Origin of the sequence: Streptomyces sp. NPDC001339 (assembly GCF_042895955.1) — a bacterium.
Lineage (GTDB): Bacteria > Actinomycetota > Actinomycetes > Streptomycetales > Streptomycetaceae > Streptomyces.
Genome location: NZ_JBIAWT010000001.1, coordinates 404972 through 462642 on the forward strand (window position 1 = coordinate 404972; position 57671 = coordinate 462642).

A 57671-nucleotide genomic window follows, 5' to 3' on the forward strand; every position below is an offset into this window, starting at 1 on the left:
CAGACGGCGCGTGGCGGCACCGGGAAGACGCTTCCCCTCCGCGGCCCCAGCAGGGCAGCCGCCTCCGTGTCCGCGCGCCGCCACCCGGTCTCGAGGAGCCCCAGCGGCATGTCCACGGCCACGACGGCGACGCCGTCCGCCGCGGCTTCGGCCAGGAGGGAGCACAGGGCGGTGGCGACCCGTGCCTGTGCGAAGCGGCCGTCACGGAGCGCGACCGCCAGCCACCCGGCCGGGCACGCGTCGATGCCGAGGACGGTCGCCACGTCAGCCGGCGTCCTCGGGCGGGGCCGTTGGGGGATAGCCGTACTCGCCGTGGAGGCGGACGAAGTGGGCGAGGGCGATGGTCCGGCGGCGCACGAGTCCCTGAGGCGTCCCCTCGTACAGCTCGACGCGTTCCTGGCCGCCCGGGCCGATCGGCTGCACCAGGCGGCCGCCCGACCGCAGCTGTGCGGCCAGCGGTGGTGGCACCTCCGGGAAGGCGGCGGAGACCACGATCGCGTCGAACGGAGCCCGGTCCGCCACGCCCAGGGTGCCGTCGGCGACGACGATCTCGGCGTTCCCGATGCCCTGGCCGGCGAGGTTGGCCCGGGCCTGCTCGGCCAGGTCCGCCCACCGCTCGACGCCGACGACGTACGCCGCGAGGCGGGCCAGCAGCGCGGTCTGGAAGCCGTGACCGCTGCCGATCTCCAGCACGCGCTCGTTCCCGGTGAGGCCCAGCGCGGCGATCATCCTCGCCACGAGGGAGGGCTGTGTCGTCACCTGGCCGTGACCGATCGGAAGCGGAACGTCCGCGTACACCGACGCGTGAGGAGAGGCCGGGACGAAGGCCGCGCGCGGGGTTGTGCGGAGGGCGCGCAGCAGGCGCTCGTCCGTCACACCGCAAGCGCGAGCAGCCTCGACGAGATCCTCGGGGCCCGGATCGCGGCGGGGGTGGAGCATCATGATCGCCTCCTGTCCAGGCTATCGGACGGGCAGACGGAGGTCACGGGCCCGCCGATTGCTGTCACGGGCCCATGCGACCGCGACAGGAGACCCCATGCATGGCCAGGACGGGTCGTGTCGTGTCGTGTCGTGTCACCGGGCGCGAGCTCAGTCAACGGCGCCAGCTCTCCCTCCCCCTCCCCGGACGCCCGAACCGCCGTCCATATTGTTCCGGGGGCGGCGGCCGCAACTCGCTTGAGATGCCCAGCAGTTCATGGACGCGCAGTGCTGCTTCGGCTGCTTCGGCCATCGTGGCCATCGCTGCACGGCCGCCCCCCACTGACAACGCCCTTTCGGGTCCTGTCAATTACTGGGTGATGATGGCGTGCGCCGAGGCGCCCCCTCGGGCCCTGGCGGGGGGCGGCAAGGGCGTGCGGGCGCCGGAGGGGAGTTCACCACGACCGTGTCAGTCTCCGCAGGCCACCTCGGCAGCCCACCTCGACAGCCCACCTCAGCCGCCCCCGTGCGGCGATCCGGATCAGTCGTTCAGGTGGACCGGGAGCGATTCGATGCCGTAGACGATGGAGAGTTTGCGGAATTCCAGTTCTTCCGGACGGATCGCCAGGCGCATGTGAGGGAAGCGGCGGACCAGGGCGGGGTAGGCGGCGCGGAGTTCCATGCGGGCGAGTTCGGCGCCTACGCAGCGGTGTATGCCGTAGCCGAAGGCCAAATGGGAGGGGACGTTGCGGGAAGGGTCGAACTGTTCCATGTCCGGGCCCAGTTTGCCGTCCCGGTCCGCACCGCTCAGGGAGCACAGCACCACATCTCCGGTGGCGATCCGGACACCGCCGATCTCCAGATCCTCGCGGGCGAAGCGCGGGAAGGCGACCTGGACGACGGTGAGGTAACGCAGCAGCTCCTCGACATAGCGGTCGATCACGTCATCGTCGTCCTTGATGGCGGCGAAGTGCTCCTGGTCCTGCAGGAGCACCAGGGCGCCCAGCGCGAGCATGCTGGCGGTGGTTTCGAAGCCGCCGGTGAGGACACCGTCCGCCAGGCCGGCCAGTTCCTCGTCGGTGACCGAGTCGCCGTGCTCCTTGACGATCATGCCGAGCAACCCGTCGCCCGGGTTTTCACGCTGCTTCTTGACGACGTCCCGGAAATAGGAGAGGGATTCGGATATGGCACCGAAGGAGGCATTGGCGCCACTGAAGAGGTCGAAACGTGCCGCGCTGAGACGCTCGAAGTCGGCACGGTCCTCGTAAGGAACGCCCAGGAGTTCACAGATGACCAGGGAGGGAATGGGCAGGGCGAAAGAATGGACGATGTCGACCGGATCGCCGTTCTTACCCGCCTCTTCCATGGCGTCAAGACGCTCCTCGATGATCTCGTGGATCCGGGGCGTGAGCCGGCCGAGGCGGCGCATGGTGAATTCGGGGGTCAGCAGTCGGCGGAGCCGGGTGTGCACCGGCGGGTCGGCGAATCCGAGGCCCCCGGGGTTCTGTTCAACACCCGCGCCGGCCTTGCCGACGAGATTGGTGAAGTCCGAGCTGAAGGCTTTGCCCTTGCCGAGCACCGCCTTGGTCTCTTCGTAGCCGGTGACCAGCCAGACATTGGCGGCTATCGGCACGGGGAGCTTACTGATCGGCTCCTTCTCCCGGACGACCGCCAGATCGTCCACCGGGTCGAGCCCCTCGCGCCGCAAGGGCATCAGGACGGACTCGGGCAAGAAAGACATTCGAGACAGGTCGAACCCCTTCCTGCGCGTTCTCGCCAGATACAGCCGGCCGGCCCAGGCGATGATCCGGGAACGGAGAGTCGTCATGACGCTAATACTGCCTTTCGTCGAGGGGGACGGTCACCCGCGCTCGGCGGCCCGAAGGCGACCGGACAGCACGAGTCCCCCACTCGGCGTGCACGGGTGTGACGTACGCCATAGCCCCTCGTCCGCGGTGGTCATGGCACGGGTCCATGCCCCGACCGGTCTCCCGATCGTCCGCGACAGCATGATGAGCTCGGCCTTCTTCTTGTCTGTGATCTGTACTTGATCTGTACTTCGGTCTGTACTTCGGTCGGTTCCTTGGTCTACTACCGGGGCCGCCCGGCCCGCCAGGGCCATCCGGCCCGTTCGGCCCGTTCGACCCGAACGAGTTTACAAAGTGCCATCGGGCAGGTTCACCGAACAACCCGGGATCCCCCTGGGAGAACCCCGAGGCGCCCCCGATGGACCCCGATACGCCCCGAGATGCACTCAACAGTCCCGCCGGACCGGCGATCGGCGCTCACACCCCGCGGCCCCTGGGGCACACACTCGGACCGTGATGCGGCCGTCCGGCTCGGCGCACTCACCCCCGCCATCCTTACGAGCGCATGCGCACCGGCGAACTGACGCCGCCGGATTCCCCATTCGGCGCCCCAGTCCCGCCCCTCACCGATGGTGACGCATTGCGAGCCCTCCGGAGCCTGCTTGGCATGAGGAGAGCATGAGGAGAGGGGGGACTCCCGTAGATTTTCCCCGAGGCGGGCGAGGCCGGCCCCGGACTTCGGATTTTTTGAGTTCCCGCTTCCGGGGAACCTCTCCGGGATTTCGGGGATTTCGGGGATTTCACAGAACTCCGCGGCATTCCGGGGCATTCCGCGGAACACCTTCACCCTTGGAGCCTCTACTCCTTCGCAGGAGGAAGCGCATACCTCCGCAGCGCGTATTTTCGCAGCGCGCCGCCGCGACAGCGGCGGCAGCCGCAACGGCGCTCACGGCGTCATGGCGTCATGGCCGAGTACGAGGGGTGGATCGTCGCCGGATCGGCCCTGGCGGTCCGTACCGGTCCGAGCAAGGCCGGTCCGTACGCCCCGAAGGTCGTATCTGACATCACACCGTATCCGACATAACGGAAATAGCGGCCTTCGCTTGCTACGTTGCCAGGCATGACGGCAACGGCGAGGGCGGCCGCCACGGCGCGCCCGGCGGACACTCCCCCCTCCTTGCCGCCCCGGCCCAAGCGGCGCGGTGTCGAACTCGCCCTCCTGGTAGGCGCTGTGCTGATCAGCGTCTGCGGATATGTCGTCGTGGGCCTGGCCCGGGGGCGTGCCCTCCCGGCCGGTGCGCTCCAGTACGGCGCCGGGCTCGGCGGGCTCGCGCTCCTCGCACACCTCGTCGTACGCCTCCGCGCCCCCTACGCCGATCCGCTGCTGCTGCCCACCGCCGTACTGCTCAACGGGCTCGGTCTGGTGCTGATCTTCCGGCTCGACCTGGAGACGCCGGCCGATCATGCCGCGCCCACCCAGCTGATGTGGTCGACGATCGGCGTCGCGCTCTTCATCGCCGTGGTCCTGCTGCTGCGCGACCACCGGGTGCTGCAGCGGTACGCCTACCGTTGTGCGGCGCTCGCGCTGCTCCTGATGGTGGCGCCGATTCTGTTCCCGGCAGTCAACGGGGCGAAGATCTGGATCCGGTTCGCCGGATTCTCCCTCCAGCCGGGCGAGTTCGCCAAGGTGCTGATCACCGTCTTCTTCGCCGCCTACCTCGCCGCCAACCGGAGCGGGCTGGCGCGCCTGGGGCACCGGGTGGCGGGGCTCCAGCTGCCGGCCGGCCGGGTGCTGGCGCCGGTCGTGGCGATCTGGCTGGTCACTGTGGCCGTCCTGGTCCTCGAACGCGATCTGGGCACCTCGCTGCTGTTCTTCGGGATCTTCGTGGTGCTGCTGTACGTCGCGACCGGCCGGACGGGCTGGATCGCGGTCGGGCTGCTGCTGGCGGGCATCGGCGCGGCGGCGGTCGGCACGCTGGAGCCGCATGTGCACGGCCGGGTCGAGGACTGGCAGCAGCCGTTCGCCGGGATCGAGGCCGGCGAGGGGCCCGGTCAGCTCGCCCAGTCGCTGTTCGCCTTCGCCTCCGGCGGGCTGCTCGGCACCGGCCTCGGACAGGGCCACTCGTACCTGATCGGCTTCGCCATGAAGTCCGACTTCATCCTGGCGACGGTCGGCGAGGAGCTGGGGCTGGCGGGGCTCACCGCGCTGTTCCTGCTGTACGCGCTGCTGGTCGCCCGGGGTTACCGTGCGGCGCTCGGGCTGGCGGACCCGTTCGGCAGCCTGCTGGCGGTCGGCCTCGCGGCGCTCCCCGCGATCCAGGTCTTCGTCATCGCCGGCGGGGTGATGGGGCTGATTCCGCTGACGGGGATGGCGATGCCGTTCCTCGCGCAGGGCGGGTCGTCCGTCGTCACCAACTGGATCATCATCGCGCTGCTGCTGAAGATCAGCGACCGGGCGCGCTGCCCGAACCCGGAGCTGGAAGGGGAAGGGAAACGGGAGCTGGAGCCGGATCCGGAGCCGGCCCGGGATGCGGAGCCGGAGCCGAAGTCGGGGCCACGGCAGGAGCCGGAGCCGAAGTCGGGGCCACAGCCAGAGCCGAAGTCGGGGCCGAAGCCGGAGCTGGATCCGGAGCCGGAGGCCGGCCGTTGATCCGCTGTATCCGGCACACCGCCGCGTTCTCCTTCCTCCTGTTGGTCGCCCTGCTCGTGAACGCGTCCCGGGTGCAGGTCTTCGAAGCGGAGCGGTACGCCGCGAGCCCGGCCAACCGGCGGGCGGAGATCGCGCGTTACGAACGACCCCGCGGCGCCCTGCTCGTCGAGGGCCGGCCGATCACCGGGTCCCGGGACAGCGGCGGACGGCTGCGCTATGAGCGCACGTACACCGACGGGCCGCTGTACGCACCGGTCACCGGCTACTCCTCACAGGTCTACGGGACGTCGCTGCTGGAACGGGCCGAGGACGGTGTGCTCTCCGGCGCCGACGACCGACTGGTGGCCTTCCCCTGGTGGCACCGGCTGACCCGCGCCCACCGGGCCGGCGGCGCCGTCCACACCACCATCAACCCCCGGATGCAGCGCGCCGCGTTCGAGGGCCTGGCCGGGAGGAAGGGCGCGGTGGCCGCGATCGAACCGCGTACCGGGCGCATCCTGGCGCTGGTCAGCACGCCGTCGTACGAGCCCGGAGAGCTGTCCGGCAACGGCCCGGGGGTCACCGAGGCCTGGCGCCGACTGAACGGGGCCGCCGACCGGCCGATGCTCAACCGGGCGCTGCGGCAGACCTATCCGCCCGGCTCCACCTTCAAGGTGGTCACCGCGGCGGCCGCGCTGGAGAGCGGGCTGGTCACCGATATCGACGTCCGTACCGACTCCCCCGATCCGTACACCCTGCCCGGGACCGCCACGCAGCTCGACAACGCGGCGGCGGACTGCGCGGACGCCCCGCTCCGCTACGCCTTCCGCGCCTCGTGCAACACCGTCTTCGCGCAGCTGGGCACCAGGATCGGACTGCGCGGAATGACGGACACCGCCCGCAGGTTCGGCTTCGACGACCGCCGACTGCGCATCCCGTCCGCCGTCGCGCCCAGCACCTTCGACGCCCGGATGGATCCCGCGCAGCTCGCCCTGTCGGCCATCGGGCAGTACGACACCGCCGCCACACCGCTCCAGATGGCGATGGTCTCGGCGGTGGTCGCCAACGGGGGCCAGCTGAGGCCGCCGTACCTGGTCGACAAGGTGACCGATGCCGGGGGTGTGCTGGTCGCGGCCGGACCGCACCCGCCCACCCGTCAGGTGGTCGCTCCAGCCACCGCCGAGCAGCTCCAGGAGCTGATGATCGACGTCGTCGAGCACGGCAGCGGGCGGAACGCGGCCGTCAAGGGCCTGACGGTCGGCGGCAAGACGGGCACCGCCCAGCACGGTGTGGACAACGAGGGCACGCCCTATGCCTGGTTCATCTCCTGGGCGCGGAAGCCGGATACGTACGAGCCGACGGTCGCGGTGGCCGTGGTCGTCGAGGAAGCGGCCGCCGACCGCGCGGACATCAGCGGCGGAGGAAGCGCCGCACCGATCGCCCGCGCGGTGATGTCCGCGGCGACGCCCGAGGACTCCGTGCCCGCAGACTCCGCACCCGAGGAGTCCGTGCCCGCAGACTCCGCACCTGAGGACTCCGCCCCGTAGGCCGCGGCACTGCCGGGCTCCCCCGTACCCGGGAATGCGCTCCCGAACGCGCACGCCACAATGGGCGGGTGACCACCGCCGACGCACCCCCGCCACTGTCGCTGCCCGAAGTCGAGGCACTGGCCCGGCGTGCCCATGCCGGGCAGACCGACAAGGCGGGCCGCCCGTACGCCGAGCACCTGGCCGCGGTGGCGGAGGGGGTGCGCACGCGCGGCGGCAGCGACGAACAGATCGCGGCGGCCTGGCTGCACGACGCGGTGGAGGACGCGGCACTGAGCCGGGAGTGGCTGGCCGGTGCGGCGCTGAGCGAGGCGACGAAGGCGATGATCCTGGCGGTCACCAAGCGGCCGGGCGAGCCGCTGGAGGCGTATACCGCCCGCATCCTGGCCACGCCGGGCGCGCTGCTGATCAAGGAGGCCGACCTGGCGCACAACGCCGACCCGCACCGCCTGTCCGTACTGGACGCCCCGACCCGCGACCGCCTGACGGCCAAGTACGCCCACGTCCGCGCCCTTCTCGGTCTGGCCCCGGAGTAGGCCCCGTCGCCAGACTCCCACCATCAGTCCCCCACCCTCAGCCCCCCGTCAGCCCCCAGCAGTCCCCCGCTGTCAGTCCCCATCAGTCCCCCGCCTCGCCCTCCGCGATGGCGGCCGCGACCTCGGCCGTGCGGGCCGCCTCCTCGGCGGCGAAACGCGTGGCGTCGAGTTCCTCGGCGGCCTCCTCGTCCTGCGCCATCAGCAGGTCGAGGCTGGCATCGCCCAGTTCGAAGACGCCCATGTCGACGTAGGCGCGCTGGAGGCGTTCGCCCCACAGCCCTATGTCCTTCACGCAGGGCACGATCCGGCTGAACAGGAGCTTCCGGAAGAGGTGCAGGAATTCCGAGCGTTCGGTGTATTCGGCGGCTTCCTGGCGCGGGATGCCGAAGTTCTCCAGGACTTCGAGGCCGCGCAGCCGGTCGCGCATCAGGTAGCAGCCCTCGATGACGAATTCCTCGCGTTCGCGCAGTTCGGCGTCGGTGAGCTGCTTGTAGTAGTCCCGCAGCGCCATCCGGCCGAAGGCGACATGGCGCGCCTCGTCCTGCATGACGTACGCCAGGATCTGCCGGGGCAGCGGCTTGGTGGTGGTGTCGCGGATCATGCCGAACGCGGCCAGTGCCAGGCCTTCGATGAGGACCTGCATACCGAGGTAGGGCATGTCCCAGCGGGAGTCCGCGAGCGTGTCGGCGAGCAGCGACCGCAGGTTGTCGTCGATCGGGTAGAGCATCCCGATCTTCTCCTGGAGGAAGCGGCTGTAGATCTCGGCGTGCCGCGCCTCGTCCATGGTCTGGGTGGCGGAGTAGAACTTCGCGTCGAGGTCGGGGGCGGACTCCACGATCCGGGCAGCGCAGACCATGGCGCCCTGTTCGCCGTGCAGGAACTGGCTGAACTGCCAGGCGGTGTAGTGCCGGCGGAGGTCGCCGCGGTCCTTCTCGGTCAGTTTCGGCCAGTACTTGGTGCCATAGAGGGACACAGACTCGTCGGGGGTACCCAGCGGGTCCTGGGGATCCACCTCCAGATCCCAGTCGATCCGCAGGTTGGCGTCCCACTGCTTGTCCTTGCCCTTCTGGTAGAGCGCGAGCAGCCGTTCGCGCCCCTCGTCGTACTCCCAGTTGAAGCGGGCCGCACCGGAGGCGGGCACCTTCCACAGGGAGTCACCTGGGTCCTGGACGTAGCGCTCTCGGGTCGACACAGCGCCTCCTCGGTTCACCAAACGCCTTGCTCTGGGCGGTGGTTGGCAGGCTCACACGCTCCTTACCAGCGGGTCAATAAGTCGTACGCGAGGGATTGACGAGCTTGCTGACAAGCAGTCTCATAAGACCGTACCGCGGGTAGGGCGGCCGTCCGACCCTGATCCGCCGGACCGGCCCCGACCCCCAGCGAGGTACCCACAGCCATGACCAGCGCGCCCACCGCGATGACCGAACCGGACCCCGGCACCCCGCGCGACCCCATCGGCCCGCTCAAGGACCGGGAACAGGTCGCCGAGCGGCTGCTCGACGCGTCCGCCAGGCACTCCTTCGACCCCGACACCGAACTCGACTGGGACGCGCCCCCCGAAGCGGACAAGTGGTTCTGGCCCCCGGAGCTGGTCTCGCTCTACGACACTCCCCTGTGGCGGAAGATGCCGCTGGAACAGCAGCGCGAGCTCGCCCGGCACGAGGCCGCCTCACTCGCCTCCCTGGGCATCTGGTTCGAGATCATCCTGATGCAGCTGCTCGTCCGGCACATCTATGACAAGCCGGTGACCAGCGCGCATGTCCGCTACGCACTCACCGAGATAGCCGATGAGTGCCGGCACTCCAAGATGTTCGCGCGCATGATCCAGTGGGGCGGGTCACCGACGTATCTGGTCTCGCGGCTCCACCACAATCTCGCCCGCGTCCTCAAGACGGTCTCCACCACCCCGGGCTCGTTCGCCTGCACCCTGCTCGGCGAGGAGATCCTGGACTGGATGCAGCGGCTGACCTTCCCGGACGAGCGGGTGCAGCCCCTCGTCCGCGGGGTCACCCGGATCCATGTCGTGGAAGAGGCCCGGCACGTCCGGTACGCCCGCGAGGAACTGCGCCGCCAGATGGTCACCGCACCGCGCTGGGAACGGGAGTTGACCCGGATCAGCTGCGGCGAGGCGGCCCGCGTCTTCTCCCTCGCCTTCATCAATCCGGAGGTGTACCGCAACGTCGGGCTGGACAAGCGGGAGGCGGTCGCCCAGGTGCGGGCCAGCGGCCACCGCCGTGAGGTGATGCAGACCGGTGCCCGGCGGCTGACCGACTTCCTCGACGAGATCGGCGTACTGCGCGGTCCGGGCCGCCGGTTGTGGCGCAGCTCCGGGTTGCTGGCGTAGTGGACCCGGCAGCACACCCCGTCGTCGCTCACCCCGTAGCGCACCTGTGCGAGTCGCCGTCCGGGGCGGTTACCCTGCTGCGCATGAACGGCAGCGGCACCGCCCCAGCAGTACCCCGACCCGCCTACCGCAGGCTGAGCGTCGAGCAGCGCCGCAGCCAGCTGCTCTCCGCCGCGCTCGGACTGTTCGCCCAACGCGCGCCCGAGGACGTCTCGCTGGACGATGTCGCCACCGCCGCCGAGGTGTCCCGGCCGCTCGTCTACCGCTACTTCCCGGGCGGCAAGCAGCAGTTGTACGAGGCGGCGCTGCGCAGCGCCGCCGACATCCTGGAGGGCTGCTTCGCCGAGCCGGAGTCCGGCCCGCTGACCCACCGGCTCTCGCACGCCCTCGACCGCTACCTCGCCTTCGTCGACGAGCACGACGCCGGGTTCAGCGCGCTGCTCCAGGGCGGCAGCGTGGTGGAGACCGCCCGTACGAACGCGATCGTGGACGAGGTACGGCGCGCCGCCGTCGACCAGATCCTGCGGCATCTGGGCGTACCCGAGCCGGGCATCCGGCTGCGGATGACCGTGCGGATGTGGATCAGCGCCGTCGAGGGCGCCTCGCTGATCTGGCTCGACGAGGACAAGCAGCCCGCCCTGAACGAGCTGCGCGACTGGCTGGTCGACCACTTCGTCGCCCTGCTGACCGCGACCGCCGCCCGGGACCCGCAGACCGCCCGGGTGACCCGGGCAGCACTGAAGCTGGAAGCCTCCGACGGACCCCTCGGCGATCTGGCCCGCCGGGTCCTGCCGGTCGTCGGTGACGCCACACACCTCCTGTGACCTGCGCATCCGCCGCCCGCGACCTGCACCCTCACCGCGATACTGAAAGACTGGGGCCGTGCGAAGCGAGAACACCCTCTTCGTCGGCGGCCCCCTGGACGGCCGGGTACTGCCCGTGCTCGTCGGGATGACCGGCCAGCCGCCGAAGACCTACGAGATCCCGGTACCCAACGACGACGGGCGCCCGCCGACGCTCCATGTCTACCGACGGGTCCCGGGGCGGGTGGGGCGGCTGGGGTTGCCGCGGGGGTGGAGGTACGAGTACGACGCCTCCGCTACGCGTTCCGCTGCGCTGGGCTAATCGCTGCGCTTGGCTTGCTTCCCACGTTTTTGTCTGCGGCGCCGTGCTTGTTGCTCGCCGTTGCGCCTGCGGCGGGCGTGGGTTTGTCGGGTGCGGGTCCGCTCCTCCGGACTTCGTCCTGCGGAGCGGCCCCTCCCGGGAGTGGGAGAAAAAACGGTGAGTGGGGGTGTACGCGAGTGGTCCGCTTCCTGTGGACGATCGCTTACGTACACCCCCACCGGTCTTCTTCCACCCACCCACGGGAGGGGGCGCACCGCAGGACGCCAGTCCGGAGGGGCGCACCCGCGACGTACAGCCCCGCGCAGCGGTTACGGCCCGCCGCCAGGCGACACGGCGGGAAAGCCAACAACGTGAGGTCAGCCCACCTCGGCGAGATACGCGCCAGCGTCATCCGCATCGTAGAAGAAGTTCTCGAAGTCGGACGGGTCGTTGAAGCCGTTGGCGACACGGTCGGCGACGGGCTGGAGGCGGCCGGCGGCGCCGATGATGCCGAGGACGTGCTCCGGTGGCGGGGCCAGCATCGCGTTCGTCCACTTGGTGACGTGCCGGGCGGTGTCCCAGTAGCGGTCGAAGGCGGACCGCATCCACTCCTCGTCGAACGGTTCCGCTCCCCGCTCCAGGATGGCGGTGAGGTAGGAAGCGGCGCACTTGGACGCCGAGTTGGAGCCCTGGCCGGTGATCGGGTCGTTGGCGACCACCGCGTCGGCGACGCCGAGCACCGCGCCGCCGGAGGGCAGCCGGCCGACCGGCTCGCGCACGGTCGGGGCGTAGCGGCCGGCCAGGGTGCCGTTGGCGTCGGTCAGTTCGACCTTGGTGGCGCGGGCGTACTCCCAGGGCAGGAAGGTCTCCATCAGTTCCAGCGTGGTGGCCAGATGCTCATTCGGGTCCTTGACCGACTGGAAGACGTCCAGCGGGCCGCCGGGGACGCCCTCCCAGAAGAGGATGTCGGCGCGGCCCGAGGTGGTGAGCGTCGGCATGACGAAGAGCTCGCCGACACCGGGGACGAGGTTGCAGCGCACCGCCTCGACGTCGGGGTGCTCGGGGCGCGGGCCCAGGCCGTGGACGTAGGAGACGGCGAGTGCGCGCTGGGGGGCGTCGTACGGAGAACGGGCGGCGTTCCGGGCGAACAGCGACACCAGCTCGCCCTTGCCGGCCGCGACCAGCGTCAGGTCGTAACGGCCGGCGAAGAAGTCCAGGTCGGAGACGGCCGCACCATGGATGACGAGCCGGCCGCCGCGCTCGGCGAAGGTCTCCATCCAGCCGGCCATCTTCAGCCGCTGGTCGACGGACTGGGCGTAGCCGTCGAGCGTGCCGAGCCAGTCGACGGCACGCTGGGAGCCCTCGGGCGTGGCGTGGCTGCCGGGCGCGGCGACCGAGACGCCCAGGCCCCGGATGCACGGGGCCTGGCTCTCCCAGAAGTTGATCTCCAGGTCGCGCTCGTGCTGGAGGGCGGTGTCGAACATGCACTGCGTCGACATGACCCGGCCGTTGCGGATCTCGTCGGCGGTGCGCTGGGACATGAGGGTGACCTCATAGCCCTGGGACTGGAGCCCCAGGGCCAGTTGGAGACCGGACTGCCCGGCTCCGACGATGAGGATCTTCCGCATGGCGGGACTCCTGTCTGCTGCGGCGGTGTTCGGGGCGACGGAGGGAATACGGGTGGAAGAGGGGCGGAATGCGGGTGGAAGGCGGGTGGAAGACGGGTGGAGGGGCTGAGGCGGGGGAGACGGAGCTACGGAGCCGCCGGGCGCGGGTCGGCGGTCACGGTTGCTCCGGCGTGGTGTCGAGGGCGTGGCCGACCAGGGCGAGCAGCGTCTCGACCACCGTGACCCGCTTGCGCGCGTCCATGATCACTATCGGTACCCCGGGCGGTACGGACAGCGCCTGGCGGACGTCCTCGGCGGCGTACGACGCGGTCCCCTCGAAGTGGTTGACCGCGACGACGTACGGCAGCCCACAGCTCTCGAAGTAGTCCAACGCCGGGAAGCAGTCGTCCAGACGCCGGGTGTCGGCCATCACGATCGCGCCGATCGCGCCCCGCACCAGGTCGTCCCACATGAACCAGAACCGCTGCTGCCCGGGTGTGCCGAACAGGTAGAGCACCAGATCCTGGTCGAGGGTGATCCGGCCGAAGTCCATGGCGACCGTGGTCGTGGTCTTCGCCGGGGTCGCGGTCAGGTCGTCCGTGCCCTCACTGGCCCGGGTCATCACCGCCTCGGTCCGGAGCGGGGTGATCTCCGAGACCGATCCGACGAAGGTGGTCTTGCCGACACCGAAGCCGCCGGCCACCACGATCTTGGTGGCGGCCGGCGCCCGCGAACGGTCCGTCTGCCAGCTCCGCGGCCCCTCGTCGACGGCCGCGTCCACGGCCGCTTCGTCGGCCCGACGTCCCGAAGCGGCGGTGGCCGTCGGCCCGGCCGGTATCGCCTCAGAGCCTGTGAAGTCCACTCAGCACCCTTTCGAGCAGCGCGCGGTCCGGCCGGCCGGTACCGTGCCCGGTGCCGTAGACGCGGATCTTTCCCTGGTCGGCGAGGTCGCTGAGCAGGACACGGACCACGCCCAGCGGCATCTTGAGGAGCGCGGCGATCTCCGCGACCGAGCGCATCCGGCGGCACAGTCCGACGATCGCGCGCATCTCCGGAAGCACCTGCCCGGCCCACCGGCCGTCCGGCGCGGCGGGCTCATGGTCCTCGTCGGGGCCGGCCGGCGCGGCCACGAAGGTCTCGACGAGCAGGACATGGCCGGCAGGGCCGTCCCCGCCGGCGCGCGGTTCGCGCGCCAACGGGAGGGTGCGGCCACCGGTGAGCGAGTAGGGCCGTACGCGCGCGGGTTTCCGGTCCACCCCGTGTCTGGGGAGGACGCACGTCGAGGTCACTGGGTGCTCTCCATCGACTGACGTAGTTCGCTGCGGAGTTCGGGGGTGAGGACATGGCCGGCCCGGCCGACGAACAGCGCCATGTGATAGGCGATCACGTTCATATCGCAGTCCGGGGTGGCGTGTACGCCGAGCAGTGAGCCGTCGCTGATCGACACGACGAACAGGCTGCCCTCGTCCATGGTGACCATCGTCTGCTTGACGGTTCCGCCGTCCATCAGGTCCGCGGCACCCCGGGTCAGACTGGCCAGGCCGGACACGATGGTGGCCAGGTCGGCGCCGGCTCCTCGAGGGGTGGCACCGCCGCCCGGCCGTGATGCCGTGGTGGCCACCCGAGCCCGGTCCGCGGCGGTGTCCGACCCGTCCGCCGGATACTCCGCGGTGGCCGACCCGCCCGGGTCCTCCGCAGTCGCCGTCCCGGTCGAATCGTCCGCGGCGGCCGCCCCGTCCGGGTCGGAGCCGAGCAGCGGCAGGCCGTCGGACGAGACCACCACGACCGAGCGGATGCCCGGCACCTCGTCGACCAGGTTGGTCAGCAGCCAGTGCAGATCCCGTGCCTGACTGCTCAGTCCTTGCCCTTGTTCGTGCTCCGTGGGCGCTTGCGCGTTCAATCGCGTGCCTCCTCGACACTGTGTCTCTCGCCCGGCGCCCCCGCCCCGTCGGTCTCCGTCTGTGGAATGGTCTGCTGTTGGTGGTTGGTCTGGATGGTCCGGTTGACCTGGTTGGTGCGGTTGACCTCGTTGGTGCGGTTGGTGTGGTTCGTCTGGTTGACCTGGCCGGTCTGCCGCGCGGTGGATTCCGCGGTTCGCTCCGCGAGGGGTTCCGTGCGTTCGGCGAGCTCGGCTTCGGCCTCGCGCCGGCCGTCTCGCGCGCCCTGCTGGAATCCGCCGAGCCGGCGCCGTAGCGCCTCGGCATGGGACGCACCGCTCTTGCGCGTCACGGCGGGCGTCGGCCGCTGCCGCGCCACGATCCTGGGCTTGCGCTTGGGGAGGCCCAGCGCGGTCCGCGGCTGCTCGTCCGGCGAGGCGCCGGCTGCGGCTGCGGTACGTGCCGCCTCCGCCCCGGGGCGAGTGTGCTGGTCCGGGCCGATGGCGTACGGGTCGGAGGGGGTGGCGGCGGCCGGGGCGGTGGTGTCCGTGTCCTTCGGCCTTGGGCCGGCGGCCGGGCTTGCGTCGTCCCCGGTGCGGACGTGTTCGCCGCTGCCGCCGGTGGCCGTGGTGGCGGTGGCGGTGTCCGCCAGGGCCGACGGCGCGAGGCGTGCGGAGTCGGCGGAAGGGGAGGAGGCGGGGGCGGACGACGGGGCCGGACGGCTAGGCAGAATCGTGCCGGACAGGACGACCTCGGCGGTGACCCCGCCCTGCTTCGCCTCCCGCAGCTCGACCCGGATGCCGTGCCGGGCGGCCAGCCGTACCACCACGTACAGGCCCAGCCCCAGCGCCTCGTCGGCGTCCTCGGAGGACGAGGCGGCCTCCGCGTCCGACAGCCGCTCGTTGATCTCGGCCATCCGCTCCGCGGTCATCCCGATGCCCTCGTCCTGTACCGAGAGCACCACCTCACCGCTCTCCCGCAGCCAGCCGGACAGCTCGACGTGGGCGTCCGGCGGCGAGAACGCGGTGGCGTTGTCCAGGAGTTCGGCGACCAGATGGCTGAGGTCGTCGGCGGCGAACCCGGCGACCTGGGTGTGCGGCGGCAGCGACCGCATCCGCACCCGCTCATAGCGCTCGATCTCACTGACCGCGGCACGCAGCACGTCCAGCAGCGGTACCGGTTCCTGGTGGTGGGTGCTGTGCTGCTCCGTTCCCGCCAGCACCAGCAGGTTCTCGCTGTGACGGCGTATCCGCGCGGCGAAGTGGTCCAGCCTGTAGAGGGTCGCCAGCCGCTCCGGGTCCCGCTCGTCCTCCTCCAGCGACTCGATGACGGCGAGCTGCTGCTCCACGAGGCCGAGGGTGCGCAACGAGAGGTGGGCGAACCGGCCATGGACTCCGGTGTGCGCCCGGGCCAGCCGCTCGGTGAGGCCGGCGACCTGCGCCTGGAGCGCCTTGCTCTGCTCCTGGAGGACCTCGCGCTCGGCGGTCAGCCGCTGCCGGCCGCCGGCCAGCCGCGCGCGCTCGCCCTCCAGCTCGGCGGTGCGCCGGGCCAGCTCGCCCACCTTGGCGTGCAGGGCGTTGACGGACCGTACGGTGGCGGCGAACTCGTCGTTACGGCCCTTGTAGGTGAGGGGTTCCTCGTCCGCGGGGTCGGCGGCCAGCCGCTGGGCGCCGAGCCGCAGCGCCGCCAGCGGCTGGGTCATGGTGCGGGCGGCCCAGATGCCGGCGCCGACGGCGAGCAGCAGGCAGAGCCCCGCCAGGCCGATGCGGATCTCCAGCTCGGTCACTTCGTCGTCGCGGAGCCCGCCGAGCCGCTCGATGTCGGCGGTGGCCATGGCGGATTCCACGCCCCGCATCAGCCCGATGCGGGTGGTGAGGGCGCTCTGTACACGCTGCCGGTCGAGCCGGAAGTCGGCGGTGTCCAGGCGGGGCTGGTCGGTCAGCGAGGTGAGATGGCGCTCGGCAGCGTTGACGTCGGAGCCGGTGACGGTGCGGTCGTAGCGGTCCCGGGCGCCCGGGCTCGCGATCTGCCGGAATTCGCCCAGCGCGCCCTGTTCGCGGAGGTACGTGACCTGGGCGAGGCGGGTCAGCCGGGACGGGCTGCCCTTCTGGTCCAGCGCGGCGAGCAGCAGCGCGCGGGTGCCGGCCGCCTGTTCGGTGGCGCGGCCCAGGACCGGCAGCGCCCGGGTGCCGGCGTCCTCGGAATCCGCGCGGGCGGGCAGTCCGCGGGCGATATCGGTGCCTATCGCGCCGAGTGCCTGGATGATCTCGGTGTAGGCGGTGTAGAGGTGATCGGCCGCATCAGTGCCGGACAGCGCCTTGTGACGGGTCTGCGGCAGCGCGCGGAGGAGCTTGGCGGCGGCCTGGTAGACGGCGGTGTCCCCCGAGGAGTCCTGGGCCTCGGAGCGCAGCTCGCCGATCTGCCGGTCCACCCGGGCGCGCTGGGGCCGCGAGTCGCCCGTGCCGGTACCGCTCCCGCCGCTGCCCCGTCCGGCGGCGACGTACGCGGTCATCGCGTCGCGCTCGTCGGCGAGGGAGTGCGCCAGAGTGATCGCGCGGGCGTTGAGCTCGGCGAGATCGACCAACTGCTGGCTGTCGTGGGCGTTGTCGGCCGCGTCGAGGAGCCCTGGTGCGGCGGCCCCCAGGACGGCGGCGGCCACCACGGCCACCGCTCCCACCAGCCGGTTGCGCACCCGTGCGGGACGCCGTCCCCCGGCGTTCCCGGCGCCCGTCGCGTCCGCCTGCCCAGGCCCCGGGCCCGTCGCCGGTCCCGTTGCCGGTCCCGAGCCCGAACCGGCGGGTGAACCCGGCTCCCCCGCGCCGCCCCGAAGCCGCTTCTTCCGCACCGCTGCTGCTCGCATTCCTGTCTCGCCTGCCCCGCGCCGTGCGGCGCCGCGGACCCGGCTCGCTCTCCGCTCGCGGGGCGGACCTGCGCAGACACCGCAGCGGCACACACTTCCGCGAAGGGTAAACAGTCCGGCTCCACGCGTCGCGACGGACGTTCTGGCCCCACCCCCTGGACGGGCAACGACCATTCCACCGGCGCCGCGCAGTGGCTCGGCAACACATGCCTGGCCACCCGAACGAGTGAACAACAAACGGAGTTTGGCCATCAACTTCCGTGCACCGACGCTCTCGGCGGCAACCTTCTGCAACCCCTGGACGGGTTTGGAGATGCGTCCCGCTCCTGGAAAGATGCCCGCCCGCATCCGGCAGGCCCCTTGGTCCGTACCTTCTTCCGCACCCTCCATGACGTCAGTGACCTGGCCGTCGGCCCGGCCGTGCGCCGGTGCCGCCGGCGCGTACCCGGTCCGCGGGCGAAAACCGCGCCCTCCGGCAGACTGGCGGTCATGCGCGTCGAACTCGCCACCGAGCCGGGTGACCCCCAACACCCCAATGAGGACTATGCATCCGTAGCCGTGCCGGCCTCCGGCCAGGGCGGGGCCCTGGTCCTGCTGGACGGCGTGACACCGCCGGCGGAGAACTTCGGATGCGTCCACACGGTGCCGTGGTTCACGGCGCGGCTCGGCGGCGCGATGCTCGAACTGTCGGTCTCACACCGGGATATGACGCTCACTGAGGTACTCGCCGCGGCCATCTCCCGGACGGCCGACAGCCACCGCGCCACCTGTGACCTTTCTCACGCCCGCACTCCCCAGGCAACTGTGGTCGCCGCACGGTGGTCGGAGGACACCGTCGAGTACCTCGTCCTGTCCGATTCGGTCCTGCTCCTGGAACGGGCGGACGGTTCGGTGCACCCCGTACGGGATCCTCGGCTGGACGAGCTGCCGCCCGCCGTGCGCGAGCGGCGCGCCGCCGTACGGGCGCTGCCCCGGGGCTCGGCGGAACGGGCCGCCGCGGCCCGGGAGTACGCCCGCGCGGTCGAGGCGCTGCGCAACGCCGAGGGGGGCTTCTTCACCGCGGCCGCCGATCCGGCCGTGGCCACCCGGGCGGTCACCGGCAGCGCCCCACGCTCCGGGATCCGCTCGCTGACCGCGCTCACCGACGGAGCCGGGCGCTGGGTCGAGCTCTTCCGGGAGGGCTCCTGGGCGGACTGCGTCGGGCTGGTGGCCGAGCAGGGCCCCCAGTCCCTCATCGACCGGGTCCGGGCGGCGGAGGCGGCCGACCCGGACGGCGTGGCCCGTCCCCGGGGGAAGGGGCGGGACGACGCGGCGGTGATTTTCGTCGTTCCGTGAGTCCCGTGAGTCGCGTGAGTCCCGTGAGTCCGTGAGCCGTCCGCGGGGCGCCCCTCCGGTTACTGGCCCTCCTCGCCCTCCTGCTCGGTGTTCAGCCGGTGCAGCAGCCGGGCCAGTTCGGCGACCTCCCCCCGGTCCCAGGAGGCGAGGCGGCGGGCGTACTGGGCGCGGCGGCCATTGCGGACGCGGCTGAAGCGCGCCCGGCCCTCGTCCGTGAGGCGCACCAGCACGGCGCGGCCGTCGGCCGGATCCGGCTGGCGGGCGACCAGCCCGAGCCGCTCCAGGGCCTGGAGCTGGCGGCTCATCGTGGCCTTGCCGACGCCGAAGAAGCCGGCGAGGTCGGTGGCGCGCTGCGCGCCGGCGTCGGCCAGCCGGACCAGGAGTCCGTACGCGGAGGGCTCCAGATCGGGGTGTACCTCACGGGCCATCTCACCGGAAGAGGCCCGGGCCCGGCGGAGGAAGACCGACAATTCGCGTTCCAGGGCGAGGAATACGTGGTCCACACCAGCCGGCGCCCCCTCCGCCGCGGTCCCGTCGGCTCCGGTGTCGTGCACGTCAGCGCCCATGCCCACTTTCCCTCTTCTGAAAGTTTCCGCCCTCGGCGGCCGAAGCCGCAGTTCGTCCAGTATTTCGCAGGATTAGACCAACGGCGGCACACCGCCCCCCTTGGCCGCGCCGGTCTACGCGCGTATCGTGGGTTATGGCATGACCACACCAAAGTGCCGGACGGGCGTCACGGGCCCGCCGCACGTCATGCACCGCACACCGGCTCACCGGCTTACGGCTCACCTCCACGGATCACCCCACACCCCCTCAGGTCACCCACCGAGATCTCCGGAGACACGTATGTCCGTGCTCAGATCCGGCTCCCCCCACTTTCCCGGTCTCCCCCACTTCCCCGGTCTCCCTGACTTCCTCCGCTTCTCCCCTTCCTCCCGCTCCCCACACCGGCCCGCACGCTCCTTCGTGACGGTGACCGTGGCCGGGGCCCGGGCCATGACCGCAGCCGTGGCCCTGCTCGCGGTCCTCGCTCTCCTCGTCGGCCTGCCGGGCACCGCCTACGCCGTGCCCACCGGGCGCGCACCGGAGCCCACCCACCCCGAACAGGACTGGGCCGGTTCCCAGATCGCCCGGCACGAGGGCACGGCGGCCGGTCTGGCACCGCCGCCGGGCCCGCTCCCGCTCGCGGCGTCCGTCGAGGGCGTCGACGTCAGCAGCCACAACGGCAATGTCGCCTGGTCGACGCTCTGGAACAACGGCGCCCGCTTCGCCTATGTGAAGGCGACGGAGTCCACCAGCTACACCAACCCGTACTTCACCCAGCAGTACAACGGCTCCTACCAGACCGGCATGATCCGGGGCGCGTACCACTTCGCCACGCCCGACACCTCCAGCGGCGCCGCCCAGGCCACGTACTTCGCCGACCACGGCGGCGGCTGGTCCAAGGACGGCAGGACGCTGCCCGGAGCGCTGGACATGGAGTACAACCCCTACGGCGCGACCTGCTACGGGAAGAGCCCGACGGGCCTCGTCAACTGGATGAAGGACTGGTTCGCCACGTACAAGGCGCGGACCGGACGGGACGCGGTCCTCTACACCTCCACCAACTGGTGGAAGCAGTGCACCGGCAATTCGTCCGCCTTCGGGAAGATCAACCCGCTGTGGGTCCCGCGTTACGGCTCCTCGGCCGGCGAACTCCCTGGCGGCTGGGACTTCCACACCCTCTGGCAGTACACCTCGTCCGGCCCGACGGTCGGCGACCACAACCGCTTCAACGGCTCGTACGACCGCCTGAAGGCCCTGGCCAACGGCTGAGGCCGCAACCGTGCGGACGGCTCCACCCACGTCCGGCCGCCCGCACGACCGGGCCCCTGCCGCACACCCCGTGCGGGCAGGGGCCCGGCCCGTTCACGAGCGGGACGGATACCGGTGGGCGGGACGGTTACCAGTGGGCGGGGCGGGTCAGGGCCGGCGGCAGCTTGGTGGCGGTGTCGCCACGGGCCGCGTTGAGCTGGGACTGGGTGAGGAACAGGGCGCCGGTGAGGTCGGCGCCGCTGAGATCGGCGTCCCGCAGGTCCGCGCCGATGAGGTCCGCCCGGCGCAGATCGGCGCCCTTGAGGTCGGCGGCGATCAGGTACGCGCCACGCAGGTTGGCTCCCTGGAGGTCGGCGCCCCTGAGGCGGGCTCCCATGAGGTCGGCGCCCCGCCGCTCCTTCTTCTTCCGGCCGCGCACCCCGGCCCGTACGAGCTCGCTGGTGCGCAGCAGCAGGACGTTGACCTCGCCCCGGTGGGCCGGTACGTCGAGTGCGGCGAGTTCCTCGGCGCTGCCGCGGGTGAGGCGTTCGGTCTTCTCCAGGGCGGCACGCAGGTCGGCGTGGACCGGGCGGGCTGCCGGCAGGGCCAGCGCCTCCGACAGGTACCAGAGGAGTTCGTGCAGCTGCCGCATGACGGGGAAGACATCGAACATCTGCCGGGCGGTCCCCGGGGCTCGCCGCCAGTCCTGGCCGCCGAAGGTGACCTGGGAAACCTTCTGCCCGGCGCCGAAGCAGTCGAAGACCGTACAGCCGGAGAAGCCGCGCCGGCGCAGGTCGCTGTGGACACCGCACCGGAAGTCGGTCTGCAGATTCGGGCAGGGCCGGCCGGCGTCCTTGCTGATCGCGAAGTCCGCCGAGGCCGCGAACGGGAGCGCGACACAGCACAGCCCGAAGCAGCTGCCGCAGTCCGACTGAAGGCCGAGATCCTGTAGCGGAAGTTCCGCCCGCCCCGCGGCGTCGGGAATCGAGGAGGCCGGCCGAGCCGACTGGGCTGGCTGAGCCGACTGCCGGCGGTCGGTCGTGCGGTCTGCGGACACGGTGCGCGTACTCCTGCGGCCGACGGACGCCGCGGAGTGCCGCGCCCGGAAGAATGCAATTCCGCCATTCTCTCATCCCCAGGGCGCCGCGCTCAGTGCGTCCGCGCGTCCCGCAGCGCAGGGTGCCCCAGGTCGCCGAGGAGGGGCGGGGAGCCGGTACGGCGGACGCGCCAGCGGCGTACGACGGGCCAGGCGGCGACGCCCAGGGTCAGTGCCAGCAGATGACCCCAGTCGGCCATCGGGTCGACGTAGGCGAAAAGGTCCGCGAGGGACAGGAAGCCGACGCCCGCCAGCAGGGGCAGGCGCGCCCAGGCCGGCAGCATGCCCGCGAGGGCTCCTATGCAGGTCATCACGCCGAAGCTGATGCCGTAGTCGAGGCGGTGCAGCGAGCTCTCCGGCAACTGGCCGGCGGCGACCGAGAAGGCCACCGGCACTTCGGTGGCGAGGGTGGCCAGCGCATGGCCGCCGAAGAAGACCGCGGCGGTGCGCAGTCCGCCGATCCGCCGCTCCAGCGCCGTCAGTACGAAGGGGAAGACGAGGGCATAGCCGGAGGCCAGCCCGCCGGCGCTCCACAGCGCACTGGCGACAAGCACCAGCAGCGGCGCCCGCATGAGGTGGACCACGTCCGTGCTGGAGTCATGGAGCAACGCGGAGACCAGCCCCGGGTCGCCGTACTCCGCGAAGAGCGAGGTGAGGAGGAGCAGTGCCGTGTAGCAGAAGGTGAACGGGGTTCCGGTGGGGGTGGGGAACAGCCGCCAGGGCCGCCAGAGCCGTCGGCGCGCCCGCGGAGGGGTCGGCTCGGGCTCGGGCTCCGGCTTCCCCTCCGGCCCCGGCTCCGGTCGTCTCTGTTCCGGCCCCGGCTCCGGCTCCGGTCTCTGTCCCGGCCCCGGCTCCCGTCCTTGCCCTTGGGCCGCGCGCTGCCGGGGGACGCCCGGAAGCCGGCCCGGGGCACGATCGCCCGGCGCCTCATCCCCCTGCGCTCCCCCGGTGATTGCCGGCCCGCTCACGGTCCGCGGCACCTTCCCTTCACGCCCTTCATGGCCCTGTCCTGCACAACGCCCCTACCAGCCTGCCTGGTCAACCTTTGAAGAACCTGAGAGAGTGAGATGCGTCACACCATGCGGCTCGCGGAAAGAAGGTGGACCGGCGCCGCCCCGCTTCGCCACCATGACGCCATGGCCCCCACGACTCCCTCCGCAACTCCCTTTCCAGGAACCGCCGATCACTCGCAGAGCCCGCGCACGATCGAGCGTCGCGAGGGCCCGTACGGCGAGGTGGTGCTACGCCAGCGCGGCGGGCCCCCCACGGCGACCATCCCCGGCTCCTCCGGCTCCCCCGGCACACCCGCCGAGCCCGTCGTCTACGAGATCATCGCCAACGGCTGCTTCCTCATGGACACCTCCGACGGCCGCTCCGAGCGGCTGCTGATCGACGCCGCGCTGGCCGGACTCCCCTCCGGACGCGAGCGGCCCGCCGTCCTCATCGGCGGACTGGGCGTCGGCTTCTCCCTGGCCCGGGCGGCCGAACAGCCGCGCTGGGGCCGGATCGTGGTCGTCGAACGCGAGGCGGCGGTCATCGACTGGCACCGCACCGGCCCGCTGTCGGCCGTCTCCGCGGCCGCGCTGGCCGACCCGCGCTGCCGGATCCTCCACACCGACCTCGTCGCCCACCTGCGCACCGGGGCGGGCCGGGACACCCATGACGCTCTGCGTGACGACCTGCATGACGACCTGTATGACGCCCTGTGCCTGGACATCGACAACGGGCCCGACTGGACCGTCACCGAGGACAACGACGGCCTCTACTCCCCCGGCGGGCTGGCCGCCTGCCGTGACCGGCTCACCCCCGGCGGCGTGCTCGCCGTCTGGTCCGCCCGGCCCTCGACGGCCTTCGAGGAAGCCCTGCGAAATGCCGGTTTCACCGAGGTACGTACGGAAGAAATCCCCGTTGTCCGAGGCGTCCCCGACGCGGTCCATCTCGCGCGGAAGGCTGCGTAGCCGACAGTCGCACCCTCCCCGTACGCTGCTGCCCAGCAGGACGCGACCACGCAGGGGCAATGCAGGGGCGGGCGATGGACCAGACGCAGACAACGCAAGGCGGCACCGCCGCTGCCACGCCAGGAGCCCAGCGCCGGGTCCTGGTCGTGGAGGACGACCCGACGATCGTCGACGCCATCGCGGTCCGGCTGCGCGCCGAGGGCTTCCAGGTCCAGACGGCCACCGACGGCCCGGCCGCGGTGGACACCGCCGAGGCCTGGCAGCCCGATCTGCTGGTCCTCGACGTCATGCTGCCGGGCTTCGACGGCCTGGAGGTCTGCCGCCGGGTCCAGGCGCAGCGCCCGGTGCCGGTCATGATGCTCACCGCCCGTGACGACGAGACCGACATGCTGGTGGGGCTCGGCGTCGGCGCCGACGACTACATGACCAAGCCGTTCTCCATGCGCGAGCTGGCCGCCCGGGTGCACGTCCTGCTGCGCCGGGTCGAGCGCGCCGCGCTGGCCGCGCACACCCCGCGCAGCGGCATCCTGCGCCTCGGCGAGCTGGAGATCGACCACGCCCAGCGCCGGGTCCGGGTGCGCGGCGTGGATGTGCATCTGACGCCGACCGAGTTCGATCTGCTGGTCTGCCTGGCGAACACCCCGCGCGCGGTGCTCTCCCGTGAGCAGCTGCTGGCCGAGGTGTGGGACTGGGCGGACGCCTCCGGCACCCGTACGGTCGACAGCCACATCAAGGCGCTGCGCCGCAAGATCGGCGCCGAGCGCATCCGTACGGTGCATGGCGTCGGGTACGCCCTGGAGGCGCCGCCCGCATGACCCCGTGGCGCCTTCCCGTGCGGCGACTCCCCCTCCGGCGTTCCCGTCGGCGGGCGGCAGGAACGACGCGGACGGCGCCCATGGCACGCGGGGCTCGGGGGGCGCGCACCACACGTACACGCGGGGCGCGCACCACACGCATCTGGCGCCCGGCCGTGCGCGGCCTCGGGCAGCGGCTCTGGGAGGCGCTGCGCCCCCTGGACCCGTACCGCTCGGTCAAGGCCGCGCTGGGAGCGCTGGTCAGCGTCTCAGTGATCATCACCACCCTGCTGGTGTTCGTCGCCATCCACTCGGCCACCGAGCTGCGGGTGATCACGATCTTCTCGATCATCGCCTCCCTGCTGATCACCCAGTTCGTGGCGAACGGCCTGACCGCCCCGCTGGACGAGATGACGGAGGTCACCCGCGCGATGGCGCACGGTGACTACAGTCGCCGGGTGGGCTCGGCCCGCCGCGACGAGTTCGGGGACCTGGCGCAGGCCTTCAACCGGATGGCGGCCGACCTGGAGGCGGTGGACACCCACCGCAAGGAGCTGGTCGCCAACGTCTCCCACGAGCTGCGCACCCCGATAGCCGCGCTGCGCGCCGTCCTGGAGAACGTCGTCGACGGGGTGTGCGAGCCCGACTCGGAGACGATGCGGACGGCCCTGCGGCAGACCGAGCGGCTGGGCCGGCTGGTGGAGCAGCTGCTGGACCTGTCGCGGCTGGACAACGGGGTGGTGCCGCTGCGCGTCCGGCGGTTCGAGGTCTGGCCTTATCTGTCCGGGGTGCTCAAGGAGGCCAATATGAGCCGCGGCGCCGCCACGCTGTCCGGGTCGGCCGGCGCGGGCACCCATACCCGTACGGACGTCCACCTCCACCTCGACGTCTCGCCGCCGGAGCTGTCCGCGCACGCCGACGCCGAGCGGCTCCATCAGGTCGTCGCCAATCTCATCGACAACGCGATCAAGCACAGCCCGCGCCATGGCCGGGTCACCGTGCGGGCGCGGCGCGGGGAGGCCCCGGAGAGCCTGGTGCTGGAGGTGCAGGACGAGGGGCCCGGTATTCCGGAGTCGGAGCGCTACCGGGTCTTCGAGCGGTTCAACCGCGGCGGCCCGGGACCGTCGGGGCCCGGTACGGACGGCGGTACGGGCCTGGGCCTGGCGATCGCCCGCTGGGCGGTGGATCTGCACGGTGGACGGATAGGAGTGGCCGAAGCGGCCAGGGGTTGCCGGATTCGGGTCACTCTTCCGGGGCTGGAGTCATCACGGAGCTGACGTCCGTAGGGACGGCTCCTGACGTAGGGTCGGTGGTAGGAGCACTCATCTCGTGGGTGCGACGGCGATGGGTGCTACCCACACGCGGGCAAACTACGGGTGTTTCCCGCCAAGTCATGCCCTGAAACCCTGCGCCAAATGTGACGTACACGACGTGTGGCCCTCCCGGACTGCACCGAAGGTCACAACAGGCGTAGCCTTTATTTCCGCTGTCCACCACCTTAGGAAGCGGAAGAGGGCGGTTGCCGCCGTGTCGCTACAGTCCCCCAACAGTTCGAGCATCTCGACCGAAGCTGATCAAGACGGGCGGGGCAAGAGCCCCGCTGCCGCCTTCGGCCCGAACGAGTGGCTCGTCGACGAGATCTACCAGCAGTACCTCCAGGACCCGAACTCGGTAGACCGAGCCTGGTGGGACTTCTTCGCCGACTACAAGCCGGGCGGCGGCGCCACCGCGCCGCCCCAGCCGACGGAGGCCCCGGCCCCGCAGACCCCGGCCGCGCCGCAGGCGCCCGCCGCCCCGGCGAAGCCCGCCGCGAGCGCTCCGGCCGCCGCCGCGCCCGCGCCCGCCGCTCCGGCCCCCGCCAAGCCCGCGCCCGCCGCCAAGGCCCCCGCGAAGCCCGCGCCCGCCGCCAAGGCGTCGGCCAACGGCGAGGCCCCGGCCGCCGGTCCCGAGTTCGTCACCCTGCGCGGCCCGTCGGCCGCCGTCGCGAAGAACATGAACGCCTCCCTGGAGCTGCCGACGGCCACGTCCGTCCGCGCGGTCCCGGTGAAGCTGCTCTTCGACAACCGCATCGTCGTCAACAACCACCTCAAGCGCGCCCGTGGCGGGAAGGTCTCCTTCACCCACCTCATCGGGTTCGCGATGGTGCAGGCCCTCAAGGCCATGCCGTCGATGAACTACTCCTTCGCGCAGAAGGACGGCAAGCCGACGCTGGTCAAGCCCGAGCACGTCAACCTCGGTCTGGCCATCGACCTGGTGAAGCCCAGCGGTGAGCGCCAGCTGGTCGTCGCGGCCATCAAGAAGGCCGAGACGCTGACCTTCTTCGAGTTCTGGCAGGCGTACGAGGACATCGTCCGCCGGGCCCGCGACAACAAGCTGACGATGGACGACTTCACCGGAGTCACCGCGTCGCTGACGAACCCGGGCGGTATCGGCACCGTCCACTCCGTGCCGCGGCTGATGCCGGGCCAGTCCATGATCATGGGCGTCGGCGCGATGGACTACCCCGCCGAGTTCCAGGGCACCTCGCAGGACGCCCTGAACAAGATGGGCGTCTCCAAGGTCATGACGCTGACCAGCACCTATGACCACCGGGTGATCCAGGGCGCCGCCTCCGGCGAGTTCCTGCGGATCATGAGCCAGCTGCTGCTCGGCGAGAACGGCTTCTACGACGAGATCTTCAAGTCGCTGCGGATCCCGTACGAGCCGGTCCGCTGGATGCGGGACATCGACGTCTCGCACGACGACGACGTCACCAAGGCCGCCCGGGTCTTCGAGCTGATCCACTCCTACCGGGTGCGCGGCCACGTCATGGCCGACACCGACCCGCTGGAGTACAAGCAGCGCAAGCACCCCGACCTCGACATCACCGAGCACGGGCTCACCCTGTGGGACCTGGAGCGGGAGTTCGCGGTCGGCGGCTTCGCCGGCAAGTCCATGATGAAGCTCCGCGACATCCTGGGCGTGCTGCGCGACTCGTACTGCCGCACCACCGGCATCGAGTTCATGCACATCCAGGACCCGCAGCAGCGCCGGTGGATCCAGGACCGCGTCGAGCGCTCGCACAAGTCGCCCGAGCGCGACGAGCAGCTCCGCATCCTGCGCCGGCTGAACTCCGCCGAAGCGTTCGAGACGTTCCTCCAGACCAAGTACGTCGGCCAGAAGCGCTTCTCGCTGGAGGGCGGCGAGTCCGTCATCCCGCTGCTGGACGCGGTCATCGACTCCGCGGCCGAGTCGCGGCTGGACGAGGTCGTCATCGGCATGGCCCACCGCGGCCGCCTCAACGTCCTCGCCAACATCGTCGGCAAGTCGTACGCCCAGATCTTCCGTGAGTTCGAGGGCAACCTCGACCCGAAGTCGATGCACGGCTCCGGCGACGTGAAGTACCACCTGGGCGCCGAGGGCACCTTCACCGGCCTGGACGGCGAGCAGATCAAGGTCTCGCTGACCGCCAACCCCTCCCACCTGGAGGCCGTGGACCCGGTCGTCGAGGGTGTGGCCCGCGCCAAGCAGGACATCATCAACAAGGGCGGTACGGACTTCACCGTCCTGCCGGTCCAGCTGCACGGCGACGCCGCGTTCGCCGGCCAGGGCGTGGTCGCCGAGACGCTCAACATGTCGCAGCTGCGCGGCTACCGCACCGGCGGCACCGTGCACGTCGTCATCAACAACCAGGTCGGCTTCACCGCCGCGCCGGAAGCCTCCCGCTCCTCCATGTACGCCACCGACGTGGCCCGCATGATCGAGGCGCCGATCTTCCACGTGAACGGTGACGACCCGGAGGCCGTGGTCCGCGTGGCCCGACTGGCCTTCGAGTTCCGCCAGGCGTTCAACAAGGACGTCGTGATCGACCTGATCTGCTACCGGCGCCGCGGCCACAACGAGACCGACAACCCCGGTTTCACCCAGCCGCTGATGTACGACCTGATCGACCAGAAGCGCTCGGTACGCAAGCTCTACACCGAGTCCCTGATCGGCCGCGGCGACATCACGCTGGAGGAGGCCGAGGGCGCGCTGCAGGACTTCCAGGGGCAGCTGGAGAAGGTCTTCGCCGAGGTCCGGGACGCCACGTCCGCCCCGGCGGTGCCCGAGGTGCCCGAGCCGCAGGCCGAGTTCCCGGTCCACGTGGACACCGCGATCTCCCAGGAGGTCGTCAAGCGGATCGCCGAGTCCCAGGTCAACATCCCCGAGCACATCACCGTCCACCCGCGTCTGATGCCGCAGCTGCAGCGCCGTGCCGCCTCGATCGAGGACGACACCATCGACTGGGGCACCGGTGAGACCCTCGCCATCGGCTCGCTGCTGATGGAGGGCACCCCGGTCCGGCTCGCCGGCCAGGACTCCCGCCGCGGCACCTTCGGCCAGCGCCACGCGGTGCTGGTGGACCGGCTGACCGGCGAGGACTACACCCCGCTGCTCTACCTCTCCGAGGACCAGGCCCGCTACAACGTCTACGACTCGCTGCTGAGCGAGTACGCGGCGATGGGCTTCGAGTACGGCTACTCGCTGGCCCGCCCGGAGGCGCTGGTCCTGTGGGAGGCGCAGTTCGGTGACTTCGTCAACGGCGCCCAGACCGTCGTCGACGAGTTCATCTCCTCGGCGGAGCAGAAGTGGGGCCAGCGCTCCGGCGTGACCCTGCTGCTGCCGCACGGCTACGAGGGCCAGGGCCCGGACCACTCCTCGGCCCGGATCGAGCGGTTCCTCCAGGTCTGCGCGCAGAACAGCATGACGGTCGCGATGCCGACGCTGCCGTCGAACTACTTCCACCTGCTGCGCTGGCAGGTGCACAACCCGCACCACAAGCCGCTGGTCGTCTTCACCCCGAAGTCGATGCTGCGCCTGAAGGCCGCCGCGTCGAAGACCTCGGAGTTCACCTCCGGCGGCTTCCGCCCGGTCATCGGCGACACCGGGGTGGCCGCGGGCACGGTGGAGGCCTCCGCGATCCGCAAGGTCGTCCTGTGCTCCGGCAAGGTCTACTACGACCTGGAGGCGGAGCGCGAGAAGCGCGGCGCGTACGACACCGCGCTGGTCCGCCTCGAGCGGCTCTACCCGCTGCCCGGCAAGGAGATCCAGGCGGAGATCGCCAAGTTCCCCAACGCCGAGAAGTTCCTGTGGGCGCAGGAGGAGCCGGCGAACCAGGGTGCCTGGCCGTTCCTCGGTCTCAACCTGATCGACCACCTGGACCTGGCGGTCGGCGAGGACGTCCCGGCCCGCGAGCGCCTGCGCCGCATCTCGCGGCCGCACAGCTCGTCGCCGGCGGTGGGCTCGGCCAAGCGCCACCAGGCGGAGCAGCAGGCCCTGCTGAACGAGGTCTTCGAGGCCTGACCGGCCGTCGAAGGCTGAGCACAGCAGCCGACGCACCACGGGGCGGCCCCACGGAAGGTTCTTCCGCGGGGCCGCCCCCTTTTGATCAACAGGTTTCGACGAACAGGTTGGACAATGCACGCCGAGGACCACTGGATCACCACGCCCCTCACCGCGGATCTCCTGCGCGGCGCCCTTGAGGTGGAGCGCACCGAACACGGCGTGCTGCCACACCGGCTGCCCGCCCGGGCCCGCGCCCAGTGCGCCGACGGGCAGCTGGCCATGGCCGAGTCCCAGCCCTCCGGCGTACGGCTGGTCTTCCGTACCCGGGCCACCGCCGTCGAGCTGGAGACGCTGCCCACCAAACGGGTCTACGTGGGCGTCCCGCCCCGCCCGGACGGCGTGTACGACCTGCTCGTCGACGGCCGCCTGGCCGGCCGGGCCAGTGTGCCGGGCGGCAACACCCTGACCATCGACATGACCGCCGGGACCGCCGAGCAGCGGCCCGGCCCCGCCGGCACCGTCCGCTTCAGCGGCCTGCCCGAGGGCGCCAAGGACGTCGAGATCTGGCTCCCGCACAACGAGACCACCGAACTCATCGCCCTGCGCACCGACTTCCCCGTCGAGCCCGCGCCGGACCGGGGCCGCCGGGTGTGGCTGCACCACGGCAGCTCGATCAGCCACGGCACCGACGCCGCGAGCCCCACCACCACCTGGCCCGCGCTCGCCGCCTCCGCGGGCGGCGTGGAACTGATCAACCTGGGCCTGGGCGGCGGCGCCCTCCTCGACCCGTTCACCGCCCGCGCCATGCGGGACACCCCCGCCGACCTGATCAGCGTCAAGATCGGCATCAACCTGGTCAACGCCGACCTGATGCGCCTGCGCGCCTTCACCCCCGCGGTCCACGGCTTCCTCGACACGATCCGCGAGGGCCACCCCACCGCACCGCTCCTGGTCGTCTCCCCGATCCTCTGCCCCATCCACGAGGACACCCCCGGTCCCTGCGCCCCGGACCTCGCCGCCCTCAGCGCCGGGCGGCTTCGGTTCCGGGCCACCGGCGATCCGGCGGAACGCGCGGGCGGGAAGCTGACCCTGGGCGTCATCCGGGACGAGCTGGCCCGGATCGTCGCCCAGCGGGCGGCCGAGGACCCGGCCCTGCACCACCTCGACGGCCGTGACCTCTACGGCGAGACCGACGCGGCCGAACTGCCCCTGCCCGACGCGCTCCACCCGGACGCCGCCACCCACCGCCGCATCGGTGAGCGCTTCGCCGGGCTGGCCTTCGCCCCCGACGGCGCCTTCGCCCACCGCGGCACCGGAGACCAGGTCCCGTAGGCCGGGCCCGTAAGCCGTCGAGGAGCGGGGCTCAGACGGGCTGCGGTTCGAAGTCCCAGTACGGGCGGCGACGGCGCCGGGCGGAGAGGGTGTGCGGGTGGTCGGCGCCCAGTGTGTCGGAGAGCTGCTGGATCGCCTCCTGCTCCAGTTCCGCCGCCTCCCGGCCGCCCCGGCTGCCGCCGCGGTGGAGCGCCCGCAGGTCCTCGGCCAGGGCGGTCTTCGCGGAGAGGGTCAGCGGGTGGGGATCGCCGAGGATCACCTTGGCGCGGGCCAGGGTGTCGCGGCCCAGTTCCACCGCGCCGTCCTCGTCGTCGACCCGGCTTCGGGCGGCGCCGGCGTTCAGTGCGCAGCCCAGGGTCCAGGGGTGGTCCGGGCCCATGACCCGGGTCATCGCGCGCAGCACCCGTTCGGCGATCTCCAGCGCGTCCGCCGCCTCCCCGAACGCCCCGCGGACCAGCCCGACGTTGCCGAGGGTGCCGACGGTGTACGGGTGGCACTCGCCGGCCAGCGTCCGGTAGCGCTCGGCGACCTCCTCGGCGAGGTCGCGGGCCTGCCCGAGATCGCCGTGCTCCCGCAGGAAGGTGGCCTGGTCGGCGAGGACCATCAAGGTCTCGGGGTGACGCGGCTCCTGGACCCGGCGGGAGCGCTCGACGACATCGGCCAGCAGGGACGCGGCTTTGGCGACCTCGCCGGTGCGGCGCCAGCACAGCGCGAGGTTGTGCTCGGCGCGCAGCGTCTGCGGGGTGTGCGCGCCCATCACCTGGTGGTGCAGGCGGGCGTTGAGCTCCTGGGTGGAGGTGGCGTCGCGGTAGCGGCCCATCAGGCGCAGCATCCGGGCGTAGGCGGTACCCGCGTTGAGGGTGAGGTGGTGGCGGTTGCGCAGCTCGCGTTCGCGGACCGCCAGCACCTCGCGGTGGGTGACCAGTGCTTCCTCGTAGCGGCCGAGCAGGGCGAAGACATTGCCGAGGTTGTGCCGGGAGGAGAGGGTGCGCGGCGCCTCCGGGCCGAGCAGCTCGGTGTAGGCCCGCCACACGGCGTCGAAGAGCTCATGGGCCTCTTCGTACGAGCCGAGCGCGATCAGCGTGCCGGCCAGGCCGTCCTGGGCCCGGAGCAGGTCGGCGTCGGAGGGGGCGCGTTCGGCGGCGAGCTGGTCGACGACGGCGCTGCCGACCGCCTCGGCCTCCCGGTAGCGGCCGAGCCGGCGCAGCATGTTGGCGTGCTGGTGGGTGAGGACGAGCATGGTGCGCTGGGTGGGTTCGAGCCGGGTGCGCCAGCGGGACATGAACTGTTCGCACAGCCGCAGCCCGATCCGGTACTCGCCACGCACCTTCAGGTATTCGACGCAGTTGAGCAGCAGTTGCTGGACGGCCGGGTCGGGGCTGTCGAGGACGCCGGCCGGCTCCAGATGCGGGGTGAGTTCGGCGTAGCGCTCCCAGCAGCGGGTGTCGGCGGCGTCCTGCGGGTCGGCGCTGACCAGCACCCGGCAGGCGGTCGCCGACATCTGGTCGCGTTCGTCCTCGGTCATGTCGCCGCGCAGGAACCGGTGGTAGAGCCGGTGCATCTGCGCGGTCTCCACGGCCGGGTCGTCGTCCTCGGAGACCTGGTAGTCGAGGCGTACGGCGGTGGACTCGGTCAGCCGGCGCAGTGCGGTGTTCCAGCTGATCGGTTCGGCGGCCAGGTCCACGAGGTGCTCGGGCAGGTCGCCGCGGCGGGCCCTGGCGAGCATCGGGACCGGGATGGCGTCCGGGGCGAAGAACGCGAAGAGCTTGAGGAGTTCGACGGCCGCGGGGCTGCGCTCGCGCAGGGTGTTGAGGGTTATGGCCCAGCTCGTCTGGAAGGCCATGGGGTAGTCGGAGGAGATCCGGATGCCGACGAGGCTGGGCTCGCCCCGGCGGATCAGCTCGATGTACTCCTTGGGGGACATCGGGTTGGCGTCGAGCCAGGCGGCGGTCTGGGCGAGCAGCAGCGGCAGGTCCTGGACGGCCTCGGCGAGCAGGTCGGCCTCGACCGCGCTGAGCCGCGGGGCGCGCCGGCGGGCGTAGGCGACGGACTCGACGCGGGCGAAGGGCAGTACCTCGATCTCCTGGGCGCTGCCGGATCCCGACCAGTCGCGGGTGAGCGTGGTGATCAGGACGTGGCCGCGGCCGTCGGGGATCAGGTCCTCGACCTGCTCCATGTCGTCGGCGCTGTCGAAGATCAGCAGCCAGCGGCCGTAGGGGCGGCCGATGCGCAGCGCTTCGTGGACGGCGCGGATCCGGTCGCCCAGCTCACGGCCCACCCGGAGGCCGAGCCGGGTGGCCAGTTCGGCGAGCTGTTCGCGGGCGGCGCCGCGGTTGGTGGCGCTGATCCACCACACCACGTCGTAGTCGTTGCCGAAGCGGTGGGCGTATTCGGCGGCGATCTGGCTCTTGCCGACGCCGGAGGTGCCGTACAGCGCGATACGGGTCTCCATCGGCGGGCCGGCGGTCACGCCGGGGCCCGCCAGCTTGCCGTGCAGCTCCTCCAGGACGCCGTCGCGGCCGGTGAAGCGGTTGTTGCGGCGGGGGATGTTCCAGATCTCGGGAGGGTTGTTGGGGAAGCGGGGCTCGCCGGGGGTGTTCTCGTCGGCGGTGCGGTCCGGCGCTCCGAGGCCCAGCCGCTGGAGCAGCCGGCGGCCGGCCTCGCGGGCGTCCAGGTCGCGGAGGTCGGCGGGGCGCAGCAGGGACGCCGTGGCGGGCAGGCTCTGGGTGGCCACGCTGACCGCGGCGAACCGGTCGGCGTGGGCGGGTACCACCTGCCGCAGCGCGGCCGTCCACTCGTCCGGCGTCTTGGGTCCCAGCCGGAAGTACCAGTCGTCCAGCACCATCAGCAGCCGGCCCTCGGCCGCCAGCAGCCCCGACAGCTCCTCGGTCAGTTCGGTGTCCACATGGGGGTCCCAGCGCAGCAGGGTCGTGCCGTGGCCCTGCTGCTCCAGCTGGTGGGAGATCCACGCGGCCCATGGCCGGGCGAAGCCCGCGTAGCTGATGGTGATGTGCTCCCGCGGGGCCGCGGCATCGGCGGGGCCCGGCGAACCGGCGGAGCGTGACGCACCATCGGGACCGGACGAACCGGCGGCACCCGCGGCACCGGGGCGGGCGCCGGAAGAACCAGAAGAACCAGAAGAAATGGACTGATCGACCATGCGATCGTCTCCCTGAGGTGCGATGCTGCGCGCGTGCGGAGGGTGCTTCGTCGGGCACGCCCTGGCTTCTTTCGCACGATAGCCCAAGTGCCGCTCCGTAGGACGACAGTGCGTCAGGTCATCCAGGGGACAGGTCAGTTGAGCGCCACGGCGGCGGCCAGCCGGGCGGCGATATGCCGTATCAGGCGTTCCAGGTCGGCGCAGTACACGGACGGGTTGCGGAAGCCGCCGGAGTCCGCGCGGTAGCGGTGGGCGTAGTTCCCGCCGCCGCACACGTCCACCAGGGCGCAGCTCCGGCACGCCGCGGCGAGCCCGTCCCGCCCGGCCCGGCGGGCGGCCATCCCGGGGTGTGCCAGGGCGTCGTCGAAGCTGTGGCGGAAGACGTCCAGACCGGTGGCGGCGGCGCCCTCATAGGCGGACTTGAGCGAGTCCACCTGTTCGATGGCGCCGTCGGTGTCCACGATCAGGGCGACGACCGGGGAGAGGCCGACCGCCTCGCTGGAGCTGGGGCGGCCCAGCAGGAGGCCGAGGATCTCGGTGAACACCCGTACCCGGGGCCCGGGTCCGCCGTCCCACCACAGGTCGAAGACGGTGCACAGCCAGTCGCCGTACGGGGTGCCGCCGGCCGGGCCGAGGGGGGCGGGCGGCGGGCTGGACCAGTTGGCGTGCGGCAGCAGGAAGTCGAGCATCGGGGGGTCCAGCGCGCACAGCGAGCGGTAGACCTCGGTGGGGTCGGAGGTGATGTCGATGGTGCAGAGGATGCCCGCGTAGGCGTCGGGACGGTCGCGGAGCAGGCCGGCGGCGCGGGCGGCCGCGGGCCAGGAGGGCCGTCCGGCGTGGTCGACGCGGCGGCGGTTGAGCCCGGGGGTGCCGCCGTCGAGGCTGAGGCCGATCCGGAAGCCGGCCGCGCCCAGCGTGTCGATCACGCTCCGGGTCAGCAGCGTGCCATTGGTCTGGACGGCGAAGTCGGCGGTGCAGCCGGGCGGCAGCGCGGCGCGGACGGCGGCGGCCTGGTCGAGCAGCGGACCGGGGCCGGTGAGCAGCGGCTCACCGCCGTGCAGATCGATGCGGACCTCGCGCAGCCGGTGGGTGCGGGCGTGTTCGGCGATGCGCAGCGCGGTCTGCCGGACGGTGGCGGGCGGGACGGTCCGTGGGCGCCGGCGCCAGGTCTGGTCGGGGCCGGCGTAGATGTAGCAGTAGGTGCAGGCGAGGTTGCAGCTGCTGTGGACCTTCAGGACGAACTGCCGGAAGGGCACGGTAACGGCCGCGGTCCGGCCGGTCGTCTTCTCCCCCGCCACGCATCGCCCCCTGCCCTCGCGGTACGGGCCGCGGGCCGCCCGCTCCGCCCCTGCCCCGTACCCGTCCACTGGCCCGTACCCGTCCACTGGCCGTGACCGACCACTGTCCGACGCATCTCGTCCGTCTGTCCGACGTGTCTCATCCGTGGTGTCTTATCCGTGGTGTCTCGTCCGTCCGACGGGGTTTCCTGCCCGGCCCCGTCCGAACGGGTTCCTGCCCGGCCCGCGGCCCCGCCAACGGGCAGCCGGGCATCTGCGGCGACAACTGTCCTGATTCCACGGCATGTTGCCCAGAAACCACCGCTTCCGGGACCGCCTCCCCCGGTGGTCAGCGCATGTTCGGGCTGTCCTCGTAGTACGCCACCGCGTCCCGGGCCGAGGGCCAGTTGCGCAGCAGCAGCGTCGCCACGGCGCCCAGTACCGGATGGTCGTTCCGCGTGGCCAGCGCGCCCACATCGACCCCGGCGAAGTCCGGCAGCGGCTCGGTCGACGGCCCGGGCGGGGCGGCGGTAGCCGGTTCGGTGCGGGGGGTGGTCGCCACACTGCTCTCCTCTGGGCCGGCTGGACGTTCCTGTTCCCGTACTCCCGTCCACGGAAACACGGGCGGACTCCGGACGACCGGCGGACCGTCCGGATCCGGGGGCGCTCAGGCGGTGGACTCGAGGGCGCGCATCCGGGCGCGGGTGCGCTGGGCCTCGGGGCCGGTGTCCTCGGCGGCACGCTGCCACTGTTCCCAGCTCTCGCGGTAGGCGTGCAGCGCGGTGCGCGGGCCCGCGGTGATCTCCAGGACCCCGGCGCGGCGGTGGTGGGCGCGGGCGGCCAGCAGGGCGCTGCCTGCCCTGGTGGCGGCCGCGGCGGCCCGGCGGTAGCACGCGGCGGCCCGGTCGTGGCGCTCCTGGGAGTCGAACCGGCGGTCCAACAGGAGCTGCACATCGCCGACTTCGAGCCAGGCCTCGGCGCAGACGGTGTCCGGGACGTCCGCGCCACGGGCGGCCAGTTCCAGGATCCAGTCGGCCTCGTGCAGATCGGCGAGCGAGGGCTGGCGTTCGTGCCGCAGCCGCAGGGCACGGCCGAACAGCAGCCGGTGGCTGCCGAGGTCGGGGTCCTGCGGGGAGACCCGGGCCAGCGCCTCCCGGAGGACGTGCACGGCCTCATCGGCCAGCCGCTTGCCGAGGTCGTCGGCCGGCTCCATACGGGCGCGCAGGAGCAACGCCGCGCCGCGTTCGGCGAGCAGTGCGCTGTGCTCGGGGGAATCGGGAGCGGTCAGGCGGAGCGCGGCGGCGAGCGCGGCGATGGCGGCGTCCAGCGCAGCCGGTGAGCCCGTACGGGTGTGGACGGCGCGCTGGGCGGCGGCCGTACGGCGCAGGCTGTCGGCCTCCAGCACCGGGTCGTCGAGGGCGCGGGCCATCTCCCGGGCACGTTCGAGGGTGGGCAGCACGGACGGCAGCACCGCGCCGCCGTGCAGCTGGCGGGCCGCGGCCAGGTCCAGCAGGGTCTCGCAGACCAGCCGGTCGGCGGTGCTGCCGCGGCGGCGCAGCAGGAGGACGGCGGTGTCGAGGTCGTCGGCGGCCCGCACCGCCAGCGCCTCGGCGGGGCCCGGGCGCTCCGGTACGGGCACACTGCCCTGGTCCTTGGCGGCCGTGGGGACCGCGGCGGCCCGCCGGGCCTGGTCGAGCAGCACCGCGCCCCGGGCGGCGTAGGCCTCCCCGGGGACCTGCTCGCCGCTGGGCCACTGGTCGAGGAGGGTGGTGAGGGAGCGTTCGGCCTCGACGAGAGGGTCGGGGGCGCCTTCGGGAGCGCGGGCGGGGCCCTCGTCCGGCCCAGCACCCTCCGGCCCAGCGCTCTCCGGACGTGCGCCCTCCGGCTCGGGCAGCGCGGCCAGTCGCCGCAGGACCTCGGTACGCAGCACCATGCTCTCCAGGACACGGGGGTCGATCAGGCTCATCAGCCCGCAGGCGGCCCGCAGACAGCGGGCGGACTCGGTGAGGGCGGTGCGTTCCTCGTCCGGGATACCGGCGGAGCGGCGTTCGCGGGCCCGGGCGTGGGCGACCCGGCCGAGCACGATCAGCGCCCGGGTGCGCTCGGCGTCCCTGGTCGCGTCGTCCCCGGTCTCCTCGCCCCCGGTCTCCTCGCCCCCGTCGGTGCCCTCGGCGGCCGCTTCCCCCCGGGCGGCCCGGAGCGCCGCCCGGGCGGCACGTTCGGCCTCCTCCAGGGCGTCCGGCTGGCGCCATCGCGCCCAGGCGTGCAGCAGGGCGCGGGCGAGGTCGGTGCCGGCCGGCGGCAGGCGTTCGGCGGCGGCGCGCAGCAGGCGGACGGCCTCGATCAGATCCCGGACGGTACGGTCCCGCTCGTAGCGCTGGAGGAGGGACGCGCCCTCCGAGGCCGGGCCGTCGGCGATGTACGGCGGCGGGTCGGGCGGGCGCAGGGCCGGTTCGAAGCGGCGCAGCACGCGTTCGGAGACCCGGGCGAAGGGTTCGGGGACGGCGCGCTGGCCGGTCTCCGGCTCGCGGCCGCTGCCGGAGAGCATGGCGACCGCGACGGCCGGGAAGTTGCGGGCGCTGCGCCCGAAGGTGCGCTCGATGTAGAGCGAGCAGTGTTTGAGGATCAGGGCCGCCTCACCGGCGCTGAGCCGGCCGAGGAGTTCGTCGCGGACGCCGGGCACGAAGTCGTACCAGGGGCCGGTGTCCGTACCCTTGCCCCGCTCTCTTGAAGAACCTCGTGAAGAACCTCTTGGAGAACAGGGCGATACCCGCGCCCCGGACGACCCGTCCTTCGGCGGGAGTTGGGCGATCAGGCCGCTGAGCAGCACCTCGGCGAGCTCGGCCGGGCCGGTCTGCGGCAGCATCGCGCGCTGGACGAGCTGGATGACGGGCAGGGCCAGCGGGACGGCCGAGAGGTGCACGGCGAGCAGCCGGGCGGCGGGCGAGGCCTGCTGGTCGAACTCGCGGACCATCCGGGCTGGTTCGCCGGAGCCGGTCGTCGACGGCGGGGCGGGCGGGACCACCGCGGAACCGTGGTCGGCACGGACGACCGAGGCCGCGCCGCGCAGCGCGAGACCTGCCTCGGCGGCGGCCAGCCGGGCCCAGGAGCTGAGGGCGGACGGGGTGGCGGACAGCACCGGAATGGCGCGTTCGCGGGGCGCTCCGGGCGCCGCACCCGGGTTCGCGGGCCGCCGGCGGCGCCTGGCGGGGGTGAAGTCGAGTGCCTGATAGGGGCCCTGGCGGCGGACGAGGGTGCCGGGGACGGCGGGCAGCAGCGTACGCGCCCACATCCGCTGGGGCAGCGGCTGGACGACGGCGAGCGGGGCGTCGGCCGCCCAGCGGTAGAGCAGCCGCTGCATCCGGCCGTCCCGCCAGAGGGGCCCGGCGCAGTCGCTGATGACGAGGGTGAGGTGGTGTCCCGTGGGGTCGTGCAACTGGTCGGCGGGGCGCGGCGGGTGGCCCGGGCCCGGGGCCACCGTGACGCCGACGTCCGCGCCATGGGGGTGGAGGTAGTGCACCGTGACGTCCCGGAAGGCGCCCACCCGTTCGCAGACCTGGCGCAGGTCGTGCAGCAGCTGCTCCCAGACGGCCATCGAGGACGATCCGTCCATCAGGAGCCGCAGGGCGGCGGCGCGGCGATGCACCCCGCGCAGCACCGGAATGATCATTTCGGCGTGCGCGGAGAGCTCGGCGGTGGCGGGCTCGTCGAGGCGGTGGCGGAGCGGGGCGGACGGCGGGCGGTAGCGCTGGACGGGGCGCAGGGCGCGCTGCAACGGCAGCGTTCCGTCGAACGCGGAGGCGATCGGGACGGCGACCTCGCCGAGGCGGTGGCGGTCCGGGTCGAGGCCCCTCTCGTCCTGGGCAGGCAGCAGTTCGGCGATCCGGCGGCGGGGGCCGTCCCGGAGGGCGGGGCCGTCCGCCCCGTCCTCTTCGGAGGCGCCGCCGGGCAGCGGTCCGCCGTCGTACGCCGGGTCCTCCCCCGCGCGCGGGGGCACACCCGGGGCGGCCGGTCCCACCCGGAAAGCGGCCGGATCCGCGCCGTCCGGCCGGTCCGCGCCGGCCGCTTCGGCATCGGCGGCCTCCCCGGCCGCCGGCTCGTCCGGTGTGATCCACTGGGCGAGCCAGAGGGCGTCGGCCATCGCCCGCGCATCGGCGGGCAGCCCCGCCGCGGTCAGCCGGCCGACCAGCTCGTCGAGGGGCCCGGCACCGGGCTCCCCGGGCGGCACGGCAGTCACCTCGTCCGGTCGAGCGGCCGCATCAGCTCCACCGTCAGGCGCCGTCGGGTCTCCTCCTCGTCCCCGTCCGTCCAACCTGCCTTCTGGGTGAGGTGGATGGCGTTGAAGAGCTGGTCGACGGCGCGCACATCGCCCGGTTCGCGGTCCAGGAAGCGGTCGATCACCGCTTCGTAGCGCTCGGCGGCGCCCTCGCCGAAGTGGGCCCGCACCATGCCGGCCAGCCGCTCCTTGTCGGGGGCCGGGATATGCAGGTGGATGCAGCGGCGCAACAGGGGTGCCGGGAAGTCCCGTTCACCGTTGCTGGTCAGGACGATGAAGGGGAAGGCGTGGCAGCGCACCCGGCCGTCGCGGACCGTCACGCGGGTGCCGTCGTCGCTGAGGACGGGTACCTCGGGGGCGGATCCGGCCAGCCGCTCCAGCTCCGGAATCCTGAACTCCCCTTCCTCCAGGACGTTCAGGAGGTCATTGGGCAGATCGATGTCGCTCTTGTCGAGTTCGTCGACGAGCAGCACGCGGGGCCGGGCGGCGGGCAGCAGGGCCGTACCCAGCGGGCCGAGGCGGATATAGCGGCCGATGCCGCCGCCGGGCTCGTCTGCCGGATCACTGCCGGGCTCGTCGGCCGCCCCGGCGCCGGCGTCGCCACCGGGTCCGGCGGCGGTGGCGGCACGGGCTATCTGGAGGTCCTGGAGGCGGCCGATGGCGTCGTAGTCGTACAGGCCGTCGCGGAGCGTACTCCGGCTGACGACCGGCCAGCTGAGCACCCGGCCCAGGCCGAGCTCGTACGCGACGGCGTGCGCCAGGGTGCTCTTGCCACTGCCCGGTGCGCCGGTCACCAGCAGTGGTCTGCGCAGATAGAGCGCGGCGTTGACCAGCTCGCGCTCGGTGTCGCCGGGGCGGTGGTGGCTGGCCTCGCGGTGCCGCACGCCGAGCCTGCGCTCGGAGGCGGGGTCGAGCGGGACGGGCGGTGCCACCAAGGGGCCGCCGTCGAAATCGCGCCATGGGGGTGGCGGCGGAAGGTGCTCGATGCCGTCGTGCGGTGCCCCCGCGCCACGGTAGATGAGCCAGTCGCTCACGTCGGAACTCCTCGTCGCCGGCCCGGCATTCGGTCAGGAGCGCTGAACCGGGAGGACCGCCGGAGACGTCGGCACACGCCCCGGCCTTCCCCCGCGTCCGCCGCACACACTCACGTCATCACGCGCCATCACGTCGTCACGTCATCACGAACAAGTCTTCCACGACGCTATGACAGTAACCGGTCGCACGGAAGCATCCGGGGCGTTTTCCGGTCTCGCGCCATGACATCGCGGGACGGTCAAGTACCGTGAAACTCCCGCCACTTGCCTCTCTTCCCCGGCTCCCTCCGGAGAGAACATCCCGTGGCCCCGGGGCGAGCGCCGGGCGCGCCCACGGCTCGCGGGGCGCGCACCGGCGCCCGGCCGCCCCGGAGCGGCTCCGGACCCCCTTCACACTCCGCCCCGCGGTCACGGCGACACCTGGGGCCGGTCCGCGCACAGTTGCGGTATCGGGTCCTCCGGGTCGTCATAGAGGAGCACCAGGTCCCGGGCCCAGCGCGCGCCCTCCTCCGCGGCCTCCGCCGCCTTCGCGCGCAGCTCCCTGACCAGCTCGGGCAGCCGGTCCACCCCGTCCGACCCCGCCAGCAACTCCCGTATCCCCCGGTGGAATTCCTCGCAGGAGGCGTCGCACCCGTGCTCCCCGCCGTGGCCGCCGGCCTGCCACAGGGCGGCCGGGAAGCCGGTGTCCAGGACAGCGCCCACCGCGTCCCGTCCGAACCCGTCGGCGACCGGATGGCACAGCGCGGGCAGCGCCCCCTCGTCCGCCGTCTCCAGCAGCCGCCAGAACGATTCGGCGGAACCGGCGCCCGGGCGCGCGCCGGCGCCCTCGGACGGCAGGATGCGCAGCGCCCGCAGCGCGGGGGCCTCGGCGAGGCCCTGCCAGCGGCGCAGCCAGGCCGGGTCGAGCGGCCGCCCCTGGTCGCGCAGGATCACCGCGCGCACCGGGCCCACCGGCCGGAGCCGGGCGGTGCGCCGCGTCGAAGCGGCGACCTCCCACTGCCCGGCGGCGGTATGCCAGCGGCCTTCGGGGACGGCGACCTCCAGGCGTACCCGGAAACCCGGCCCGGCGGCGCCGTCGGCCTGGAGCAGCCGGCCGCCGAGCCGCCGCAGCACCTGCTCCTGCGCCTTCTCGAAGGGCACCCCGCCGGCCGCCTCCTGGACATCCACCCGCAGCCACCGCCCCTGGCCGTAGCCCTCGCTGACCGACCAGTTGTAGAGCTCGTGCGCGCCCTCCCCGTAGTGGAGCGGCTCGAACTCCACGAGCACGGAGCGCGGCCTCCGGCGCACCGGCCCGATCCTGCGGCGGTCCTGCGGCTCCAGCACGACCGCCTTGGCCCGGACGAACTCCGCCAGCCGGTCCGCCTCTTCGCGTACCGCCGCGGCCCGTTCACCCGGTACGTCGCGCACCTCGTCGGCCGTCACCTGGGCCACGATCCGCAGATAGTGCACGAAGACCCGCAGTTCGGTGTACGGGTCGCTGCCCTGATAGAGCGCCCCATGGCCGTCCCGCCACGTACGCAGCGACCAGGGGCCGGGCCGCTCCCCGCGCTCCAGTACCTCACCCACCGCGGCCTCCACCATCAGCGGGTCGCGCGGTGCGGGCAGGCGGGCGAGCAGATCGAGCGCCTGCAGCCGCTCCTGTACGCCCCACAGCCGACCACGGCCCGCCATGATCGCCCGCTGGGCATCGAACCAGGTGGGCTCGCCGGCCCGGCCGAGGTCCTGACCGGCCCAGTGCCAGCGGTCGTGCAGGCTCAGCAACGCGTGGTACGGGTCGGGCCCGAGGTCCTCGGCTTCCCCGGCGCCCTCGACCAGATGCTCGCGGCCCAGCCCGCGCAGCGCCGTGACCGGCACCGCGAGCCCCACGTGGTCCTGCTGATGGCGGCCCTTGACGATGCCGACCACCTCTCCGCGGTCGCAGTCGAGCAACGGCCCGCCGGACGCTCCGGGCGTCACCCGGACATCGCTGCCGAACTGCAGACCACGGGCGTCCCGGGCACCGAACCGGACGGCGATGAAGGGATCCACCGGAACGGCGGGCGGGGCCGGGGAGGGGGAGGGCGCGAAGGAGAGGGATGCGTCACCCTGCTGATCGCTTCGGCCCTGCTGATCATGCCCACGGAAGATGTACGCGTCCTCCAGGAGCGTCGCGGGCTGATCGCTGAGCCAGGCGCACGGGTGCCGGGTCTCCGGGTCGAGCAGACGCACCAGGGCGAGATCGGTGCGGGCCGCGGCACGTCCGGCCTCCGGGTCGGGCCGGCTCAGGTCGTACGCCCGGCGCGCGGCCACCACCCGGCCGCCGAACGAACCCCCGACCACCCCGACGATCCCGTTCGCGTCCGCGCCACGAGGCCGCCCGTCGCGCTCATCGAGCACATGGGCACAGGTCAGCACCCAGCCTGGCGCGATCAGCACACCGCTGCCCCAGAGCCGGCTGTCGGCCGCGTCCGGTCCGGCGCGCAGCCCGACGGTGGCGCGTCCGGCGTGGTCGAGGAGGTGTGCGTACCGGGCGCGGTCGGCGCGGCGGCCGATGGGTTCCTCGGGGCGCCCCATCAGCGCTCCGCAACCCCGGGCTCCCGGCGGCCTTCGGGTGTCGCGGGCCGCTCCTCCGGTACCGATGCGCCGCCGTCGCGGCGCCAGGTGAGCGTCACGGAGAGGCCGGCCTTCGCCTCTCCGTCGGCGAGCAGGGCGACGGCCTTGCCCGGCTTGGCCGAGAGCTCCACGCCGAAGGTCACACTCGTCTCGTGCGGGGCGACGCGCTCAGCGGCCTGGCGGACGCTCGCCGCCACTCCGCCGATCAGCTCGCGGAGCCCCTCGACGCGGGCACCCAGCGCGTCCCACGCACCTACGTCCTCGAATTCTCCGCCTTCCCCGTCGCCCCGGTCCCCGTCCTCCCCGTCGAGCCCCGGAACGTCCAGCCGGGACACCCGGGCCCAGACCTCCGTACCATCGGGCAGTTCGATGCGCTGCGCACGATCTTGCATCACGGCCTCCTGCTCCCCCTGGACGGCAATTCCCCATTGCCGCAGGGCCGTTGACAGGCGATCAGGCTAGCCGCCGGGCGCCCGTGGCGCGAGAGGTCCGCGGGCCTGCCTATCCTGGCCGGGAAAATCCCATGACCCCTGGTGGAGAGCGCGTGTATTTCACTGACCGTGGCATCGAGGAACTGGAGAACCGGCGCGGCGAGGAGGAGGTCACCCTCGCCTGGCTCGCCGATCAGCTGCGCACGTTCGTCGACCTGAACCCGGACTTCGAGGTACCGGTGGAGCGCCTGGCCACCTGGCTGGCACGCCTGGACGACGAGGACGACGACGAGTAGCGGAGCAGCGGAAGCCACCGGGAAAACCCTGAGAGAAACGACGAGGAAAGGTCAGGGACGGCTCAGGGTCGGGATCGCTTGACTTCCCCCTCCCGCGATATATCGTGTTTATCGAGAACACGATATGTTGCGTTGCAGTGCTACCCAGGGGAGGCCGGGAATGTCAGCGTCGGGAACGTCAGCACAGTCCGCGTGGTCGGAGAATCCGACGCAGGTGGCCGAGCCACGCACGATGGAGATCACGGAGCCGGTCGGCGCGCTCCGGGTCCGCGTGTTCGGCGGCACGGTCAATGTCGTCGGCACCCCGGACGACGGCCCCGCCCGCCTGGAGATCAGCGAGCTGCACGGCCCGCCGCTGACCGTCTCGTGCGCCGACGGCACGCTGTCCGTCGAGTACGAGGACCTCCCGTGGCGGAATTTCCTGAAGTTCCTCGACCGCCGGGGCTGGAACCGCAGCGCGGTGATCTCGGTGACGGTGCCGGCCGGCACCCGCGTCGAGGTCGGCGCGATCAGCGCCGGCACGGTCGTCTCCGGCATCTCGGGCCGTACGGAGGTCCGAGGCGCCTCCGGCAGGAGCACCCTCGTCGGACTGACCGGAACGGTACGGGCGGAGACGGTGTCGGGCGATGTCGAGGTGCAGTCGCTCACCGGCGATCTGCGGTTCAGCTCCGTCTCCGGCGACCTGACGGTCATCGACGGCACGGGCGGCGGGGTGCGCGCCGACTCGGTCAGCGGCGACATGATCCTCGATCTGGACCCGGCCAAGGACGCCGACATCACGCTGACGACGGTCTCCGGGGATGTCGCCATCCGACTGCCCGATCCGGCCGACGCACGGGTGGAGGCCAACACCACGTCCGGCAAGGTCGCCAACGCCTTCGACGATCTGCGGGTCAGCGGCCAGTGGGGTACGAAGAGAATCACCGGCTCGCTGGGCGCGGGCACCGGCTCGCTCAAGGTCACCTCCGTCTCCGGCAGCCTGACCCTGGTGCCCCGTCCCACCCGTGACGACGAGGACCGGGAGAACGGGGAGAATGGGCGCGGTGACCTCGGCGACGGCCCCCACGGCGGACCGGCCTCCGGCCCGTCCGAGGACTCCCCCAGCGACCCGCCCGCCGAGAAGAAGGTGCTCTGAGCATGCCTCCCGTCTTCGCCCATGGCCGCCTCAGGCTCTACCTCCTCAAGCTGCTGGACGAGGCCCCGCGGCACGGCTACGAGATCATCCGTCTCCTGGAGGAGCGCTTCCAGGGCCTGTACGCGCCCTCCGCCGGCACGGTGTACCCGCGGCTGGCCAAACTGGCGGCCGAGGGCTTGGTGACGCACACGACCGAGGGAGGCCGCAAGGTCTACTCGATCACCGAGGCCGGCCGGGCCGAACTCGCCGACCGGGGCGGTGAACTGGCAGATCTGGAACTGGAGATCAGGGAGTCGGTCGCCGCGCTCGCCTCCGACATCCGGGAGGACGTGAGCGGTTCGGCGCGGGATCTGCGCCGGGAGATCCGGGAAGCCGCCCGGCAGGCCCGCGCGGACTCCGGCGGGAAGGCCGGGCGGAACGGCAAGGGTTCCGGGGAAAGTTCCGGTGAGGAGGCCTCCGGCGACGAGGGCGCCGGCCGCCGGCCGTTCCCGGACGCCTCGGACTACTTCGACGGTGCGTACGGCGACAAAGAGGCCTGGCGACAGGCGAAGGAGGAGTTCCGGCGCGCCAAGGACGAGTGGAAGGAACAGGCGCGGCGGGCCAAGGAGGAGAGCAAGCGTGCCCGGCAGGATGCCCAGCGGGCCCGTAAGCAGGCCAGGGACGCCCAGGTCTTCGCACGCGAGGAGGTCCAGCGGGTCATCAAGCGCGTGCAGGAACAGACCCAGGACGCCATGCGGTCCGGTGACTGGACGGGCATGGTGCGCGAGGCGCTGTCCGAGGTCTCGCGCGAGGTCGGCCGCTTCACCGGCGACTGGTCGTCCGACGAGGCCCGCGGCACCGAACGCGAGTCCCGGGGCTCCGGCCGGCGGAGCGCCGATCAGCAGAGCACCGGCCGCGCCCATGGCGCCAACGGGACGTCGTCCCCTTGGGTGACCGTCGAGCGCATCGACCTGACCAAGGACGGCAGCCAGGAAGGCCCGGCCGCCGAGGCCCCGTCGGCCCCTGAGTGGGCGCATGAGCCGACCAGCGGTGACCCGGCTCGCGACTTCGACCGGCTGCTGGACCGCTTCCGCGACGGCCTCAGGGACGCGGCACGCGACCACGGCGTAACGGCGGGCCAGCTCGAGGAGTCCCGCGGCCGGCTGTCCTCGGCCGCCGCCCACATCGGCGCACTGCTGCGGCACCCGGAGCAGTACACGTCCTCCGCGAGCCCGGACGAGTAATCCACGAGTGATCCACGAGACCCGAACGAGCAATCCCAAGGACCCGGACGCAGACCCAGACCCAGCCCCGGCCCCAGACGCGTGCCGCGTTACGCGATCGCGTACGCATCACGCGTCACCGGCAACCGGGTACCGCCCGCGCTTCCCGCCACGGCGAGGCGGGAAGGGCAGGCAGGGCGGGCGGACGCACCCCTCCACCACCCGCATCCGCCCCGCCACAGCCACAGCCACACTCAGCCGCAGCCACCACCGCACGCCAGGTTGTCGCCTGCTCCGGCTACCCCCTACCCCTGCCTCAGCGGTCCGCTCACTACACCGTCCCGGCGCGGTCGCTCACTCCGCCGACCCGGCGCCCACGCACTCCCGCAGCGCGCCGATGAGCCGCACGGCCCGCTGGTCGCCGCTGCCGCCCAGCATGTTGGCGGTGTAGGCGAAGCCCACCCCGAACTCGTCGTCGCCGAAAGCGAACTGGCCACCCGCTCCACTGTGGCCGAACGAGCGCGGGCCGAGCAGCCGGCGGAACGGCGAGTCGAGGAGGAAGCCGGAGCCGTAGCGCGCACCGAGGTCCGGCAGTCCGGACCAGGTGGGACCGCCGGACAGCTGCCGGACCGCGTCGGTGACGGTGTCCTCGGACAGCAGCCGTTCCGAGCCGTCCACGCCGGTGGCCACCGCCGCGTGCAGCGCCGCCAGGCCGCGCGCCGTCGAGACCGCGCCCGCACCGGGGAGTTCAGCCGTCAGCAGCGCGGGCGAGTTGTAGCCGTGCGGATCGTCGAGACCGGGGAACGGCAGCACACCGTTCATCGTCAGCGCCCGCATGATCAGCGCGTCGGCGTCCGGAAGGGCCGGCCGCCCCGCCCCCTCGACGAGCCGGGCCATGCCCGGTACCTCCTCCTCGGGCAGGCCGATCCAGGTGCGCAGCCCCAGGTCGTCGGCGATGGCCTTACGGAAGTAGGCGCCGGGGGTCAGCCCGGTGAGCCGCCGGATGACCTCGCCGATGAGGAAGCCGAAGGCGTGCGCGTGGTACTCGTACGCGGTGCCGGGTTCCCAGAGCGGCCGCTGCTCCTCCAGCGCACGGATCACCGGCGTCCAGGACGTCACCTCGTCGAAGGTCAGCCGCTTCTCCGCGAGCGGGATCCCGGAGGTGTGGGCGAGCACCTGACGGGAGGTGATCCGCTCCTTGCCGTGCCGGGCGAACTCCGGCCAGTAGTCGGCGATCGGCGCGTCGAGATCCAGACGCCCCTGCTGTACGAGCAGATGGGCGCAGACGCTGATGACCGCCTTGGCACAGGACATCACCGGAAGGGTGGTCTCCTCTTCCCAGGCCCGTCCGGTCCGGTCGTCGGCGACACCGCCCCAGAGGTCGACGACCCTGCGGCCGCCCACGTACACGGCGACGGCGGCGCCGAGTTCACCTCGCTCGGTGAAGTTCCGCGCGAATTCGTCCGCGACGGGACCGTATCCCTCATCGGCCCATCCGTGGTGCGACATCGTGCAGCTCTCTCTTTCTCACAACAGCCGGGCCGGCCTCCTGGGCCGTTGACCAGGGCACCGTACGTTCGACCTGGTCACGATAGGTTTCGGCCCCTGCGGCGCTCCACCGGTTTTCCGCCCTCGCCCACGACCCGCAGCACATCGGCGAACGTCACCCCGTGCTCGGCGAGCACCGCCGCGGCCGGCCCCGGCCTGGCCGTCAGAGCCATCAGCAGGTGTTCGTCGCCGAGCCGGCGTTCGCCGCGGCCGGCCGCGATCCGCAAGGCGCGCTCCAGCACCGACTTCGCCTCCGCCGTGAAGGGCCGCCGCGTCCGCTTCCGGCGTCCGGGCGCTCCGTCCACGGCCAGGGCGCCCACGCCGTGCGTCCGTTCCACCCGTGCCACGATCTCGTCGACATCGATCCCGAGCCCGGCCAGTGCCACCGCGTCGGCCGTCGAGATCCCCCCACGCCGACGGACCGTCGCGAGGGCCTCGGCCACCGATTCCCGGCGCTTGTCGACACCGAGCGCGCCGAGTGCCGCCGCGGCCGGTGACCCTTTACGGTCCAGGAGCGCGAGCAGCAACTCCGGTTCGCCGACCGTGCTGCTGCCCGTTCGCCCGGCCTGCTCGGCCGCCTCGCGCACCACCGCACGCGCATCGGTCGTGAACTTCTCGAACATCGGTCAGCCCCTCCCGTGCTTCTTGTGCACTGCCTGTCTGCTGACCCCCAGCTCGGCCGCGATCTCCTGCCACGACCAGCCCTTCGCCCGGGCGCTGCGCACCTGGACGGCTTCGAGCTGCTCCAACAATCGCCGGAGCGCGGCCACGGCGCGCAGCCCGATCCTGGGGTCCCGATCACCCGCCTGCTCGGCGAGATCCGTTGCCTTGGTCATGGTGTCAACGTACGTTGACACGCCGCGCGCCGTCAACCGTTATTGACAGGGCGATTGTTGACAGGCCGATCGCGGCTCACTCTCACACCGTCAGCACGATCTTCCCGAACAGTTCCCCCTCGGCCATCTTCGCGAAGCCCTCGCGTGCACGGTCCAGCGGCAGTGTCGAGTCGATGACCGGGCGGATGCCCTTGGCGGCGCAGAAGTTCAGCAGTCCGGTCAGTTCCTCCTTGCTGCCCATCGTCGAGCCGACGATCTTCAGCTCCAGGAAGAAGATGCGGTTGAGCTCCCCGCTCTGCGGGGTGAAGCCGCTGGTGGCGCCCGAAATCACCAGCGTGCCACCGGGCTTGAGGGATTTCACGGAGTGCGACCAGGTGGCGGCGCCGACGGTCTCGATCACCGCGTCCACCCGCCGCGGCAGCCGCTCCCCGGTGGCGAACACCGCCTCCGCGCCGAGCTCCAGTGCGCGCTTGCGCTTGGCCTCGTCCCGGCTGGTGGCGAAGACCCGCAGGCCCGCGGCGGCGCCGAGGACGATGGCCGCGGTCGCGACACCGCCGCCCGCGCCCTGGACCAGGACGCTGTCCCCGGGCCGTACACCGGCGTTGGTGAAGAGCATGCGGTACGCGGTCAGCCAGGCGGTCGGCAGGCAGGCGGCCTCCTCGAAGGACAGCTCCTCGGGCTTGGGCAGGACGTTCCAGGCGGGGACGGTGACCTGCTCGGCGAACGTGCCCTGGTAGCGCTCGGTGAGGATGGAGGGCTTCTCCCGGGCGCCGACGCCGTGGCCGGTCTGCCCGATGACGGAGTGCAGGACGACCTCGTTGCCGTCCGCGTCGACCCCGGCGGCGTCGCAGCCGAGGATCATCGGGAGGGACTCCTCGGTGATGCCGACCCCGCGCAGCGTCCACAGGTCGTGGTGGTTGAGGGAGGCGGCCTTGACGTTGACGGTCGTCCAGCCGGGGCGTACCCCGGGGGCCGGACGCTCCCCCAACTCCAGGCCGTTCAGCGGCTGGTCACGGTCGATACGGGCGGCATAGGCAGCAAACATGATCCCAACGTAGGGCGCGACCGGGCCCCGCGGTACCGGGCGGACGTGTGACACGCACCGCGCCTGCCCGCCCCGGCACCGGGGCATACGGCGACGGGCCGGGCCCGCACCCCGTATCAGGTGCGGACCCGGCCCGTGGCGACGTCACGGCACACGGTCACGGCACACGCCTACGGTCGCTCTCGATCCGCTGGTCCGCCGGCACGCGCCGACGGCACGCGTCGGCGACCAGACAGCGACCGGACGGCGACCGGACGGCACGCCGGGCCCCGGCGGTCAGCGCCGCGCCACGCCCTCCGCGCGGGCGGCGGCCGCCACGGCGGCGGTGACCGCGGGCGCGACGCGCTCGTCGAACGGCGAGGGGATGACCCGGTCGGCGCCGAGTTCCCCGGCGACGACGGCGGCGATCGCCTCGGCGGCGGCGAGCTTCATCCCCTCGGTGATCCGGGCGGCCCGGACCTGCAGGGCACCGGCGAAGATGCCGGGGAAGGCCAGCACGTTGTTGATCTGGTTGGGGTAGTCGCTGCGCCCGGTGGCGACCACGGCCGCGTACTTGTGCGCCACGTCCGGGTGGATCTCCGGGGTGGGGTTGGCCATCGCGAAGACGAACGCGTTCTTCGCCATCTTCGCCACCGCCTCCTCCGGCACCGTGCCGCCGGACACACCGATGAAGACGTCCGCCCCGTCCAGGGCGTCCGCGAGCGAACCGGTCAGCCCGGCCTTGTTGGTGAAGCCGGCCAGCTCGCGCTTGACGTCGGTGAGGTCGCCACGGTCGGCGGAGACGACGCCCTTGCGGTCACAGACCGCGACGTCCCCGATGCCCGCCTCGATGAGGATCTTGGCGATCGCGACACCGGCCGCGCCGGCGCCCGAGATGACCGCCCGCAGCTCGCCGAGCGACCGGTCGGTGAGCTTGGCGGCGTTGCGCAGCGCGGCCAGCGTGACGACGGCGGTGCCGTGCTGGTCGTCGTGGAAGACCGGGATGTCCAGGGCTTCCTGGAGCCGGCGCTCGATCTCGAAGCACCGGGGAGCCGAGATGTCCTCCAGGTTGACGCCGCCGAAGGACGGGGCGAGCCGGACGACGGTCTCCACGATCTCGTCGGTGTCGGTGGTGGACAGCGCGATCGGCACCGCGTCCACCCCGCCGAACTGCTTGAAGAGGATGGCCTTGCCCTCCATCACGGGGAGGGAGGCCTCCGGGCCGATGTCACCCAGGCCGAGCACCGCGGTGCCGTCCGTGACCACGGCGACGACCTGTGACTTCCAGGTGTAGTCGTGCACCAGCTCGGGCTGCTCGGCGATGGCGCTGCACACCTTGGCGACGCCTGGTGTGTACGCGAGGGACAGGTCGTCCTTGTCACGGAGCGGCACGGTGGCCTGGATGGCCATCTTGCCGCCGCGATGCAGCGCGAAGGCCGGATCGAAGGTGCCGTCGGGCGCCGTGCCCGGCCCTTCGTCCGCGCCCGCATTGCTGTCGCTGCGAGGATTGACGATCTCCGCTGCCACTTGTCTTACCCCTTTATTCGTAAATCTGCTGAGGGTGTCCACTCCCTGGTTGAGGGGTGGGCGGGCACCGCGTCCGCGCCCTGCCGGCGGATGGCCGCCCCGCAGGGGAGGTACGAACGCCGGGCGCGCCGCACACGCGCCCTGAGCCCCGGATGAGGGGTGTAACGAACCTTTCTACCGGACGGGCGCGGGCGCCGACGAGTCAGATTCATTACCCTCGAGTACAGGGATCCGACAATAACCGCGAAATGCTCAAAAACCTCAGAAGATCCGGCACCGTACCCCCTGACCACGGTCCGGATTCCGAGACGACCGAGGGCGCGGCCCGCCCCATTTGCCCCATCGGACGACCGTCGCCCCTTTCCTCACAAGGGTTTCACCGCACCGCCCTCGTCCGTTATGCGATTTTGACCTGTACGACAGTCCGAATACCGGAGCCCGGATGGCAGGATTCCGTCACCCCACCCGGTCGCGACGCTCGAAGGTGTGTGCCCCGGCCCGTCAGTCACGTCGTCTTCTCCATACGCAGGAGGATCATGATGACCGCAAGCACCACCCGTCTCCCGGCCACCGGCCGGCCACGCAGAGCGCTGGCCGCCGCGGCCGCGGCCGTCGCCTCGCTGACGCTCCTGAGCGCCTGCGGCGACCAGACGGACGCGGCCATCGCCAAGCGTGAGGCGCAGAAGAACCGGAACGTCAACGCCCCGCTGTTCGGCAAGCTGCCCAAGTCCGTCCAGGAGAAGGGCATGCTCCAGGTCGGCTCGGACATCACCTACAAGCCGGTGGAGTTCCGCTCCGACGGCAAGGTCGAGGGCATCGACCCGGACCTCGCGGAGGCGATGAGCAAGGAGCTGGGCATCAAGCTCAACTTCAACAACGCCACCTTCGACACCCTGATGGGCGGTCTGAAGTCCAAGCGCTACGACTTGGCGATGTCGGCGATGACCGACACCAAGGAGCGCCAGCAGGGCATCGACAGCAACACCGGCAAGAAGATCGGCCAGGGCGTCGACTTCATCGACTACCTCGACGTCGGCGTCTCGCTCTACACCCGCAAGGGCAAGACCAACGGCGTCGACGGCTGGGAGACGCTGTGCGGCAAGAAGATCGCGGTACAGCGCGGCACGGTCTCGCACGACCTGGCCAAGGACAAGTCCACGGCCTGTGAGGGGAACGGCGAGCAGCCGATATCCATCGAGGCCTTCGACAACGACTCCGAGGCCCAGACCCGGCTGCGTACCGGCGGTGTGGACGCCGTCTCCAGCGACTACCCGGTCGCGGCGTACGCGGTGCAGGTCTCCGGCAAGGGGAACGACTTCCAGATGGTCGGCGGCGCCCCGCTCAAGGCGGCCCCGTACGGCATCGCGGTCCCCAAGGGCCAGGAGCAGCTGCGCGACGCGCTGAAGGCCGCCCTGGAACGCGTGATCCGGAACGGTTCGTACGCCAAGGTCCTGGAGAAGTGGGACATCAAGGACGCGGCGGTCAAGGAAGTGAAACTCAACGGCGGCAGCTGAGCCGCCGAGCCGCCGGCAGGCCCTCGCTCCCCGGTCCCGCCCGGCCGTCCGTCCCCTTCGGCCACTCCACCGTCCCTTCGGCCACCCCCGCCGAACGCTGAAAGGCAACCTCCGTGTCAGTTGACGTCGACAAGTCGGCCCAGCCGCCGGCGGACGCTCCGCCGCCCCACCCCGAGCCCATCAAAGCCATCCCGGTCCGCCATTACGGGCGCTGGGTCGCGGCGATCGTCGTCATCGGGCTGATCGCCCTGCTCGTCCGCGCCTTCGCCTCCGGGAACGTCAACTGGGGCGCCATCCCCCAGTACATGTTCAACGGGGACATCCTCAAGGGCCTGCGCAACACCCTGCTGATCACCGTACTCTCGATGATCATCGGCATTGTGCTGGGTGTGGTGCTGGCCGTGATGCGCCAGTCCAAGAACCCGTTGACGGCGTCCGTGTCGTGGTTCTACATCTGGTTCTTCCGCGGTACGCCGGTGTACGTCCAGCTGTTCCTGTGGTTCAACCTCGGCCTGGTCTTCGAGTACATCGACATCATGCCGATCTACAAGGACGAGTGGTCGGACTTCATGACCCCGTTCATGAGCGCGCTGCTGGGCCTCGGCCTCAACGAGGCCGCGTACATGGCGGAGATCTGCCGGGCCGGTCTGAACTCCGTCGACGAGGGCCAGACCGAGGCGGCGCACGCGCTGGGCATGAGTCACGGCAAGACGCTGCGCCGGATCATCGTGCCGCAGGCGATGCGGGTGATCGTGCCGCCGACCGGCAACGAGGTCATCAACATGCTGAAGACCTCCTCGCTGGTGATCGCCGTCCAGTACTACGACCTGCTCCAGTCCGCCCAGAACGTCGGCCGGGACTCGGGCGTCGTGGTCGAGATGCTGATCCTCGCCGCCGCCTGGTACCTGATCGCCACCACGGTGCTCAGCATCGGGCAGTACTACCTCGAGCGCTACTACGCCCGCGGCGCCAGCCGCCAGCTCCCGCTCACCCCGCTGCAGCGCGCCAAGGCGAAGCTGTCCGGCGGCTTCAACCGCTCCGCCGGAGGTGTCGGATGACCAGCAAGAAGAAGACCACGACGAGCAAGCAGAGCACGGCGAGCAAGCAGAGCACGGCCGACGAGAAGAACACGGCCGGCAAGCCGACCACGACGAGCCAGAAGGCCACCACGAGCCAGCAGGCCACCACGGGCAAGAAGGCCACCACGAGCACGACCGCGAGGACCGCGGGCACCAGCGGCGGCCCCATGGTCCTGGCCGAGGGCGTGCACAAGTCCTACGGCGCGGCCCACATCCTCAAGGGCATCGACCTGGAGGTCGCGCCCCGCGAGGTCTTCTGCCTGATCGGCCCGTCCGGCTCCGGCAAGTCGACGTTCCTGCGCTGCATCAACCACCTGGAGAAGGTCAACGCCGGCCGGCTGTCCGTCGACGGTGAACTGGTCGGCTACCGGGAGCACAACGGCAAGCTCTACGAACTGCGCGACCGCGAAGTCGCCGCCCGCCGCCGCGACATCGGCATGGTCTTCCAGCGCTTCAACCTCTTCCCGCACATGACCGCGATCGAGAACGTCATGGAGGCGCCGGTCCAGGTCAAGGGCGAGTCCAAGTCCTCCGCCCGGGAGCGCGCGGCCAGGCTCCTGGACCGCGTCGGCCTCGCCGACAAGGCCGGGAACTACCCCTCCCAGCTCTCCGGCGGCCAGCAGCAGCGCGTCGCCATCGCCCGCGCGCTGGCGATGGAGCCCAAACTGATGCTCTTCGACGAGCCGACCTCGGCCCTCGACCCGGAGCTGGTCGGTGACGTCCTCGACGTCATGAAGGACCTGGCCGCGGACGGGATGACGATGATCGTCGTGACCCATGAGATGGGCTTCGCCCGCGAGGTCGGCGACTCGCTGGTCTTCATGGACGACGGGGTGGTCGTCGAGTCCGGCCACCCGCGCGAGGTGCTCGGCAACCCGCAGCACGAACGGACGAAGTCGTTCCTGTCGAAGGTGCTGTAGAGCGGAGGCGCTGTAGGGCAGAGGCGCTGGAGGGCGAAGGTGCCTAGCCCGGAGGCGTCGCAGGGCGAAGGCGCCGTAGGGCGAAGGCACGGTAGGGCGACGCGGCGGTGCTCCGCTTCCGGACGGTCTCCGGGAGCGGAGCACCGCCGTGTACAAGCGGTTCACGGCCCCGCGGCCCCGCGACCCCAGGCCGTAATACCCTTGTAGCGAATATACCCATTACTACGAGTGTGCATCCGCACCCGGCCCCCGCCCGCCCGCAAGGACTAGGACGACAAGTGGAACTGGCCTATTACTCGGACTACGCCGTGCGACTGGTCAACACCGAGCGGCCCGAACGCGGCGAGGACGACCTCACCTCGGTCGAGGCCGTGCGGGAACTCTTCGGCCCGATGCAGCAGGCCGCCCGGCGGGCGGGCGACAGCGACGTCACCCGGCTGCGCGGGGTCCGCGCCCGGCTCCGCGCGGTCTTCGAGGCGGCGGCGGCCGGCGACGAAGTACGGGCCGTCGACCTGCTCAACGCGCTGATGATGGAGTTCCCGGTCAGCCCGCAGATCTCCGGCCACGAGTTCCGCGACGACGACGGCCGCCCCAATTGGCATATGCACATCGCCGACCACGCCGCCAGCGCCACGGCCGCCTTCGCCGCCACCGCCTCCATGGGCCTGGCCTTCCACCTCACCGAACTGGGTGTGGACCGCCTGGGCGTCTGCGAGGCCGCCCCGTGCCGCCACGTCTACCTGGACACGTCCACCAACCGCTCGCGCCGCTACTGCTCCGACCGCTGCGCCACCCGCGCCAACGTCGCCGCCTACCGCGCCCGCAAACGCCTGGAGAACGAGCGCTCCGCCCGTACCGGCCGCACCGCCGACACCGCCCACGACAGCACCCCGGCGACCGACCGCTGAACCCCCCGGGGCGGCCGGACCCGCACCCAGGCACGGGCGACGACCAGTTCGTCGGGAACCACCCCGAATTCCCGGCTGTCGTTCTCGACGAACGGATTGTCCCCCTGGACCCACCAGCCGCCGTCGCGCCGCCGCACCGCCCGCTTGACGATCAGCAGGTCCTGCCGGAACGGGTGCTTCAGCACCACCACGTCACCGGGCCGTACCGCCGCCCCGTACTGCACCACCAGCTGGTCACCGGGCAGCAGCGTCGGCACCATTGACGGGTTGTACACCTCGGCCAGCCCGAACGCCCGCAGCGGCCCGCCCCGCGTCCGTCCCCCATGCGTCCCCTGGCCCCGCTCCCGGCCGCGCTCCCGCACCCGCTCCGGCTGCATCCCATACCTCCCGTACCGCCCAGTCCGTCCCGTACTACCCGGTCCAGTCCAGGTCAGACCCTCCCCCAGACTCCGTCCGGGGGCACCCCCATCTCGCTTCGCTCGCCGGTCCATCCTCCCGCAGCCCGAGCCTGACCCCGGACTTTTGCCCTAAGCCCCCGGGCCACCCGAGAAAAGCCTTCCCGCACCGAGTAATCTCGCACCTGAGAAGACGATCACGAGGAAGGACTGAACATGCTTTCGCGCCTGTTCGCCCCCAAGGTCAAGGTCAGCGCCCACTGCGACCTGCCCTGCGGTGTCTACGACCCGGCCCAGGCCCGTATCGAGGCCGAGTCGGTCAAGGCCGTCCAGGAGAAGTACCAGGCCAACGACGACGCGGACTTCCGCACCCGCGCGATCCTCATCAAGGAGCAGCGCGCCGAGCTGGCCAAGCACCACGTCTCGGTGCTGTGGAGCGACTACTTCAAGCCGCCGCACTTCGAGAAGTACCCGGAGCTGCACCAGCTGATCAACGACACCCTCAAGGCCCTCAGCGCCGCCAAGGGTTCGAACGACCCGGCGACCGGCCAGAAGGCACTGGACTACATCGCCCAGATCGAAAAGATCTTCTGGGCGACCAAGCAGGCCTGATCGCGAATCGAGCCGCTCTACCTGCGATTTCCTTGATCGCTCGGGTGTGCCGTCCGCACCCGGTCCGCCGGCCGCCGAGCACGGCGGCCGGCCCGGACCGGGTGCGGAGTGCTCTGCGCCGTCAGCCGTCGGCCATGGTCTCCTGCGGCTCCTTCATGACGCTGAACTCCCGTATGCGCGGGGAGGCGTACGCGTCGGCCGCGCACAGCAGGAACGCCGTCTCGTCGGCGAGTTCGGCCGCCGCTTCGCACCCCAGCTCCAGCGCCTCCACCCGTTCCGGTCCACCGGCGCGCTCACGCCCGGCGTCCCCGGACCGCAGCGCCTCCCTGAGCACACAGGCGAGTACGGCGGCGTGCGGGTACCGCCATTCGGTGCCGGCCGCCGTCACATGGCGCCGCGCCTGGTCCAGGACGGCGGGCTCGGTGTGCGGGCACAGGACCAGGACCGAGTCGCGGATCTCGATCACCTTGCGGTAGGCCAGCAGCCGCCAGGAGGACCGCGGCCACAGGATCTCCACCAGCCGTGCCCGCGGCTTCTCCAGGATCACCTGCGGTACGGCTCGCGCCAGCTCGTGCCACAGCGGCCACAGCCGCCACACCGTCGCGATGTCCGAGGCGGAGCGTCCCAGTGCGAACGCCACCGGGACGAGGAGAGCGGCGGCCCGCAGCAGGCTGTGCAGGTCCATCAGCGGCCGCAGGCACGGGGTGAGCCACTGGACGTGCAGCAGCAGCCGGGCGAGCTGGCCGAGCCAGAACACCCCGGCGAGCGCGGTGCCCCAGCCGAACAGCCGCAGACTCAGCCGCAGCGAACGGCCGGCGCCCGCCTTCTCGTACTGCCGGCACATCACGACACACGCCGTGTTGGCGACCAGATGTGCCCCGATCATCAGCAGCCAGTAGGCGGTCGACGGGTCCGGGACATCGGGCGTGTGGGCTCCGGGCCGGATGTGCGGGCCGGACATCAGATCGAGCAGGACCATCGCGGGCAGCACGACCCCGGCGGCCTTCCACAGCTTCGGCTTCGCCCCGGGGGCGTCGGGGAGTGTGGAGAAGGCGACGAAGT

At 71.9% G+C, this 57671-nt stretch carries 47 protein-coding genes (2 of these 47 running past the window's edge); 21 read left to right on the forward strand and 26 right to left on the reverse strand.

Features of this window, described 5'->3' with window-relative positions; genetic code table 11:
* The 3 genes from ACFY12_RS01715 to ACFY12_RS01725 all read right to left on the reverse strand — a co-directional run.
* Nucleotides 1-263: the 5' end (the start) of a DUF429 domain-containing protein gene (locus ACFY12_RS01715; protein ID WP_390713693.1), read on the reverse strand. 433 nt of this gene lie to the left of the window's left edge; 263 of the gene's 696 nt are visible here — the first part of the coding sequence; the start codon lies at nucleotides 261-263; its stop codon lies beyond the left edge, outside the window.
* A 1-nt stretch (nucleotide 264) separates the two neighbouring features.
* The gene (locus ACFY12_RS01720) at nucleotides 265-942 is read right to left on the reverse strand and encodes a protein-L-isoaspartate O-methyltransferase (RefSeq protein WP_390713694.1); all 678 of its coding nucleotides are present in this window, start codon (nucleotides 940-942) and stop codon (nucleotides 265-267) included.
* A 517-nt stretch (nucleotides 943-1459) separates the two neighbouring features.
* On the reverse strand, nucleotides 1460-2746 hold the full coding sequence (locus tag ACFY12_RS01725) for a cytochrome P450 (RefSeq protein WP_390713695.1): 1287 nt from the start codon (nucleotides 2744-2746) through the stop codon (nucleotides 1460-1462).
* Nucleotides 2747-3846: 1100 nt separating this feature from the next.
* Between ACFY12_RS01725 and ACFY12_RS01730 the strand changes: the two genes are divergently transcribed.
* The 3 genes from ACFY12_RS01730 to ACFY12_RS01740 all read left to right on the forward strand — a co-directional run bounded on the left by ACFY12_RS01730 (nucleotide 3847) and on the right by ACFY12_RS01740 (nucleotide 7438).
* Nucleotides 3847-5376 carry an FtsW/RodA/SpoVE family cell cycle protein gene (locus tag ACFY12_RS01730; protein ID WP_390713696.1) on the forward strand — a complete coding sequence of 510 codons (1530 nt, stop codon included), beginning with the start codon at nucleotides 3847-3849 and terminating at the stop codon, nucleotides 5374-5376.
* Nucleotides 5373-6902, forward strand: coding sequence for a penicillin-binding transpeptidase domain-containing protein (locus ACFY12_RS01735; RefSeq protein ID WP_390713697.1), 1530 nt, complete (start codon nucleotides 5373-5375; stop codon nucleotides 6900-6902). Before ACFY12_RS01730 ends, ACFY12_RS01735 begins: the two co-directional genes overlap by 4 nt.
* Nucleotides 6903-6970: 68 nt before the next feature.
* Entirely contained in the window at nucleotides 6971-7438 is a 468-nt protein-coding gene (locus ACFY12_RS01740; protein WP_390713698.1) for an HD domain-containing protein, read from the forward strand.
* Nucleotides 7439-7520: 82 nt separating this feature from the next.
* Here ACFY12_RS01740 and ACFY12_RS01745 read toward each other — a convergent pair whose 3' ends face one another.
* A complete protein-coding gene (locus tag ACFY12_RS01745) occupies nucleotides 7521-8630 on the reverse strand; it encodes a ferritin-like domain-containing protein (protein WP_390713699.1) in 1110 nt (369 codons plus the stop codon).
* 204 nt (nucleotides 8631-8834) lie between these two features.
* On the opposite strand from ACFY12_RS01745, the gene ACFY12_RS01750 reads away from it, so the two are divergent.
* The 3 genes from ACFY12_RS01750 to ACFY12_RS01760 all read left to right on the forward strand — a co-directional run bounded on the left by ACFY12_RS01750 (nucleotide 8835) and on the right by ACFY12_RS01760 (nucleotide 10907).
* Nucleotides 8835-9782 carry a diiron oxygenase gene (locus ACFY12_RS01750; RefSeq protein ID WP_390713700.1) on the forward strand — a complete coding sequence of 316 codons (948 nt, stop codon included), beginning with the start codon at nucleotides 8835-8837 and terminating at the stop codon, nucleotides 9780-9782.
* 83 nt (nucleotides 9783-9865) lie between these two features.
* Entirely contained in the window at nucleotides 9866-10606 is a 741-nt protein-coding gene (locus ACFY12_RS01755; protein WP_390713701.1) for a TetR/AcrR family transcriptional regulator, read from the forward strand.
* A 58-nt stretch (nucleotides 10607-10664) separates the two neighbouring features.
* Nucleotides 10665-10907, forward strand: a complete 243-nt coding sequence (locus ACFY12_RS01760; protein WP_390713702.1) for a hypothetical protein — start codon at nucleotides 10665-10667, stop codon at nucleotides 10905-10907.
* A 356-nt stretch (nucleotides 10908-11263) separates the two neighbouring features.
* Here the strand turns inward: ACFY12_RS01760 and ACFY12_RS01765 are convergent, their stop codons facing one another.
* From ACFY12_RS01765 to ACFY12_RS01785, 5 genes are all read right to left on the reverse strand, one after another.
* Nucleotides 11264-12514 carry a styrene monooxygenase/indole monooxygenase family protein gene (locus tag ACFY12_RS01765; protein ID WP_390713703.1) on the reverse strand — a complete coding sequence of 417 codons (1251 nt, stop codon included), beginning with the start codon at nucleotides 12512-12514 and terminating at the stop codon, nucleotides 11264-11266.
* Nucleotides 12515-12668: 154 nt separating this feature from the next.
* A complete protein-coding gene (locus tag ACFY12_RS01770) occupies nucleotides 12669-13274 on the reverse strand; it encodes an ATP/GTP-binding protein (protein WP_390714341.1) in 606 nt (201 codons plus the stop codon).
* Nucleotides 13275-13335: 61 nt separating this feature from the next.
* Nucleotides 13336-13782: a DUF742 domain-containing protein gene (locus tag ACFY12_RS01775; protein ID WP_390713704.1), complete on the reverse strand. Its 447-nt coding sequence runs from the start codon at nucleotides 13780-13782 to the stop codon at nucleotides 13336-13338.
* Nucleotides 13779-14393 (reverse strand): roadblock/LC7 domain-containing protein, encoded by a 615-nt coding sequence (locus ACFY12_RS01780; protein WP_390713705.1) that lies wholly within the window; start codon nucleotides 14391-14393, stop codon nucleotides 13779-13781. The genes ACFY12_RS01775 and ACFY12_RS01780 overlap by 4 nt, the downstream gene beginning before the upstream one ends.
* Complete coding sequence (locus ACFY12_RS01785; protein ID WP_390713706.1) at nucleotides 14390-17062, reverse strand: nitrate- and nitrite sensing domain-containing protein; 2673 nt, start codon at nucleotides 17060-17062, stop codon at nucleotides 14390-14392. Before ACFY12_RS01785 ends, ACFY12_RS01780 begins: the two co-directional genes overlap by 4 nt.
* Nucleotides 17063-17719: 657 nt before the next feature.
* Between ACFY12_RS01785 and ACFY12_RS01790 the strand changes: the two genes are divergently transcribed.
* Nucleotides 17720-18565 carry a hypothetical protein gene (locus tag ACFY12_RS01790; protein ID WP_390713707.1) on the forward strand — a complete coding sequence of 282 codons (846 nt, stop codon included), beginning with the start codon at nucleotides 17720-17722 and terminating at the stop codon, nucleotides 18563-18565.
* Between the two features lie 59 nt (nucleotides 18566-18624).
* On the opposite strand, the gene ACFY12_RS01795 is transcribed toward ACFY12_RS01790, so the two are convergent.
* Nucleotides 18625-19131, reverse strand: coding sequence for a MarR family winged helix-turn-helix transcriptional regulator (locus tag ACFY12_RS01795; protein WP_390713708.1), 507 nt, complete (start codon nucleotides 19129-19131; stop codon nucleotides 18625-18627).
* 430 nt (nucleotides 19132-19561) lie between these two features.
* On the opposite strand from ACFY12_RS01795, the gene ACFY12_RS01800 reads away from it, so the two are divergent.
* On the forward strand, nucleotides 19562-20380 hold the full coding sequence (locus ACFY12_RS01800; RefSeq protein WP_390713709.1) for a lysozyme: 819 nt from the start codon (nucleotides 19562-19564) through the stop codon (nucleotides 20378-20380).
* A 127-nt stretch (nucleotides 20381-20507) separates the two neighbouring features.
* Here the strand turns inward: ACFY12_RS01800 and ACFY12_RS01805 are convergent, their stop codons facing one another.
* Both ACFY12_RS01805 and ACFY12_RS01810 read right to left on the reverse strand, forming a co-directional pair.
* Nucleotides 20508-21344 (reverse strand): pentapeptide repeat-containing protein, encoded by an 837-nt coding sequence (locus ACFY12_RS01805; RefSeq protein WP_390714342.1) that lies wholly within the window; start codon nucleotides 21342-21344, stop codon nucleotides 20508-20510.
* A gap of 164 nt (nucleotides 21345-21508) precedes the next feature.
* Complete coding sequence (locus ACFY12_RS01810) at nucleotides 21509-22423, reverse strand: rhomboid-like protein (RefSeq protein WP_390713710.1); 915 nt, start codon at nucleotides 22421-22423, stop codon at nucleotides 21509-21511.
* A 168-nt stretch (nucleotides 22424-22591) separates the two neighbouring features.
* On the opposite strand from ACFY12_RS01810, the gene ACFY12_RS01815 reads away from it, so the two are divergent.
* The 5 genes from ACFY12_RS01815 (at nucleotide 22592) to ACFY12_RS01835 (ending at nucleotide 30843) form a co-directional block, all read left to right on the forward strand.
* Nucleotides 22592-23413, forward strand: coding sequence for a spermidine synthase (locus tag ACFY12_RS01815; protein ID WP_390713711.1), 822 nt, complete (start codon nucleotides 22592-22594; stop codon nucleotides 23411-23413).
* A gap of 74 nt (nucleotides 23414-23487) precedes the next feature.
* On the forward strand, nucleotides 23488-24228 hold the full coding sequence (locus ACFY12_RS01820) for a response regulator transcription factor (RefSeq protein ID WP_390713712.1): 741 nt from the start codon (nucleotides 23488-23490) through the stop codon (nucleotides 24226-24228).
* A gap of 140 nt (nucleotides 24229-24368) precedes the next feature.
* Nucleotides 24369-25484 carry an ATP-binding protein gene (locus tag ACFY12_RS01825; protein WP_390714343.1) on the forward strand — a complete coding sequence of 372 codons (1116 nt, stop codon included), beginning with the start codon at nucleotides 24369-24371 and terminating at the stop codon, nucleotides 25482-25484.
* Between the two features lie 250 nt (nucleotides 25485-25734).
* Nucleotides 25735-29529, forward strand: coding sequence for a multifunctional oxoglutarate decarboxylase/oxoglutarate dehydrogenase thiamine pyrophosphate-binding subunit/dihydrolipoyllysine-residue succinyltransferase subunit (locus ACFY12_RS01830; RefSeq protein ID WP_390713713.1), 3795 nt, complete (start codon nucleotides 25735-25737; stop codon nucleotides 29527-29529).
* A gap of 114 nt (nucleotides 29530-29643) precedes the next feature.
* Nucleotides 29644-30843, forward strand: a complete 1200-nt coding sequence (locus ACFY12_RS01835) for a GDSL-type esterase/lipase family protein (RefSeq protein WP_390713714.1) — start codon at nucleotides 29644-29646, stop codon at nucleotides 30841-30843.
* A 31-nt stretch (nucleotides 30844-30874) separates the two neighbouring features.
* Here ACFY12_RS01835 and fxsT read toward each other — a convergent pair whose 3' ends face one another.
* The 7 genes from fxsT to ACFY12_RS01870 form a co-directional block, all read right to left on the reverse strand.
* Nucleotides 30875-34003, reverse strand: a complete 3129-nt coding sequence (gene fxsT, locus ACFY12_RS01840; RefSeq protein ID WP_390713715.1) for an FxSxx-COOH system tetratricopeptide repeat protein — start codon at nucleotides 34001-34003, stop codon at nucleotides 30875-30877.
* A 134-nt stretch (nucleotides 34004-34137) separates the two neighbouring features.
* The gene (locus ACFY12_RS01845) at nucleotides 34138-35301 is read right to left on the reverse strand and encodes an FxsB family cyclophane-forming radical SAM/SPASM peptide maturase (RefSeq protein WP_390713716.1); all 1164 of its coding nucleotides are present in this window, start codon (nucleotides 35299-35301) and stop codon (nucleotides 34138-34140) included.
* Between the two features lie 328 nt (nucleotides 35302-35629).
* Nucleotides 35630-35842 (reverse strand): YxD-tail cyclophane-containing RiPP peptide, encoded by a 213-nt coding sequence (locus tag ACFY12_RS01850; RefSeq protein ID WP_390713717.1) that lies wholly within the window; start codon nucleotides 35840-35842, stop codon nucleotides 35630-35632.
* 105 nt (nucleotides 35843-35947) lie between these two features.
* On the reverse strand, nucleotides 35948-39517 hold the full coding sequence (locus ACFY12_RS01855) for an SAV_2336 N-terminal domain-related protein (protein ID WP_390713718.1): 3570 nt from the start codon (nucleotides 39515-39517) through the stop codon (nucleotides 35948-35950).
* Nucleotides 39514-40590 carry an AAA family ATPase gene (locus tag ACFY12_RS01860; protein ID WP_390713719.1) on the reverse strand — a complete coding sequence of 359 codons (1077 nt, stop codon included), beginning with the start codon at nucleotides 40588-40590 and terminating at the stop codon, nucleotides 39514-39516. Before ACFY12_RS01860 ends, ACFY12_RS01855 begins: the two co-directional genes overlap by 4 nt.
* 408 nt (nucleotides 40591-40998) lie before the next feature.
* On the reverse strand, nucleotides 40999-43143 hold the full coding sequence (locus tag ACFY12_RS01865) for a trypsin-like peptidase domain-containing protein (protein ID WP_390713720.1): 2145 nt from the start codon (nucleotides 43141-43143) through the stop codon (nucleotides 40999-41001).
* Nucleotides 43143-43574, reverse strand: a complete 432-nt coding sequence (locus tag ACFY12_RS01870) for a CU044_2847 family protein (RefSeq protein WP_390713721.1) — start codon at nucleotides 43572-43574, stop codon at nucleotides 43143-43145. Before ACFY12_RS01870 ends, ACFY12_RS01865 begins: the two co-directional genes overlap by 1 nt.
* A gap of 152 nt (nucleotides 43575-43726) precedes the next feature.
* On the opposite strand from ACFY12_RS01870, the gene ACFY12_RS01875 reads away from it, so the two are divergent.
* The 3 genes from ACFY12_RS01875 to ACFY12_RS01885 all read left to right on the forward strand — a co-directional run bounded on the left by ACFY12_RS01875 (nucleotide 43727) and on the right by ACFY12_RS01885 (nucleotide 46267).
* Nucleotides 43727-43909: a DUF6104 family protein gene (locus ACFY12_RS01875; RefSeq protein ID WP_390713722.1), complete on the forward strand. Its 183-nt coding sequence runs from the start codon at nucleotides 43727-43729 to the stop codon at nucleotides 43907-43909.
* A gap of 160 nt (nucleotides 43910-44069) precedes the next feature.
* Nucleotides 44070-45044: a DUF4097 domain-containing protein gene (locus tag ACFY12_RS01880; RefSeq protein WP_390713723.1), complete on the forward strand. Its 975-nt coding sequence runs from the start codon at nucleotides 44070-44072 to the stop codon at nucleotides 45042-45044.
* Nucleotides 45045-45046: 2 nt separating this feature from the next.
* Nucleotides 45047-46267: a helix-turn-helix transcriptional regulator gene (locus tag ACFY12_RS01885; RefSeq protein WP_390713724.1), complete on the forward strand. Its 1221-nt coding sequence runs from the start codon at nucleotides 45047-45049 to the stop codon at nucleotides 46265-46267.
* Nucleotides 46268-46600: 333 nt separating this feature from the next.
* Here the strand turns inward: ACFY12_RS01885 and ACFY12_RS01890 are convergent, their stop codons facing one another.
* From ACFY12_RS01890 to ACFY12_RS01910, 5 genes are all read right to left on the reverse strand, one after another.
* The gene (locus ACFY12_RS01890) at nucleotides 46601-47755 is read right to left on the reverse strand and encodes a serine hydrolase domain-containing protein (protein WP_390713725.1); all 1155 of its coding nucleotides are present in this window, start codon (nucleotides 47753-47755) and stop codon (nucleotides 46601-46603) included.
* A gap of 77 nt (nucleotides 47756-47832) precedes the next feature.
* A complete protein-coding gene (locus tag ACFY12_RS01895) occupies nucleotides 47833-48417 on the reverse strand; it encodes a Clp protease N-terminal domain-containing protein (protein WP_390713726.1) in 585 nt (194 codons plus the stop codon).
* Between the two features lie 3 nt (nucleotides 48418-48420).
* Entirely contained in the window at nucleotides 48421-48630 is a 210-nt protein-coding gene (locus ACFY12_RS01900; RefSeq protein WP_390713727.1) for a helix-turn-helix domain-containing protein, read from the reverse strand.
* A gap of 82 nt (nucleotides 48631-48712) precedes the next feature.
* Nucleotides 48713-49675 carry a zinc-binding dehydrogenase gene (locus ACFY12_RS01905; protein ID WP_390713728.1) on the reverse strand — a complete coding sequence of 321 codons (963 nt, stop codon included), beginning with the start codon at nucleotides 49673-49675 and terminating at the stop codon, nucleotides 48713-48715.
* A gap of 276 nt (nucleotides 49676-49951) precedes the next feature.
* Nucleotides 49952-51181, reverse strand: a complete 1230-nt coding sequence (locus ACFY12_RS01910) for an NADP-dependent malic enzyme (protein WP_390713729.1) — start codon at nucleotides 51179-51181, stop codon at nucleotides 49952-49954.
* Between the two features lie 539 nt (nucleotides 51182-51720).
* On the opposite strand from ACFY12_RS01910, the gene ACFY12_RS01915 reads away from it, so the two are divergent.
* The 4 genes from ACFY12_RS01915 to ACFY12_RS01930 all read left to right on the forward strand — a co-directional run bounded on the left by ACFY12_RS01915 (nucleotide 51721) and on the right by ACFY12_RS01930 (nucleotide 55602).
* On the forward strand, nucleotides 51721-52695 hold the full coding sequence (locus ACFY12_RS01915) for an ABC transporter substrate-binding protein (protein ID WP_390714344.1): 975 nt from the start codon (nucleotides 51721-51723) through the stop codon (nucleotides 52693-52695).
* A 113-nt stretch (nucleotides 52696-52808) separates the two neighbouring features.
* Complete coding sequence (locus ACFY12_RS01920) at nucleotides 52809-53753, forward strand: amino acid ABC transporter permease (protein ID WP_390713730.1); 945 nt, start codon at nucleotides 52809-52811, stop codon at nucleotides 53751-53753.
* Between the two features lie 188 nt (nucleotides 53754-53941).
* Nucleotides 53942-54694: an amino acid ABC transporter ATP-binding protein gene (locus tag ACFY12_RS01925; protein WP_390714345.1), complete on the forward strand. Its 753-nt coding sequence runs from the start codon at nucleotides 53942-53944 to the stop codon at nucleotides 54692-54694.
* 278 nt (nucleotides 54695-54972) lie between these two features.
* A complete protein-coding gene (locus tag ACFY12_RS01930; RefSeq protein WP_390713731.1) occupies nucleotides 54973-55602 on the forward strand; it encodes a CGNR zinc finger domain-containing protein in 630 nt (209 codons plus the stop codon).
* Here ACFY12_RS01930 and sodX read toward each other — a convergent pair.
* Nucleotides 55506-55979, reverse strand: coding sequence for a nickel-type superoxide dismutase maturation protease (gene sodX, locus ACFY12_RS01935; protein ID WP_390713732.1), 474 nt, complete (start codon nucleotides 55977-55979; stop codon nucleotides 55506-55508). The two genes, ACFY12_RS01930 and sodX, sit on opposite strands and share 97 nt — an antisense overlap.
* A 234-nt stretch (nucleotides 55980-56213) precedes the next feature.
* Between sodX and sodN the strand changes: the two genes are divergently transcribed.
* Nucleotides 56214-56609, forward strand: a complete 396-nt coding sequence (gene sodN, locus ACFY12_RS01940; protein ID WP_390713733.1) for a superoxide dismutase, Ni — start codon at nucleotides 56214-56216, stop codon at nucleotides 56607-56609.
* A gap of 121 nt (nucleotides 56610-56730) precedes the next feature.
* Here sodN and ACFY12_RS01945 read toward each other — a convergent pair whose 3' ends face one another.
* A protein-coding gene (locus ACFY12_RS01945; protein WP_390713734.1) for an MAB_1171c family putative transporter crosses the window boundary here: on the reverse strand, nucleotides 56731-57671 show its 3' portion. 265 nt of this gene lie beyond the right edge of the window; only the last 941 of its 1206 coding nucleotides appear in the window; the start codon falls outside the window, past its right edge; the stop codon is at nucleotides 56731-56733.

Coding starts and splice junctions, on each gene's coding strand:
- ACFY12_RS01795 (WP_390713708.1), bottom strand. CDS start 19,131: ATGGGCGCTGACGTGCACGACACCGGAGCCGACGGGACCGCGGCGGAG.
- ACFY12_RS01890 (WP_390713725.1), bottom strand. CDS start 47,755: ATGTCGCACCACGGATGGGCCGATGAGGGATACGGTCCCGTCGCGGAC.
- ACFY12_RS01790 (WP_390713707.1), top strand. CDS start 17,720: ATGCGCGTCGAACTCGCCACCGAGCCGGGTGACCCCCAACACCCCAAT.
- ACFY12_RS01725 (WP_390713695.1), bottom strand. CDS start 2,746: ATGACGACTCTCCGTTCCCGGATCATCGCCTGGGCCGGCCGGCTGTAT.
- ACFY12_RS01900 (WP_390713727.1), bottom strand. CDS start 48,630: ATGACCAAGGCAACGGATCTCGCCGAGCAGGCGGGTGATCGGGACCCC.
- ACFY12_RS01800 (WP_390713709.1), top strand. CDS start 19,562: ATGACCGCAGCCGTGGCCCTGCTCGCGGTCCTCGCTCTCCTCGTCGGC.
- ACFY12_RS01925 (WP_390714345.1), top strand. CDS start 53,942: ATGGTCCTGGCCGAGGGCGTGCACAAGTCCTACGGCGCGGCCCACATC.
- ACFY12_RS01915 (WP_390714344.1), top strand. CDS start 51,721: ATGACCGCAAGCACCACCCGTCTCCCGGCCACCGGCCGGCCACGCAGA.
- ACFY12_RS01835 (WP_390713714.1), top strand. CDS start 29,644: ATGCACGCCGAGGACCACTGGATCACCACGCCCCTCACCGCGGATCTC.
- ACFY12_RS01865 (WP_390713720.1), bottom strand. CDS start 43,143: ATGGGGCGCCCCGAGGAACCCATCGGCCGCCGCGCCGACCGCGCCCGG.
- ACFY12_RS01885 (WP_390713724.1), top strand. CDS start 45,047: ATGCCTCCCGTCTTCGCCCATGGCCGCCTCAGGCTCTACCTCCTCAAG.
- ACFY12_RS01765 (WP_390713703.1), bottom strand. CDS start 12,514: ATGCGGAAGATCCTCATCGTCGGAGCCGGGCAGTCCGGTCTCCAACTG.
- ACFY12_RS01880 (WP_390713723.1), top strand. CDS start 44,070: ATGTCAGCGTCGGGAACGTCAGCACAGTCCGCGTGGTCGGAGAATCCG.
- ACFY12_RS01750 (WP_390713700.1), top strand. CDS start 8,835: ATGACCAGCGCGCCCACCGCGATGACCGAACCGGACCCCGGCACCCCG.
- ACFY12_RS01905 (WP_390713728.1), bottom strand. CDS start 49,675: ATGTTTGCTGCCTATGCCGCCCGTATCGACCGTGACCAGCCGCTGAAC.
- sodX (WP_390713732.1), bottom strand. CDS start 55,979: ATGCAGCCGGAGCGGGTGCGGGAGCGCGGCCGGGAGCGGGGCCAGGGG.
- ACFY12_RS01820 (WP_390713712.1), top strand. CDS start 23,488: ATGGACCAGACGCAGACAACGCAAGGCGGCACCGCCGCTGCCACGCCA.
- ACFY12_RS01720 (WP_390713694.1), bottom strand. CDS start 942: ATGATGCTCCACCCCCGCCGCGATCCGGGCCCCGAGGATCTCGTCGAG.
- sodN (WP_390713733.1), top strand. CDS start 56,214: ATGCTTTCGCGCCTGTTCGCCCCCAAGGTCAAGGTCAGCGCCCACTGC.
- fxsT (WP_390713715.1), bottom strand. CDS start 34,003: ATGGTCGATCAGTCCATTTCTTCTGGTTCTTCTGGTTCTTCCGGCGCC.
- ACFY12_RS01730 (WP_390713696.1), top strand. CDS start 3,847: ATGACGGCAACGGCGAGGGCGGCCGCCACGGCGCGCCCGGCGGACACT.
- ACFY12_RS01815 (WP_390713711.1), top strand. CDS start 22,592: ATGGCCCCCACGACTCCCTCCGCAACTCCCTTTCCAGGAACCGCCGAT.
- ACFY12_RS01755 (WP_390713701.1), top strand. CDS start 9,866: ATGAACGGCAGCGGCACCGCCCCAGCAGTACCCCGACCCGCCTACCGC.
- ACFY12_RS01870 (WP_390713721.1), bottom strand. CDS start 43,574: ATGCAAGATCGTGCGCAGCGCATCGAACTGCCCGATGGTACGGAGGTC.
- ACFY12_RS01895 (WP_390713726.1), bottom strand. CDS start 48,417: ATGTTCGAGAAGTTCACGACCGATGCGCGTGCGGTGGTGCGCGAGGCG.